52 protein-coding genes and 4 pseudogenes (2 of these 56 only partly in view) are annotated in these 56,890 nt (G+C 61.4%); 20 read left to right on the top strand and 36 right to left on the bottom strand.

Annotated features, from left to right (window positions below; all coding sequences use genetic code 11):
- The 4 genes from QFZ54_RS18885 to QFZ54_RS18870 all read right to left on the bottom strand — a co-directional run.
- Positions 1-535, bottom strand: the 5' portion of a protein-coding gene (locus QFZ54_RS18885) for a sensor histidine kinase (RefSeq protein ID WP_307090058.1). Its footprint begins 131 nt before the window's first position; only the first 535 of its 666 coding nucleotides appear in the window; it begins with the start codon at positions 533-535; the stop codon falls past the left edge of the window.
- A 5-nt stretch (positions 536-540) separates the two neighbouring features.
- Positions 541-1,329, bottom strand: coding sequence for a Crp/Fnr family transcriptional regulator (locus tag QFZ54_RS18880; protein WP_307090056.1), 789 nt, complete (start codon positions 1,327-1,329; stop codon positions 541-543).
- Entirely contained in the window at positions 1,326-1,490 is a 165-nt protein-coding gene (locus tag QFZ54_RS18875) for a hypothetical protein (protein WP_307090055.1), read from the bottom strand. Before QFZ54_RS18875 ends, QFZ54_RS18880 begins: the two co-directional genes overlap by 4 nt.
- Before the next feature lie 138 nt (positions 1,491-1,628).
- Entirely contained in the window at positions 1,629-2,363 is a 735-nt protein-coding gene (locus QFZ54_RS18870) for a Crp/Fnr family transcriptional regulator (RefSeq protein ID WP_307090054.1), read from the bottom strand.
- A 277-nt stretch (positions 2,364-2,640) separates the two neighbouring features.
- Here QFZ54_RS18870 and QFZ54_RS18865 point away from each other — a divergent pair, with 277 nt between their 5' ends.
- Positions 2,641-2,874, top strand: coding sequence for a DUF6894 family protein (locus QFZ54_RS18865; protein ID WP_307090051.1), 234 nt, complete (start codon positions 2,641-2,643; stop codon positions 2,872-2,874).
- Here the strand turns inward: QFZ54_RS18865 and QFZ54_RS18860 are convergent.
- Positions 2,867-3,205, bottom strand: a complete 339-nt coding sequence (locus tag QFZ54_RS18860; protein ID WP_307090049.1) for a hypothetical protein — start codon at positions 3,203-3,205, stop codon at positions 2,867-2,869. The genes QFZ54_RS18865 and QFZ54_RS18860 overlap by 8 nt on opposite strands.
- Before the next feature lie 43 nt (positions 3,206-3,248).
- Positions 3,249-4,010, bottom strand: a complete 762-nt coding sequence (locus QFZ54_RS18855; RefSeq protein WP_307090048.1) for a Crp/Fnr family transcriptional regulator — start codon at positions 4,008-4,010, stop codon at positions 3,249-3,251.
- A 217-nt stretch (positions 4,011-4,227) separates the two neighbouring features.
- On the opposite strand from QFZ54_RS18855, the gene QFZ54_RS18850 reads away from it, so the two are divergent.
- The 3 genes and pseudogenes from QFZ54_RS18850 to QFZ54_RS18840 all read left to right on the top strand — a co-directional run bounded on the left by QFZ54_RS18850 (position 4,228) and on the right by QFZ54_RS18840 (position 8,360).
- Positions 4,228-4,977, top strand: coding sequence for a Crp/Fnr family transcriptional regulator (locus tag QFZ54_RS18850; protein ID WP_307090047.1), 750 nt, complete (start codon positions 4,228-4,230; stop codon positions 4,975-4,977).
- Positions 4,978-6,230: 1,253 nt separating this feature from the next.
- On the top strand, positions 6,231-6,737 hold the full coding sequence (locus QFZ54_RS18845) for a MucR family transcriptional regulator (RefSeq protein ID WP_307090044.1): 507 nt from the start codon (positions 6,231-6,233) through the stop codon (positions 6,735-6,737).
- 452 nt (positions 6,738-7,189) lie between these two features.
- Positions 7,190-8,360 (top strand): annotated as a pseudogene (locus tag QFZ54_RS18840) (IS3 family transposase).
- 265 nt (positions 8,361-8,625) lie between these two features.
- Here QFZ54_RS18840 and QFZ54_RS18835 read toward each other — a convergent pair.
- From QFZ54_RS18835 to QFZ54_RS18825, 3 genes are read right to left on the bottom strand one after another with little or no spacing between them, the layout of a single operon-like run.
- Positions 8,626-9,024, bottom strand: coding sequence for a circadian clock KaiB family protein (locus QFZ54_RS18835; protein ID WP_307090042.1), 399 nt, complete (start codon positions 9,022-9,024; stop codon positions 8,626-8,628).
- The gene (gene kaiC, locus QFZ54_RS18830) at positions 9,025-10,746 is read right to left on the bottom strand and encodes a circadian clock protein KaiC (protein WP_307090041.1); all 1,722 of its coding nucleotides are present in this window, start codon (positions 10,744-10,746) and stop codon (positions 9,025-9,027) included.
- 47 nt (positions 10,747-10,793) lie between these two features.
- The gene (locus QFZ54_RS18825) at positions 10,794-13,019 is read right to left on the bottom strand and encodes a putative bifunctional diguanylate cyclase/phosphodiesterase (RefSeq protein ID WP_307090039.1); all 2,226 of its coding nucleotides are present in this window, start codon (positions 13,017-13,019) and stop codon (positions 10,794-10,796) included.
- A gap of 424 nt (positions 13,020-13,443) precedes the next feature.
- Between QFZ54_RS18825 and QFZ54_RS18820 the strand changes: the two genes are divergently transcribed.
- Complete coding sequence (locus QFZ54_RS18820; protein ID WP_307090036.1) at positions 13,444-13,812, top strand: phosphonate transporter; 369 nt, start codon at positions 13,444-13,446, stop codon at positions 13,810-13,812.
- Here QFZ54_RS18820 and QFZ54_RS18815 read toward each other — a convergent pair.
- The 3 genes from QFZ54_RS18815 to QFZ54_RS18805 form a co-directional block, all read right to left on the bottom strand.
- Complete coding sequence (locus QFZ54_RS18815; protein ID WP_307090034.1) at positions 13,791-14,786, bottom strand: hypothetical protein; 996 nt, start codon at positions 14,784-14,786, stop codon at positions 13,791-13,793. The two genes, QFZ54_RS18820 and QFZ54_RS18815, sit on opposite strands and share 22 nt — an antisense overlap.
- Positions 14,783-15,274, bottom strand: coding sequence for a hypothetical protein (locus QFZ54_RS18810; protein ID WP_307090031.1), 492 nt, complete (start codon positions 15,272-15,274; stop codon positions 14,783-14,785). The genes QFZ54_RS18815 and QFZ54_RS18810 overlap by 4 nt, the downstream gene beginning before the upstream one ends.
- 199 nt (positions 15,275-15,473) lie before the next feature.
- The gene (locus tag QFZ54_RS18805) at positions 15,474-16,475 is read right to left on the bottom strand and encodes a M48 family metalloprotease (protein WP_307090029.1); all 1,002 of its coding nucleotides are present in this window, start codon (positions 16,473-16,475) and stop codon (positions 15,474-15,476) included.
- A 261-nt stretch (positions 16,476-16,736) separates the two neighbouring features.
- Between QFZ54_RS18805 and QFZ54_RS18800 the strand changes: the two genes are divergently transcribed.
- Positions 16,737-17,057 (top strand): DMT family transporter, encoded by a 321-nt coding sequence (locus QFZ54_RS18800; protein WP_307090509.1) that lies wholly within the window; start codon positions 16,737-16,739, stop codon positions 17,055-17,057.
- A 377-nt stretch (positions 17,058-17,434) separates the two neighbouring features.
- On the opposite strand, the gene QFZ54_RS18795 is transcribed toward QFZ54_RS18800, so the two are convergent.
- Complete coding sequence (locus QFZ54_RS18795) at positions 17,435-17,644, bottom strand: hypothetical protein (protein WP_307090027.1); 210 nt, start codon at positions 17,642-17,644, stop codon at positions 17,435-17,437.
- A gap of 526 nt (positions 17,645-18,170) precedes the next feature.
- On the opposite strand from QFZ54_RS18795, the gene QFZ54_RS18790 reads away from it, so the two are divergent.
- The gene (locus tag QFZ54_RS18790; protein ID WP_307090025.1) at positions 18,171-18,707 is read left to right on the top strand and encodes a hypothetical protein; all 537 of its coding nucleotides are present in this window, start codon (positions 18,171-18,173) and stop codon (positions 18,705-18,707) included.
- 243 nt (positions 18,708-18,950) lie between these two features.
- Positions 18,951-19,244, top strand: coding sequence for an HU family DNA-binding protein (locus QFZ54_RS18785; protein ID WP_128456127.1), 294 nt, complete (start codon positions 18,951-18,953; stop codon positions 19,242-19,244).
- Between the two features lie 190 nt (positions 19,245-19,434).
- On the opposite strand, the pseudogene QFZ54_RS18780 reads toward QFZ54_RS18785, so the two are convergent.
- Positions 19,435-20,826, bottom strand: a pseudogene (locus tag QFZ54_RS18780) (IS1182 family transposase).
- Positions 20,827-20,924: 98 nt separating this feature from the next.
- Here QFZ54_RS18780 and QFZ54_RS18775 point away from each other — a divergent pair.
- Positions 20,925-21,170 (top strand): hypothetical protein, encoded by a 246-nt coding sequence (locus QFZ54_RS18775; protein WP_307090021.1) that lies wholly within the window; start codon positions 20,925-20,927, stop codon positions 21,168-21,170.
- A 16-nt stretch (positions 21,171-21,186) separates the two neighbouring features.
- Here QFZ54_RS18775 and mnhG read toward each other — a convergent pair whose 3' ends face one another.
- From mnhG to QFZ54_RS18720, 11 genes and pseudogenes are all read right to left on the bottom strand, one after another.
- The gene (gene mnhG, locus QFZ54_RS18770) at positions 21,187-21,540 is read right to left on the bottom strand and encodes a monovalent cation/H(+) antiporter subunit G (protein WP_307090019.1); all 354 of its coding nucleotides are present in this window, start codon (positions 21,538-21,540) and stop codon (positions 21,187-21,189) included.
- Entirely contained in the window at positions 21,537-21,818 is a 282-nt protein-coding gene (locus QFZ54_RS18765) for a K+/H+ antiporter subunit F (protein ID WP_307090017.1), read from the bottom strand. Before QFZ54_RS18765 ends, mnhG begins: the two co-directional genes overlap by 4 nt.
- Positions 21,815-22,303, bottom strand: coding sequence for a Na+/H+ antiporter subunit E (locus QFZ54_RS18760; protein ID WP_307090015.1), 489 nt, complete (start codon positions 22,301-22,303; stop codon positions 21,815-21,817). The genes QFZ54_RS18765 and QFZ54_RS18760 overlap by 4 nt, the downstream gene beginning before the upstream one ends.
- Positions 22,300-23,934, bottom strand: a complete 1,635-nt coding sequence (locus QFZ54_RS18755) for a monovalent cation/H+ antiporter subunit D (RefSeq protein WP_307090014.1) — start codon at positions 23,932-23,934, stop codon at positions 22,300-22,302. Before QFZ54_RS18755 ends, QFZ54_RS18760 begins: the two co-directional genes overlap by 4 nt.
- Positions 23,931-24,272 carry a Na+/H+ antiporter subunit C gene (locus QFZ54_RS18750; RefSeq protein ID WP_307090012.1) on the bottom strand — a complete coding sequence of 114 codons (342 nt, stop codon included), beginning with the start codon at positions 24,270-24,272 and terminating at the stop codon, positions 23,931-23,933. Before QFZ54_RS18750 ends, QFZ54_RS18755 begins: the two co-directional genes overlap by 4 nt.
- Entirely contained in the window at positions 24,272-25,198 is a 927-nt protein-coding gene (mbhE, locus tag QFZ54_RS18745) for a hydrogen gas-evolving membrane-bound hydrogenase subunit E (protein ID WP_307090010.1), read from the bottom strand. The genes QFZ54_RS18750 and mbhE overlap by 1 nt, the downstream gene beginning before the upstream one ends.
- An 841-nt stretch (positions 25,199-26,039) precedes the next feature.
- A pseudogene (locus QFZ54_RS18740) lies at positions 26,040-27,065 on the bottom strand (proton-conducting transporter transmembrane domain-containing protein); the annotation flags it as partial.
- 433 nt (positions 27,066-27,498) lie between these two features.
- Entirely contained in the window at positions 27,499-28,257 is a 759-nt protein-coding gene (locus QFZ54_RS18735; RefSeq protein ID WP_307090008.1) for a MipA/OmpV family protein, read from the bottom strand.
- A 148-nt stretch (positions 28,258-28,405) separates the two neighbouring features.
- Complete coding sequence (locus tag QFZ54_RS18730) at positions 28,406-29,791, bottom strand: efflux transporter outer membrane subunit (protein WP_307090007.1); 1,386 nt, start codon at positions 29,789-29,791, stop codon at positions 28,406-28,408.
- A gap of 65 nt (positions 29,792-29,856) precedes the next feature.
- Positions 29,857-33,105 carry a multidrug efflux RND transporter permease subunit gene (locus QFZ54_RS18725; protein WP_307090005.1) on the bottom strand — a complete coding sequence of 1,083 codons (3,249 nt, stop codon included), beginning with the start codon at positions 33,103-33,105 and terminating at the stop codon, positions 29,857-29,859.
- Positions 33,106-33,109: 4 nt separating this feature from the next.
- Positions 33,110-34,300 (bottom strand): efflux RND transporter periplasmic adaptor subunit, encoded by a 1,191-nt coding sequence (locus tag QFZ54_RS18720; protein ID WP_307090003.1) that lies wholly within the window; start codon positions 34,298-34,300, stop codon positions 33,110-33,112.
- Positions 34,301-34,461: 161 nt separating this feature from the next.
- Here QFZ54_RS18720 and QFZ54_RS18715 point away from each other — a divergent pair, with 161 nt between their 5' ends.
- The gene (locus QFZ54_RS18715) at positions 34,462-34,998 is read left to right on the top strand and encodes a TetR/AcrR family transcriptional regulator (RefSeq protein WP_307090001.1); all 537 of its coding nucleotides are present in this window, start codon (positions 34,462-34,464) and stop codon (positions 34,996-34,998) included.
- Between the two features lie 95 nt (positions 34,999-35,093).
- Complete coding sequence (locus QFZ54_RS18710) at positions 35,094-35,678, top strand: TetR/AcrR family transcriptional regulator (protein WP_307089999.1); 585 nt, start codon at positions 35,094-35,096, stop codon at positions 35,676-35,678.
- Here QFZ54_RS18710 and QFZ54_RS18705 read toward each other — a convergent pair.
- From QFZ54_RS18705 to QFZ54_RS18695, 3 genes are read right to left on the bottom strand one after another with little or no spacing between them, the layout of a single operon-like run.
- On the bottom strand, positions 35,620-37,119 hold the full coding sequence (locus QFZ54_RS18705; protein WP_307089997.1) for an efflux transporter outer membrane subunit: 1,500 nt from the start codon (positions 37,117-37,119) through the stop codon (positions 35,620-35,622). The two genes, QFZ54_RS18710 and QFZ54_RS18705, sit on opposite strands and share 59 nt — an antisense overlap.
- On the bottom strand, positions 37,119-38,741 hold the full coding sequence (locus QFZ54_RS18700) for an MDR family MFS transporter (RefSeq protein WP_373458639.1): 1,623 nt from the start codon (positions 38,739-38,741) through the stop codon (positions 37,119-37,121). The genes QFZ54_RS18705 and QFZ54_RS18700 overlap by 1 nt, the downstream gene beginning before the upstream one ends.
- Positions 38,689-39,867, bottom strand: coding sequence for an HlyD family secretion protein (locus QFZ54_RS18695; RefSeq protein WP_307089993.1), 1,179 nt, complete (start codon positions 39,865-39,867; stop codon positions 38,689-38,691). Before QFZ54_RS18695 ends, QFZ54_RS18700 begins: the two co-directional genes overlap by 53 nt.
- Before the next feature lie 190 nt (positions 39,868-40,057).
- Between QFZ54_RS18695 and QFZ54_RS18690 the strand changes: the two genes are divergently transcribed.
- Positions 40,058-40,681 carry an RNA polymerase sigma factor gene (locus QFZ54_RS18690; RefSeq protein ID WP_307089991.1) on the top strand — a complete coding sequence of 208 codons (624 nt, stop codon included), beginning with the start codon at positions 40,058-40,060 and terminating at the stop codon, positions 40,679-40,681.
- A gap of 127 nt (positions 40,682-40,808) precedes the next feature.
- On the opposite strand, the gene QFZ54_RS18685 is transcribed toward QFZ54_RS18690, so the two are convergent.
- The 4 genes and pseudogenes from QFZ54_RS18685 to QFZ54_RS18670 form a co-directional block, all read right to left on the bottom strand.
- The gene (locus tag QFZ54_RS18685) at positions 40,809-41,219 is read right to left on the bottom strand and encodes a glycine zipper 2TM domain-containing protein (protein WP_307089989.1); all 411 of its coding nucleotides are present in this window, start codon (positions 41,217-41,219) and stop codon (positions 40,809-40,811) included.
- Positions 41,220-41,605: 386 nt separating this feature from the next.
- Positions 41,606-41,764 (bottom strand): annotated as a pseudogene (locus tag QFZ54_RS18680) (IS91 family transposase); the annotation flags it as partial.
- Positions 41,765-42,437: 673 nt separating this feature from the next.
- Positions 42,438-42,917 carry an RES family NAD+ phosphorylase gene (locus QFZ54_RS18675; RefSeq protein ID WP_307089987.1) on the bottom strand — a complete coding sequence of 160 codons (480 nt, stop codon included), beginning with the start codon at positions 42,915-42,917 and terminating at the stop codon, positions 42,438-42,440.
- Positions 42,914-43,348, bottom strand: coding sequence for an antitoxin Xre-like helix-turn-helix domain-containing protein (locus tag QFZ54_RS18670; protein WP_307089985.1), 435 nt, complete (start codon positions 43,346-43,348; stop codon positions 42,914-42,916). The genes QFZ54_RS18675 and QFZ54_RS18670 overlap by 4 nt, the downstream gene beginning before the upstream one ends.
- A 322-nt stretch (positions 43,349-43,670) precedes the next feature.
- On the opposite strand from QFZ54_RS18670, the gene QFZ54_RS18665 reads away from it, so the two are divergent.
- Positions 43,671-43,853 carry a CsbD family protein gene (locus QFZ54_RS18665; protein ID WP_307089983.1) on the top strand — a complete coding sequence of 61 codons (183 nt, stop codon included), beginning with the start codon at positions 43,671-43,673 and terminating at the stop codon, positions 43,851-43,853.
- A 266-nt stretch (positions 43,854-44,119) separates the two neighbouring features.
- On the opposite strand, the gene QFZ54_RS18660 is transcribed toward QFZ54_RS18665, so the two are convergent.
- Positions 44,120-45,466 carry a sensor histidine kinase gene (locus tag QFZ54_RS18660; protein ID WP_307089981.1) on the bottom strand — a complete coding sequence of 449 codons (1,347 nt, stop codon included), beginning with the start codon at positions 45,464-45,466 and terminating at the stop codon, positions 44,120-44,122.
- Positions 45,459-46,124 carry a response regulator transcription factor gene (locus QFZ54_RS18655; RefSeq protein WP_307089980.1) on the bottom strand — a complete coding sequence of 222 codons (666 nt, stop codon included), beginning with the start codon at positions 46,122-46,124 and terminating at the stop codon, positions 45,459-45,461. The genes QFZ54_RS18660 and QFZ54_RS18655 overlap by 8 nt, the downstream gene beginning before the upstream one ends.
- A gap of 197 nt (positions 46,125-46,321) precedes the next feature.
- Between QFZ54_RS18655 and QFZ54_RS18650 the strand changes: the two genes are divergently transcribed.
- From QFZ54_RS18650 to QFZ54_RS18625, 6 genes are all read left to right on the top strand, one after another.
- Entirely contained in the window at positions 46,322-46,885 is a 564-nt protein-coding gene (locus QFZ54_RS18650; RefSeq protein ID WP_307089978.1) for a DedA family protein, read from the top strand.
- 191 nt (positions 46,886-47,076) lie between these two features.
- The gene (locus QFZ54_RS18645; protein WP_307089976.1) at positions 47,077-47,760 is read left to right on the top strand and encodes a cation diffusion facilitator family transporter; all 684 of its coding nucleotides are present in this window, start codon (positions 47,077-47,079) and stop codon (positions 47,758-47,760) included.
- A gap of 61 nt (positions 47,761-47,821) precedes the next feature.
- Positions 47,822-48,040 carry a hypothetical protein gene (locus tag QFZ54_RS18640; RefSeq protein ID WP_444965524.1) on the top strand — a complete coding sequence of 73 codons (219 nt, stop codon included), beginning with the start codon at positions 47,822-47,824 and terminating at the stop codon, positions 48,038-48,040.
- Complete coding sequence (locus QFZ54_RS18635) at positions 48,037-48,864, top strand: undecaprenyl-diphosphate phosphatase (protein WP_307089974.1); 828 nt, start codon at positions 48,037-48,039, stop codon at positions 48,862-48,864. The genes QFZ54_RS18640 and QFZ54_RS18635 overlap by 4 nt, the downstream gene beginning before the upstream one ends.
- 205 nt (positions 48,865-49,069) lie before the next feature.
- Entirely contained in the window at positions 49,070-51,862 is a 2,793-nt protein-coding gene (locus tag QFZ54_RS18630; protein ID WP_307089972.1) for a TonB-dependent receptor, read from the top strand.
- Positions 51,863-51,928: 66 nt separating this feature from the next.
- Complete coding sequence (locus tag QFZ54_RS18625) at positions 51,929-53,341, top strand: purple acid phosphatase family protein (RefSeq protein WP_307089971.1); 1,413 nt, start codon at positions 51,929-51,931, stop codon at positions 53,339-53,341.
- Between the two features lie 209 nt (positions 53,342-53,550).
- Here QFZ54_RS18625 and QFZ54_RS18620 read toward each other — a convergent pair whose 3' ends face one another.
- Entirely contained in the window at positions 53,551-54,909 is a 1,359-nt protein-coding gene (locus tag QFZ54_RS18620; protein WP_307089969.1) for a sensor histidine kinase, read from the bottom strand.
- Positions 54,906-55,583: a response regulator gene (locus QFZ54_RS18615; RefSeq protein WP_307089967.1), complete on the bottom strand. Its 678-nt coding sequence runs from the start codon at positions 55,581-55,583 to the stop codon at positions 54,906-54,908. Before QFZ54_RS18615 ends, QFZ54_RS18620 begins: the two co-directional genes overlap by 4 nt.
- A 152-nt stretch (positions 55,584-55,735) precedes the next feature.
- On the opposite strand from QFZ54_RS18615, the gene QFZ54_RS18610 reads away from it, so the two are divergent.
- Positions 55,736-56,890, top strand: the 5' portion of a protein-coding gene (locus QFZ54_RS18610) for a glycosyltransferase family 4 protein (RefSeq protein ID WP_307089965.1). Its footprint extends 90 nt past the window's final position; 1,155 of the gene's 1,245 nt are visible here — the first part of the coding sequence; it begins with the start codon at positions 55,736-55,738; the stop codon falls past the right edge of the window.

The following is a 56,890-nucleotide window of genomic DNA, read 5'->3' as shown; positions in this document are numbered from 1 at the left end:
TCTTTGAGTTGTCGGCTTCTGGAAATGGAAGGCCGTCATCGTCCACGATGATTACGGCTTGGCGCTCGCCATCGCGGCGCACCGAAATACTGACATGGCCCGACTTTCCTTCTTCGAAAGCGTGCTTGATTGCATTCGTCGCTAGTTCGTTCACCACAAGCGCCAAGGTACTAATGTGGTCTGGGGCAAGACCCTTCACCTCGTCATGCTCGGTCTGCAGCGAAATTAGAATGGAACGGGGCTCAGCCTGACTGTGCAGCGCTTCACACACCTGTCGGAGAGCGCCTTGTAAGCTAAGCTCTCGCCGCTGGTTCAGAGCGATACGGGCACGCGCGAGCACTGCGACACGACCCATGGCGTCCGCCAACGCGTCGCGCGTCTCCGGGTTCGTTGCACGCCGGCTCTGCAGGGACAGCAAGCCAACGACGAGTTGGAGATCGTTGCTGCAACGGTGATGCGTTTCCCGCAGCAAAAGGTCGTCATGGGAGGCGGACTGAGAGTGAGCCGGAGCGGTCGTTGAAAGGGGCTGTGCCATCGGACTCAAACCCGTGTCCGTTGAGCATCTGCCGACGGAGGCATGTGGAGATAGCTTGGATTAAACCCGCAAGCCTGGCGTAATGCGGCTATGTCAGGAATTGTAATGTAGCGATTTTCGAGCGCGATCAGGCCATCCTTTTGAAGGACCCGCATCGTGCGATTGACGTGAATAGCGGTAAGCCCAAGCGCATCCCCGATCACTTCCTGGGTTAACGGGAACGCATAGCTACTCTCCCCACCGATTTCCGCGTCGAAACGAACACTCAGCTCGCATAGCAGATGCGCAATCCGTTCAGTTGCGGATCGACGGCCCAACGAAAGCGCTCGTTGGCTGACAATCGCATTCTCGGTGAACGCAAGGCACGCCAATGCGCGTGCAATTCCAGAGTATTTGGCAGCAAGCATCGACACCCGTTTGCGCGGCAACGCAACAATCGTTGTCTGCGTTATCGTACGGACGCCGTAATCAAGACGATCGAACAGCAAGGAGTCCAGGTTGGCGATGTCGCCTGGAACCAACAACCTTGACAGCAGACGACCACCGTTTCTGGTGGTCGCGTATCGGCAAGCCCAACCTTTGGTAACGATGAAAAGGCGATCAGTGCCCTCTCCTTCGCGAACGATGTCGGTATGAGGTCCAACCGGCGTTACATGTAAGGCGATTTCTTCGAGCGCGTACTGCTCGTCGCGGGTGAGCATCTGCGCGGACCATATGGGCAAACTCGAATGCAGCGACAGCTGCTGTCTCGTATCGGAGGTAAAGAACGTTTCCGCCTGCGAAGCGCCGATCATGCAGCCTTGACCTTGACCGTAACATCAGAGGCGATTTTTCCCAGGTACGCTTCAGCGAGTTGATAATGAACCTGGACGACGTTGGGCAGCATTGCCGTTTGTGCTCGCTCAACCTCGACCTCAGCACGGTGCTGGTAATAGGACCGATCACTCTCAAGCATGTGAACCCTCCATAAGCACCGTTCATAGGCGGTACATACGGGCTTGCTCGCACGCCGCGCGACCGTCCGCTATGCTATGTGGGGTAGGACACAATTGGTTGCGATAAGTTAGTCAATTGCATGCAGGTTAACCCGGTATCAGCCGCCAGAGCCCTTACCGAAGGGCGCCACCAGCTTGCTGTACTGAGCTTCGGGCACACCATAGCCTTCGCCGGCCAGATCCGTGAGTTTGGCACGGTCAAGGATGCGCACGCGTCCCCGTGTCGCCCGGATCATACCTGCCCCCTCCAGAATATGGAGAGTTACGGTCACTCCACTGCGTTCAGCGGCGATCATCATCCCCATGAAATCGTGAGTCAGGGGAATCTCGTCACCGTCCATGCGATCGTGACACATGAGTAACCAGCGAGCGAGCCGGGCCTCGACCCGCTGATGCGCGTTCGTCGCCGCACTCTGTGCAGTCTGGATCATCAGCGCCTGAACGAAGCGAAGCAGCATCGTCCGAAGGGTATCGCTTTGCTGGATGGCAGCGAGATATTTTTCCGTTGCGATGCAGAGCGCTGTCGCTTCACTAACCTGGATGAAGCTTTCATGTGGCGTATCACTAGCACCGAGCAGCAGATGCGTCGCCGACACGCCTTCTTTGCCGAAAATGCCGACCTCGGTTCGTCCCTTGCCCGGCGTGTCGGATACGATCGACACGACGCCACCTTCAGGAAAGTAGACGTAATCAACCGGCGCGTTCGCTTGGACCAGTACGTCGTCGCGGCTGACATCGACGCGGTTGAGATCGGGTTGCAGCCGGGCAAAATCCTCTGGCAACACGGTTGCGAGGAGAAGGTTTTCACTGGTCGATTGATCTAGATGTGACATGAGCGCCCTTCATTTTGGGGCGAAAGCGCAAGCATCTCTCAGTCGCTCACGCCCTGAATATGGCGAGCAATAATTCTGCATAGGCGACAACAAAGAAGGGCCGCTCTAATCTGTGTTGTACCGGAAGACGAGAAGCAGACCCCTGACGACGAGGCCGAGTGCGGCCATTCAGAGCCGACATCGGATCCCACTGGAAAACCCGGTCCATTTGACGCCGTAACGCCGGGATCGATACAGGTTAAGGCGAACGTGCCTCAAGCCAGCTAATCATGCGTTCATGCCCTTGTACTATTTCAACGTTTATAATGACGATGTGGCCCTTGACGAGGAAGGTGCCAACCTTGCGGACGATCAGGCAGCACGCGCTCACGCGATCAATGCCGCGCGTTCGCTTGCTGCCGACACAGCTTCCAAAGGGCATCTTACTTTGAACGACCGCATTGAGATCGAGGATGCAGATCACAGACCTGTCGCAACGGTGCGGTTCGGCGAGGCGGTCGAGATCAGGTAGGTAGCAGGCGTAAGGCAAGCCTCCAGACCAGGAACTTGCGGCTGAGTTCAGTGAAGCGCCGAGTGTGACCGGCGGTAACGAACAGCACGTCACCTGCTGTAGCGTCCATCTCATCGGCATCGCCGCTTCCCAACCTGCCAAACCCGGCAATCACGACGTAGACGGTGTCGGTCGGGGCAGGTCCTTCCTCGAACGGCTCGCCGGGCACGGGCCGAAGGATAGTCGCCGACAAGGTGTGATGCTCCAAAACGGGCAGCACATAGGCTAGCTCGTCCGCCCGAAGGCGATCCGCAAGCGCAGTGAGATTATAAGCTCCGGCACCGACGTTCATGAGTAAGCCTGCTTCCCAGCCCCTGGCTGCTGGTCAATGGTGTTTAGAGGAGGTCGCCGACACGGCCGACGATTGCGGGATCATCGGCTACGGTGCGATCGAGGTGAAGGTAGCTCGCGTTGAACTGTCCGATCTCTTTCAGCCTCTTAGGGTTGGTGATCGTCAAAGTGCGTTGGCGAAGCTCGATCAATCCATCGTCGCGAAAACGCTGCAAGACGCGGTTTACGTGCGACGGTGTAAGGCCCGTCGCGTCGGCGAGGTCTGTCTGGGTAATTGGAAAGTCGAGCGAGTCGTCTGTGGTTTTCTCAACAACGCGATAACGCACCAGCATTTCGTACAGGAGATGCGCGATGCGTTCGGTGGCGTCCCGTCGCCCATGATCGACAATGCGCTCGCGCAGTACGCCGAGGTCAGTCATCGTTCCCCACCAGAGCGCTTCTGACATGGACGACACTTCGCGCAGCAGCCGTTTCATTTCATCGGAGTGAATCATGGCCGTCGTACTGGGCGTCAGTGTACCCACGCCGTGGTCCATTTTCTTGAGGATAAATATCTCGGCATCGCAAAGATCGCCGGGCACCAGGAAGGCCATGATCTGGCGTTCGCCGTCAGGCAGGATTTTGTAGCGACACGCGAGGCCCGTCAGCAGCACGTGGCAATAGTCGGAGTGCGTCCCATCCGCGATGATATCCTCATTTGCACCATGCTTGCGTTGCTTGGCGTTGATGAGATCGTCCAGCCGGCGACGATCCCCTTCGGAGAAGGCCGTGAACTGCTCCATCTTCATCGTCCAAGGGTTCTTCATGGAGCCTCCTATGGTAAGTCGTTCAACACCTGTCTGCGCACCTGGATCCGGGCACGGCCGCTACCGCCAAGCGGCGCTCACCCGGTGCGAACGAGACATTCATATAATAGGTTTGCTACGAAATATCTGATCTATCACAGAGAATGGATCGATAATCTCAGTTAGCGTCGACGCACACCGAGAGGGTTGCGCTCCACCGCAACGGTAGGACGCGCAAATGACGGATTCACAAGACGCAGTTCTGTGGAATTCTATGCGAAAGCTCGAAAAAAGATTTCCTTTATCTACCGAAGATAAGGCCGCGGTTTTGGGCTTGCCAATCTCTGTAAAAAATCTGGAGCCGGGAAGTTATATCGTCAGAGACGCTGATATTGCGCAAAACTGTTGCGTGTTGCTCTCAGGCTTCGCGTACCGGCACAAGACCGTCGGTGACGGTGCACGGCAAATACTCTCGATCCACATACCCGGCGATATGGTCGACCTACACAACGCATTTCTAGGCATCGCCGATCATAATGTCCAGATGCTGACGGCAGGCCAAGTGGCCTTGATCCCGGCAAAAGCAGTACAGGATGTAGCCTATTCCTATCCCGCTATCGGGCGGGCAATGCTTCTCGAGACGCTTGTTGACGGCTCGATCTTCCGTGAATGGATTGCCAATGTAGGACGTCGGGATGCCAGATCCCGCGTGGCCCACTTGCTATGCGAGTTCGCAGTTCGCCTTCAAGCCTCCGGAAAAAGCGAGGCCCGCAATTACCGTCTTCCCATGTCCCAAGAGCAGATTGCCGACGCGACCGGCCTTACGCCTGTTCATGTCAACCGCATGATTCAAAGCCTCCGCCGCGACGGACTTATCAGCACCGACAAGCGTTCGGTGACGATCGACAACTGGGCCGAGCTTGCCGCAGCTGGGGACTTCAGCACAGCCTATCTGCACCCCGAGCTTGCAGAAGGCGAGCCGCGCTGATGGAACAGTGGCGAGCGAGGGTCCGCGTTCGCCCTCGGCTCACCGTTTGCGTCGCGGGGGCGTATCTGTTCACCGTGAACCCCATATTGTTGCATCGCAATATCGCTGCCATTAAGGGTACAAAGACAGCCTATGTCAGAACCTAATAAAAGTTCTTCTGCTCGAATGATGGCTGCCAACATCGAAAAACTGTTGGAATTTGCCGATCAGCAAGAGGATTTCGTCCTCGGGGCTAAATTAGCTGACGTCCAAGCGATATTCTTAGAACGATATCTTCCCTCCGAACCAGCTTGAATCTAAATTCATTTGGTTCACAATACCGCCATATCGGGAGGATGAAGCGGTATGATAGGCGATGATCGCTCCGCAAATTTGGCTGCGGCGATGTTGAATTTCGTCGTGCACGATCAGAGACACTTCCAGCCGAGCTGTTTGCAGAACCGGCATGGGACCTCTTGCCAGAACTGTTTGTAGCGGACGCCAAAGGGGCTCAGCTCACCGGCGCGGATGTAAGCAAGCGTTGCAACATTCCACCAAGCGTCCTGTCCCGATGGCTGCGCCACCTTTCGAAGTGTAACCTTATCATTGGCGATGGGACGGGCGATCTGACTGATCCGCTAACACTATCCGGCGAGGACATGGTGAGTATGGAGCGTGCAATAGCCCGGGCTTACAATCTCCAAGTCGCACTAAATGACATGGGTCCTCCAAAAAAGCTTTGATGCAAACTCTTGACTTTTATGAGGTATGGCCTGTTGCGATCCAGCTTGGCCGTTCTCGAAATAGCATCCTTTTTGGGAAAGGCGGCGCGCCTTGAATGTCCGCTTTACGTAGCTACTTTCCCGTAACCCGCCTGTCCGCAGTCGTCCTGTTATCGCCGTTCAGCGGTCATATATGAAAAACCCAGTCGCAATCACGACTGTGCGACAAACAGGCGTTTTGCGTCGCCTGCGCGGCCTTATGGGGGCTTAGGCCCAGCGACGGATACGGGTAGAGCGGTGACCAATCCGCGAATGAGAGCTTGATCAATCGTCGTCGATCAGGAGTCCGCGGCACACCCGCCAAGGTTCAAACGGGCAATGGCATCGGCACCAGCGGAGGATTAAATTTCGCCAACGTGTCAGACGGCACTTTTGAAAGGGTATTCATGGGTCCGCTTTTAGTACCGATCTCGAATAGATAATCTCGTGCAGTCTGAGATTGCCAGGGACCAATCAAATACCTAGATGCGCCTCCAGAAATGGAGCCCTTCTATGTCCGACACTACCCTCGACCTGAACCCCGTTGAACTCGCGACGGAATTGACAATCGCTTGGTTAGCCAATCCCAACACGCGCACCAATGCTGACGACGTTCCAGCCTTCCTGAATAAAATGTACGAAACTGTTTCGGTACTGGTCGCCGGAAACGCGACGACTGCTGAGCCCGAGGCACCTGCTCAAGAGTACACCCCGGCAGTGACGGCTCGTAAGTCGCTTGCCAGCCCCGATCACATCATCAGCATGATCGATGGTAAGCCCTACAAGACGCTGCGCCGCCACCTCGCGACTAACGGCATGACGCCAGTGGAGTATCGCGAGCGTTATGGCCTGAAGGCTGATTACCCCATGGTCGCTCCTACCTATTCAGAGGCACGCCGCACGATGGCCAAGAGCATTGGCCTGGGCCGCAAGCCTGGCCAAACAAATGCAGCTAAGGCGGACGGCAAGCCCGCTCCAGCTCCTCGCAAGCGCAAGACCGAGGAAGCAGCAACGGAATAAACCACGGGGCTAGCTCCCTTGAAACAGGGAGCTAGCCCGTGACTACGTGCCATTTATGGCTGTAGAACCGGGCCAATTAGCGCTGATATCTACAAAAAGTGCATTGGCAGCTCTGTCGCGAAACGTAGACAGAGCGTGTGGAAAGTCGTGAGCAGCGCCTGGACGGTGACAGGTTTTCCTCCGAGCAGCCGCCCAAGCCGAACAAGGCGTAATCCCGCCCTCTGACCGCCTCGAGAGCCTCTAGAAGCCGTTTATACTAAGCCCAGCGTTCATTGCGGCGCCAAAAGACCGGTTTACGCCCTCGCTGCGGCGATCAGGCCCGGCACCCCGACCAGGGTGATGGCCCGTCGGATATTATAGGCGAGCGCGGTCAGGCTGAATTCACCGCGTGAGCTGCCCCCTTCTGAGTGGTCGATCGACTATGAGAGTCTGGATCAAGGAAGGGACGACGAATGCCTGCCAAGAAGCACAAGCCCGAGGAGATCATCGGGAAGCTGCGTGAAGTTGAAATCGTGCTGGGCCAGGGTGGGACGACCGCCGAGGCCTCCCGGCGGATCGCGGTCAGCGAGCAGACCTACTACCGCTGGCGCGAGGAATATGGTGGCCTGAAGACAGATCAGGCTCGGCGGATGAAGGATCTGGAGAAGGAGAACCTGCGGCTGCGGCGTGCGATCTCCGACCTGACGCTGGACAAGCTAATCCTGCAGGAGGCGGCACGGGGAAACTTCTGAGCCCCGCGCGGCGCCGACGCTGCATTGACCAGGTGAAAGAGGTGCTGGACGTATCCGAGCGGCGGGTGTGCCGCGTGCTCGTTCAGCACCGGTCGACGCAGCGTAAAGTACCGTGCGCGGCAGATGACGAACAGGCGCTGACCGAGGACATCATCGTGCTGGCCGGGCAATATGGGCGCTACGGCTATCGTCGGGTGACCGCGCTGTTGCATGCTGCTGGGTGGTCGGTGAACCACAAGCGTGTCGAACGCATCTGGCGTCGTGAGGGGCTGAAGGTGCCACAAAAGCAACCTAAACGTGCCGGCTCTGGTTAAACGACGGCTCATGCATCCGGCTGCGGCCGGAGTATACGGGGCATGTCTGGGCATACGGCTTTGTCGAAGCGCGGACACACGACGGGCGCAAGTTCCGGATCCTCACGATCATCGACGAGGCCAGCAGGGCGTGCCTGGCGCTGGTCGTCGCACGTCAGTTGAAACACGAGGACGTGCTGGCGCCGCTTGCCAAGCTGTTCATCGCGCGAGGTCCGCCAGCGCATATAAGGTCGGACAATGGCAGCGAGTTCATCGCTACCGCCGTCCAGCAATGGCTCGGCCAAGTCGGCGTGAAGACGCTCTACATCGCGCCGGGCTCGCCTTGGGAGAACGGCTATAACGAGAGCTTCAACGGCTCGCTGCGCGACGAGCTGCTTATCGGGGAAATCTTCTACAGCCTCGCCGAGGCAAGGGTGCTGATCGAGGCGTGGCGGCGCCATTACAACACCGTCCGGCCGCACAGCAGTCTGGGCTACCGCCCACCAGCACCAGAAGCGGCGACACCGCCATTGTCGGCCTCCGGTTCCGCTTCGCTCCACCTCCGCCCGACAATGGCGGCGGAGACGACAATGCACTAACTATCTACCCGGACCACCCGGTGGGGGCTGCTCAGGCGGGGGCAGTGGGGCTCAAATGTCGATCGACGCCGAAGCGGGACCTCGGTAGCTTTCGGCCAAGTTATTCTATCTGCGTCGAAGCTCAACGTAGCGGGAGTCCCGATTGGCGCCGATCCACAGCCGGGAATGCGCAGTGCTCCGCCGCATCATCAGTCCGAGCAGGAGCGCGGCCAGCGCCGTAAGCGCGGCGACCCCATAGATGCGCATGTTCAGCGAGCGAAAGCTTTCACGGCGTTGCTTGTCGGACCGATTGTTGGTTCCGTCCTCCAGGCACCGCCGGACCCTCGATCTCCAGGAAATCCTGAAGTGTGCGTTGTAGGTGATCCTGATCAGCCAAGTCACCCATGAGCACAACACGTTTGCCCGTCGCGGTTGCGATCAAGGTCGGTGTGACAACCACGCCCTCGATGATGGCGCGCTTGGGTTGCGAGAAGACATCTATTATCTCTAGCTCTGGTGGCATCACGCCCTTCAACGCTTCAAGCGCGAGGGCAAGATTGTGTTGAGCGCGAGCTGAGTTCGGTGTGGAGCGCGCGATGTAGAGGCGCAGTTGAGCGGCAACCGCTCCCGGCGCCGGGCTAGTCGGCGCTGAAAGTTCGCGCGGGGGGGTGTCGTTAAGTGTCACTTACTGGTCCACACCAAGATCGACTGGCGTTCCGCGGAGCAAGTCAGGAACGAGGCTGTCGTCTCCGGAACGCCGAAGGCCAAGTCGCTCGATTGCTGATACCCGACCTACCTCAACTCGGCTTTTCTCCGCGACGTTGACCAGATCCGCCTCCCGCTGCTTCCAGGACAGTTCCAGCGTTGCCGCCTGTACCCGCGCATGCGCTTCGGCTAACTCGCGTTCGAGGTCGAGCCGCTGGCGCTCCGCGGCAATGTCGCCCAACACGTGCAAGCGTTCCGCTTCTGCCTCTTTCTGCGCACGCGCACTGCCCATCAGCACCTCACCTTCAGCGACATAGACATCGACCAGATCGATCCCTGAGGCGTCCAGCACCAGCTCGCGCACCTGGTTGGAATGGCCGGTGCCGCGCGACTTGATGATCGTCAGCGCGCGGTTGCGCTCGCCGTCACGGGCCACGTATGAGACGTGGATCCAGGTGTCGGCAATCGTCGAGATCTGGCTTTCCGAAAGTTCGGCGTTGCCCACTGCCTGATCGAGCAGCGAGGTGCATAGCACCGTGATGCCGAGAGATTTCGCCGTATCGAGCAAGTTCTCGCAGATCATCGCCGAAAAAGGATAGTCCGCCTTGGGCAGCGCCGAGATCGGATCGACGACCAGACAATCGGGTTTCTGCGCCTTCATCAGATTGCGGATCTCGATGAAGTGTTCTTCCGGGCTGCGTCCGCCGGACAAGAACGATGCGATGGTCAGCAGCCCGGTATCGACATGCGGGGCGAGCTCAATACCGATCGACGTCATGTTGGCGACGATCTGTGCCACGCTTTCATCGAAGCTGATGATCAAGGCCCGCTCGCCACGCGCGCACGACGCAACCGCGAAACTCGCGCCCAGGCTTGTTTTCGATGTTCCCGGCGATCCCGAAATCAGCGTGCTGCTACCACGAAGATAGCCGCCGTTGAGTAGGGCATCGAGCCGCCCGACACCCGACGAGACCCGGTCGCTGAACATCGGGTAGGCGATCCGGGCGCCCTTGAAGGCGATCACATCGATCCCCGATGGGCCGATCACCACCGGGACCGGGTTGGCGGCAAAGCCCGAGCCGCGATATTTGGCGATGCGGATAGCGCGGGACGACCCGGTCGCGGTGATCGTCTCGGCAAGGATGATCAGGCAATCGGTCATGTATTGGAGAAAATCCGCACGGATCTGATCACGGTCGCCGGCACCGAACGTCTTGACGGTCACGATCGCGGAGATGTCTGATCGACGGATCCAGCGGTCGAGACGCAGCAATTCCTGCCGTTCGAGCCGCTCGTCGTGCAGACTGCTCAGCAGCATGTCGATACCGTCGAACACGATGTTGCAAGCGCCGATCTCCTCCTTGAGCGCAGTCAGGCCGGCCAGCAGGCCCTCGAGGTCGAAGGCGCCGGTGACGACGGCATCTTGCGGGATTCGCGCATCGATGAAGAAGAATTGGCTTTCGTCGAGCGCATCGGCGCGCCAGTCAAACGATGCCACGTTGCTACGGATGCGTTCGATAGGCTCCTCGAACGTAACGAAGATGCACGGCTCCCCCAAGTCGGCAAGGCGGTTCACCAAGGTCTGAAGCGCAAAGACGGTCTTGCCCGCCCCCGCCGCACCAATGATCGCGGTCAGCCGCCCCCGCGGCAGTCCACCGCCGCTGATCTCGTCAAAGCCCTCGATGCCGGTCATGACTTTCATGAGCGTCCTCGTGCCAGGATCACCCGGCGCCCGCTCTGGCATGATCGTCATACAGTTTGACCTTCTAAATCGTGCACCTGGTCGACCTCCGGTGGGCCGCCAAGAGGGAGTCGAACATGGTTAGTCAGCATCCAGGCAAAATCCTCGGCGAGGAGTGGCATGCTGAAAAGGTAGCCTTGGCCAATCACGCACCCCTCGCGTTCCAGGAACTCGCGCTGCATTTCCGTTTCGATGCCTTCTGCAACAAAGGCGAGCCCCATGCTACGCGCCAGCGAGATGATTGCGCGGATGATCAGGGCGTCGGTTGAGTCCAGCACCAGCTTGCGGACGAAAATCTGGTCAATCTTCAGTTTGTCGACGGGAAACTCGCGCAAGTAGCGGAAGGTCGCGTGACCGCTGCCGAAGTCGTCGATGGTGAGCGTGAAACCCATCGTTCGCAGTGCGCCCAGCGATGCCATGATCTGAGGCGAAGGCTCGATCAGCACGCCTTCGGTCAGCTCGATCTCGAAATCCTTGGCACTTGCTCCGGTTAAACGAAGAGCATCCTCGACAGAGCCGATAAATGCCGGATCAAGCAACTGATTCCCTGACATGTTGATTGCGATTTGTGGCGGGGCGAGGCCTGCCTCCTGCCACTGTCGATGCTGACGCATCGCGTGCACGAGCACCCATTGTCCGAGTTGCCCAATAAGGCCCAGCTTTTCTGCCAACGGAATGAACAAGTCGGGGCGCTGCATGCCCAGTGTGCGGTGGCGCCACCGCACCAGCGCCTCGGCCGAAACGATCCGACCCGTGGCCAAGTCGACCAGCGGTTGATAGTGCAATTCGAGATCGTCGTTGGCGATCGCGTGTTCGAGCGACTGCGCCAGGACATTCTGGTTTTGAAAGCGATCGTCGCGCTCGCGAGAATAGACGATCGGTTCATTCGGACCGGCTTGCTTTGCCCAGCGCAACGCGAGTTCTGCCTGTTTCGTCAACTCGCTCGCCGCATCCCGGTCTGCAACCTCTCGGGGCTGCCGGTTTTTCCCCAGAGCCGCACCGATAAAGGTCCTGATGACCACGTCCTGGCCGCCGATCTCAATAGGCGCCGCAAGTGCCTCGCCGACGCGGGTCGCGGCGCACAACAACGCCTCCTCCGAACCGCACTCGGGGATCAGCACGGCAAACTCATCACCGCCAAGGCGAGCGCCGATCCCGATGAACGCCGCAGCGGTTCTGGCAAGGCGTTGCGCTGTCTCGTACAGCAGTGCGTCGGCGAGCGCGGCGCCCAAGCGATCGTTGAGGGCGCTGAAACCCTCGATATCGATGTACACAACGCCGCACCTGCTGGCGTAATGCGTGCTGGCGTTTAACTGAAGATCCAGCGCGTTTCGCCAAGCCGTGCGGGTGAGAAGGCCCGTCAAAGGATCGCGAAACGCCTGGTTTGCAATCTCGCTCTCCCATCGTTTCTCCGCGCTGATCTCGATCGCCAGACCATCCCAGACGATCTCACCATTTGCCGTTCGCCGAGGGGGCGCGTCACTGCGCATCCAGTGCGTTAGTCCATCTGCCGATATGAGCCTGAACTCTTCTCGAAAGATCGACATGTTCGCAGCCGAATTGCGGATCGCGGTAATCAGCCCTTCATGATCGTCGGGATGAACATGATCGTAGAACACCAACCCCGCGCCAGTTTCGTCCACGCCGAGCAACTGGCGCAACGATGGGCTGATATACAAGACTTCTATGGTGCCGTCCTTGCGCATGATCCGGCGGTACACATAGCCTGGGATGTGACTAGCGATGCTCGCAAGCCTGGACTCCGCCTCAGCCTGCGCTGCAGCCGTCATCTGGGCCAGATCGGCGACATGCTGAACGCCGACGTGATGCGTGACACGACCGGACTGATCGCGGACCGGGTCGATCGTCACATCGTTCCAGAATGGCGTCCCATCCTTGCGGTAGTTCAAGATGCTGCGCTGGATGCTCGTTCCTGCGGCGATCGCGGCCCGTATATCATCACAGGTTTGCCGGTCCGTGTCCGGCCCCTGCAAAAACCGGCAGTTTCGCCCCGTGACCTCTTCGAGGGCGTAGCCCGACAGGATGGTGAACGCGGCGTTGGCGTAGACGATCGGTCCGTCATGCTGTGCCGCGTCCGTGATCAGGACCGCGCAGGACGTTGCGGCGAGAGCCGCCAAGCCGGTTTGATCAAGAATACTCACTCTGGCGTTTGCGCGTTGCGAAACCGGAGATTGCCTAGCGACAAAATAAATTCCGCCAAACAGAATGCGCACACGTTAATCGAACGGAGAAAATCAACCAAAGTCGCAAACTCCGACAAGCGAAAGCACTCATCGTCTCTCAGCCACCGAATGCTCAAAAAACGCCTCAATGATCTGTCCCGACTAACCTATATCAATCAGTGTTGCAAGACATACTTTCGTACCATTTTTACAACTAGCTCAATTACATGCTAGCTACCGACTCTCATTCAAAGAGCGACATGCCGATAAAGCATAGTTCGGCAGTGTCGTTAGCAAGATATTATTATATCAATATTTGTCGTAGGCGCTTCTAGGTTTACGTGTATCAGTGACGTAACGTCTCCGCATGCGTTAATCCGGTGCGGCCAGGCAATCTTGCGCGTTTGTCTTCAAACATTATTATGACGCGCTTAATCCTACTCTGGCATGACGCATCCCTCGGGGAGCTATTTTGGTGGCACTAACTGAAACGAGCTTTGACGCAATTGCCTTGAGCGATCTTGAAATCATGGGCAGCGAGGACCGCGATGCGTTGCCGTACGGGGTTGTGGGCTTCGCGGCGGATACCATCGTGCAGATCTATAACGCGGCCGAAGCGCGGATGTCGGGGCTTGATCCCACCACGGTCATCGGTGTTCCCTTCTTCGACGCTGTTGCTCAGTGCATGAACAATTTCATGGTCGCGCAGCGGTTCGCCGACGAGCCGGAGCTGGACGCCATCGTGCCCTACGTCCTGACCCTTCGGATGCGTCCTACCAAGGTACGACTACGGCTGTTGACGTCGGCCAAGACCCCTCGTCGTTACGTTCTCATCGAACGCTGAGCCAACTTGATGTCCCATGGGTCGAGCGAGGAGCAGCTTCTCGAATCGGACAACGCCTGTCGCACCTCCGGGGCAGTTGGCTTTGCGCTGATCGGTGGCGCATCTGACATCAGTCGAGCAGCCAGGAGCTCCGCATTCGTCCTAGCAGCGTTCGCAGCGCGCAATGCCGTGGCGGCGCGCTGTTGAAGGATCGTCGTGGACGGCGCGGGGGCATTGTCGGCGGTCGTCAGAGGCGTCGCGGAGACAAATGGTTCGGGGAAGATCGGGCAGCGGGCGCGGATCGTGGCCTCGATCTCGCTGCGCTGGTACCGCCGACGTTCGTTTTCGGTCTCCTCATCCCACGGCGCGGTGGACAAGTAGGAGAAGAGCGGCTTCTGCGCGCTTGGTGCGGACGCCACGAGCACGACCTCGTCGCGCTCGACCTGCCACATGCCCTGCGCCTCCTGGTCCAGCGCACCGTAACTCAACGCCCAGTCGAACTGACCGTCTGGCCGCAGCAACAGCTCGGATCCGGTCTCCATCACACCCATGAGGTAATAATGGCCAACGAGCGCGGCAGGTGTATCGTGGCCGCCGTCGGCACGCGCGTCGGCAGGCGTGCCCTGGGTCGAGGGGGCGTCGGCAGGAGCGAGCGCATCCAGTGCGTCGCTCAGGTGACACGACTTGCCCGGTTGATAGTCGAGAAACTCGGCAACGGTCAGGACGTTACGATCACCCTCCTCGCTATAGCTGCCCATCACGTCGGCAGACGCGCGCCGGCCATCCTTGCGATAGCGAGCGACCGCCTGACCTCCCGGCACATCGCGCAGCAGGTAGCGCGACGCCGCCAGATCGCACCGCGTGAGGATGACCTCGCCTCGCTCGATCGACAGCGTACCGATGAAGCTGTCCATGCCCGAGGGTTGCGCAACCGCCGGCAGCGGCGCGACCAGTGCCAGCGAGACGACGATCGCACGGTACCAATTCCGTCTCACAGCGATGTCCCATCCTTGTCCAGCATATCGAACCGATATGCGCAGCCGTAGAGCGTCTTGCCGGGGTGCGTGGTGACGTTGGAGATCGTTCGGGCGACTACCATGTGGCTACCATAGCCGTCCTTGCCCGCGGGTTCGGCGACGTCGGTCATGATCCGCTCGCCCAGGAACTTGCGAAAGGGGAACTCGGCTTCCGCCTGGGCGCGGGTCACCTTACCCGAGGCGACCATCGCGTCGATCATCGGTTGAGCCGACATGCTGTTGTCGATCTTCTCGGCTCGCGCCACGATGGCGGGGTCCGCGACGTCGAGCACCGCGAGGATGGCGTCACCGGTAAAGCCGATCCGGCGCGTGCTGTATGACCCCGCGACGGTAATCGGCTTCGGCAGGTCATATTCGGTCATGAACGAATTGGGCGAGGCGATCTTCTTCCATCCCCGCGTCCGCGCAAGCTGTTCCTCGCCATCGATCGCCATGGCGAAGCGCATGTAACCGGGAACGTCCAGGCGGCAGCTAATAGCATCGATCTCGGAGACATCAGCAGGGTCGGTCTCCGCGGCGGTCTGCTGGAGCTTGCGGCGAGCATCAGGGCGTAGAGAATGAGCATCGGCGGACGTTAGGGTTGCAGCCAGAATTTGCCACCGACATCGCGGCAACAGGGCCGGTCGGTGTCCTACGGCAGCGGTTCTATGCAGCGACCACCAGCTTGACGAGCGTCCCGGGCTTCAGCGGCTCGTCAGCGGGAAGGCCATTGATGACAATAAAGCGTTCACGCTTGCTGTCGGCTATTGCCATGCGCTGGCTCAACGTATCGATCGTGTCCCTTGCGCCAACAGTGACGATCCGGATGACCTTGCGACCCTCCTTGCCGTCGGCATAAGGCAGGCCATCGAGCATGCGGAGGAACGCCGTATCCTGGGTGATTGCAAGCTCCGGCTTGCCAGTGGCCTTCGCCAGTGCCTCTGCGCGCTGCACACGATCGGCTCCATTTGGATGCGTCGATGCCCATGTCGGCGCAGACCGTGCGGTGCCGCTGCCCTGCGCCGTCAGCCCGGTCGATTCATCGAGCGCCGCCAGGATGTCAGCCGAGGCATAGGGCGAATAGCCCGCAGCGGTGATGTAGCGGACGCCAAGCGCATCAGCCTGATATTCCTGATCGCGTCCGTATTTCAGCGTGTACAGCTGCGCGCCCGTACCGGCGATCCGGGTCGCGAGATCGCTTCTCGTAGCCAGGCTGACGCCACGAGCGAGCAGACCGCCGATCGTCGCACGCGTGTTGCGCGAGGCGGCGTGGCGGGCGGCGACATGGCCTACCTCATGGCCCATTACGGAGGCGAGTTCTGCCTCCGAGATCATCAGTGCGAGCAGCTGACGGGTGACGTAGATGTACCCGCCCGGGATGGCGAAGGCGTTCTCGACCGGGGAGTCCAGCAGGGTGACGGTGAAGTCGCCGCCCGCATTCGACAGGCCGGACTGGACCGCCACGCGCTTGCCGACACGTTCGACAAATGTCGCCTGCGGCCCCTTATACGCACCGCCGAACTGCGCGAGCAGTTGCGGATGAGCCTGAGTGCCCTGCGCCTTGTCGGTCGCCGAGATCGAGCGGACCGTGTTCTGGGCGATGACAGGGGCAACAGGTGCGAGCAGGAATGCGCTGGCTAGCAGTACGGCAATGCGACGGCGGATCATGAAGCTCTCCCGGTGACGACGGTATAAAGCGGCCCTTACACCGTTGTTCCGGATGAGCATCGATACCGCTCTGCGCTAATCCCGGTCGGCCTCATTCCTGTCGATTAACGAAACTAACGATGGCGCTACTCTCCGTCGTGCCTGTTAGCCGCCGTTGAATTATCGTTATACCACAATTATTTAGATATGCGGCAACAACGCTCCCACCCCAATACGGGGGTAGAAGTCCGGGACGGCCCGGCAGCTCCGATGGAGACTGCTGTGGCGTGGATTGCTCTCGTTTTTGCTGGTTTGTTCGAGATTGTTTGGGCTTCGGCCATGAAGCAATCTCATGGGTTCACACGGCTCTGGCCAAGCATCATTACGGGGGTGGGCATGTTGGTCAGCTTTGGCCTTCTTGCGTCGGCAATGCGGGTTCTGCCGTTGGGAACAGCTTACACGATTTGGACCGGCATCGGCGCGGTCGGCGCGTTCGTCGTCGGCATCATGGTCTTTGGCGAGGCTATGACCGCGATGCGCCTTCTAGCCGCCGGGCTCATTGTCAGCGGCCTCGTCTTAATGAAGTTGTCCACGACTGCTTGATCTTGAACGTCCGCAAGGGGCGCTAGCGCCTGGCCCGATGTTCCCAAAAAGGAACGGCAGTCGAGACGGCATCGGCGCTCTCGGAATCGATCGTTATCAAGAATGGTCGGGAGGGGTATGATCGGTTTGGACGATGCATAAGTCTTCCAAGCGACAGTATAAGGCTTACACGCCTTGTCAGCCGCCCCCCGAGAGGGGTCGGCAGGCCGTCTTGGAAAGCGTATAACTGGCGAAAGGCTTCTCAACAGATTTGCGGTCCCGCATGACAATTTGCCAAGTGAGGCTGTCGCCTAACATGCGCCAGCGGTTCACGTAGACCTTGTCCGGATATTGGTAAGTAATATCGAACCCGTCTGCCTTGCTTTCGCCGCGTCCCGCTACCGCGGACGCCCCGCCAAAACTGTCCGCCCAATATCCAACGATAGGGCCAGCCCGGTTTTGGACGGCTTGCCGCTTCCGCCAAAAACCAGGTGTGCCGCGTACTGGTCCTGCGGATCGGCGAGCGCGCTGCTTGCGGCTTCGACAGCCAGCATCGCATCCTGGACGATCGGATAGGCGTTAACCGCAATAGCGACGGCTTTGCCCACCACCGTACCCTGCCCCTCCCAACACCCCCCGAGCGCGTTGACCGAGGTGGGCACAGGCGTGACCCCCGATTCTAGAGCGCTGCCAGTGGATGATGCCGCAAGCATAACCATTGCGATGCAAGGCTTTCCAATCATCAGTCCCCCCGTCCCCCGTTCCTGTCCAGGTGTCTAGTCCAAGCATCTGGTGCATCGGGTTGGCGATGAACCGGTCTGACTCTGACGTCCAGATCTTGGCGATGTATTCGTAGGGGGAGACCACAGAGCGTATAGGCCCCTATGCATTATCCGGACCCAATTCCGCAAACGATCGATTCCAAGAACGCTTTCCCCATCTCAATCGTCGTTCGTTTTCGGGAAGCCAACCAGACCGGTGTCCACCCGGAGCGGACCTTGCCGGCAGGTTATTGGCGAAGGCATTTCTCTTGCACGGTGCCAGGCTGGCACGAGTGGTTCGCCACAGTTTTGGGTAAACTCCAGGGTGGCACCACGCGGCCTTCAGACCTAATCTGATCGCGTTCGAGCATGCGTGAGCGAGCAAGGGGAAAGCAAGAATATGCGTCATCGACTTGGCACAGTCGCCTTTGCCGGCATGATCGCCTTAGCGACCGGTGCGGCTGCACAGGGACTTGCAACCAGAGATCTGACGGGCGTCAGTCAGGCGGCTGCCGCGGCGTTGGGCTCCGGCTTCGAGGCAAAAGAGGAACCGCAGCGGGCCACCTTGTTCTGCACGGATTGTGTGGGTGCACCGGTCGTTGACGTTCTGATTGGTCGTCAGGCGGATGGAACGGAGGAACGGGTTCGGTCGGGCACGACAAGCATCGCCGATCTGCAACAGATCTGTCGCGCACGCAGCCCTCGATGCACCGTCACGGCGCTGGAGGTGGCGCCGGCTGTGGGTTGGGTAAGCGGGTATCCGCTGGGCGACCGTGCGGGGGCCACGGCGATCATCATCCGCGATGGCGATCTGCTGACCGTTCGCTCGCTTGCACAGGATCCCGCATCGGCCAGACAGGCGATCGATCGCTTGTTGCCGCTGATCCGAACTCGGATCATCGGACCTTGATCAACTACCCGGCTAAAAAAATTAGCGATGCGATGAGGGGCGAGCAATCACACGCCCGGTTCTGCCAACGAGCATGAGAAGCTTTCCCAAAACTCGATCCTATTTCGAGAATTGAAGCTGGCACGGGCTGCGTCGCAAAAAGGGTCCCTTTTGCAACGCCGGTTCTGATGCATGGTGCGAGCTAGGGCGTGACGATCCCTGCTAGGGACGATACGTTGCCTATCAGTGGGCAGCGGAGGCCAAATGCGTAAAAGTGATCTTATTCAACGCATAGCCTTGCTGAACCCAGACCTACCAAGTCCAGTATGCCGGACGTTGGTAGAGAAGCTATTTGACGCCATTGTCGATCACCTCCGAGATGGGGGTGCCGTTGAACTACGCGGTTTTGGACGCTTCTTTCTAAGCCAGCATGCTCAGCGAACCGTTCGAAACCCTCGGACGGGAGAAACTTTTCTAAGGGACGAGTTCGCAGCGGTACGATTTCGTGCCGGTAAGGCGATATGTGCCCAAATTAATGCTGAGGTACCCTCCAAATAGGACGTGTCCTGATGCAAAAATCACACAGACCGTGTGAAAAGGCGTGAGTAGGCTGGAGCGCACTGCGATACCCTCCGTTGAACGGTCTTCAGCGGGAGATGCCTCGGGTTACGTCCCAGGGTGGCTTTGAGGCCGGGAGAAGCGGCACGGCTGACGTTCGGTGCGACATTCAGGCGCCGGAAGGCGGGTATTATGTCCTTGCCGCGGCGACCAAGCCCGGTACCCCGACCAAGGTGATGGCCGTCTGATGTTGTAGGCGAGCGCGGTGAGACTGAACTCGCCGCGAACGTTTTCCAGCCGGCGCATGAGGAACGCACCCTGGCCCATCCATTGTTTGATGGTGCCGAACGGATGCTCAACACTGTTTCGCCGTTCGTCGAGCACGCCAGGCCGAAGTGCCAGCCGCGCCGCCATGCGGTCGAGCACCGCCTCGTTCTCCAGGCGAGAGACACGGCGGAAAGTCCGGGTGCAGCGGGGTTTCAGCTCGCAGGCCTTGCAGGCAGCGCGGTTGGTGTAGTCGACCTTCACATTGTCGCGCGACTTGCCGAAATGCCGCGGCGAGAGCACCGCTCCGGCCGGGCAGACGAAGACGTCCCGGTCGGCCTGGTAGCGGAACACCTCCTTGCTGAAGAAGCCGTCACGCACGGCAGGGCCGCGGATCGGCTTGGGGACATAGGCGGTGACACCGGCCGCTTCGCAGGCCTCGATGTCTTCGATCTTGAAATAGCCGCGGTCGGCAACTGCCTCGATCCGGTTGACGCCGAGCGCCTCCATGGCCGCTGTCGCGGTTTGGGCGAGCAGGCCCAGGTCGAGGACCTGGTTGCTCACGGCCTGCTCGGCGATCAGCTTGTGCTTCACGTCGACGGCGAGCTGGATGTTGTAGCCGACCCCGACCTTGGTCATGCGTGCCATCGCGCGGGCATCGGGGTCTGTGAGCGAAATCTGCTCGGCGCCTGTGCGCTCCAGTTCGGCGAGGAGCGCCTTCTGCCGGTCGCGCTTACCCTCGATGGCGGCGATTTTCTCAGCCAGCTTCTCGCCACCCCGACTGGAACCGCCACTCGGCGTGTGATCGTCGTCGGCGTCTCCCTCATCAAGCCGTTTCATATAACCGGCGAGCTTCTCGTCGGCTTCCTGAATGAACTTCGCGAGCGAAGTACGGGTGAAGTTGCGGTCCTTGTTGTTGACCGCCTTGATGCGCGTACCGTCCACCGCCACGAGCTCGCGCCCGAACAGGTCGAGTTGGCGGCACATCACCACGAACTCCCGAAACACTTCCTTGAAGGCGGTGCGGTTGTCGCGGCGGAAGTCGGCGATGGTCTTGAAGTCCGGCTTCAGGTGCCGCAGCAGCCAGATCACCTCGATATTGCGGTGGGTCTCGGCTTCCAGGCGCCGGCTCGAGCGAACTCGGTTCAGGTACCCGTAGATGTAAAGCTTGAGCAGATCGGCCGGATCGTAGCCTGGGCGTCCCGTCGTCGACGAAGGCCTCAATGAACCGGACCGGATTGTCCGGCCCGACATAATCATCCACCGCCTCGGGAAGCAGCAGGAGCTGCGAGCGGTCCGTTCCAGCCAGATACGCCATGGCAGAAACATACCATGCGCCGAGATCGACGGGAATCCTCAGACGAGGTTTCCACACAGTCTGCAGGACATTCGCGACATAGGGTCCATGGTGGAGAAGTGGCCATCATCAAACGCCCTGATCTCGGCCATTCGGCAGGTCGTGCATTAGCCCGATTAGGCCATTCAGCCGACCCGCAACAACCTCGCCGCATTATATCTAACCGGCAGAACACATCGGATGCGAACAACGCGCTGTACCCGAGCGGTACGAACCTCAGCCGTTCGCATCGCAATGATGGAAAGCTTTTGAAAGCATGGCAAGAAACAGAGGGGAGTCGCTTCTACCACGTTGCCGAAGATTAGCCTTTCTGGATCCGGGTCAATCCATTGGGTGCTCTCGAGGCACCTCGTCATCTCTTGCGGTCCGATCGCGATAGAGAGCAGCGCGCGCCAGCGAGATCAGAGTAACGGGGGTGGTCAGCGTCAGAAACGCTAGAATAAGGATCTCGTGCAGGACGAAGCGGGACTCGAGTGCCGTGAAGCAGACCATCGAGGCGAGGACGATAGAGCCCACGCCGACGGTCGCGCCCAGAGTTGGGGCATGGACGCGTTCGTAGAAGGTCTTCAGACGGATGAGCCCGAGCGAGCCGACCAGCGTCATCGTCGATCCCGACAGCAGCAGAATCGCGACAATCAGCGCCGCCCAAGCAGGAAGATCGGGAGCCTGGATCATTCGATCACCTCGCCTCGCATCAGGAACTTGGCAAGTGCCACCGTGCCGACGAAGCCCAGCAGGCTGATCACCAATGCCGCCTCGAAGTAGACCGTCCTGCTCGTCTGGATGCCGAACGTCAGCAGCAGCAGCATCGCGTTGACGTAGAAGGCATCGAGGCCAAGAATCCTGTCCTGCGCGCGTGGGCCTCGCACAAAGCGGAACGCGGCGCACGCTAATGCCAATCCCAGGGTAATTTGGGCCACCGTAATGGCAATGCCAAGGAGGATGGCGGTCATCCGAACATTTCCAACAGCAGTGGTTCGTAGCGGGTCTGGATACGCCGGGTCCACCCATCCGCGCCTACCTGATCCAGGATGTGGACGAGAAGGATTCCGGTCACGCGATCAAACTGCACCCACAGCGTGCCAGGCGTTGCCGTCATCATGATGGCCAAGAACGTCTGTGCGTGGCGGTTGCGTGTTCGCAGCGATATACGGATAAAGCCCGAAGTGCCGTCACGCTGCACTGGAGACAGGATGATCCGCGCCACGGCAATGTTGGACCGCAAGACATCCGTCGTCAGAAGGAGCAGGATACGGGGAAGCGGCCGCCAAGAGCGGATCTGCGGTGACTCGTTGCCGAGCGCGCGCATGGCAAGCGATGCGCCGACTGCTACCATGCTTCCCAGCAGCAGATGTCCGGGGGAGACAGACCGGTTCAGCAGCAGCCACATAGCCAGCAGCGAAAGCGTCAGCAGCGGATAGGGGAACAGCCGCTTCATCTGCTTACCCCGGGGGAGTTGCCACGTGGCGCGCTCGTCACCGCAGACCTGTAGGCGCCACGGTCGTGAAGGGCGCGGGCGGTTTGCTCCATGTAGGTCAACACCGGACCTGCGAAGATCATCAGGCCCAGACACAACGCCAGCAACATCCCGACCGGCGCCGCCTCTATCAGCCGTAGGTCCGGCTGCGCGCCTTCACCCGGCGTCCACAACAGATCGATGCCGGCGCGCGTCATCGCAATCAGCGTGGCTACGCCCGACAGGATGATAAGCGCGATAAGTATCCAGGTTGTTGGGGCCGTGATCCTTTGTAGCCCTATCAGACCGTCCAGGATCGCGAACTTGGCGATAAAGCCGGAAAGCGGCGGCAGGCCCGCGAGCAGGAGCGAGCAAAAAACGAAACCGCCCCCCAGGATCGCGATCGTCGCGGGGATGACGACACCGACCTCGCTTTCCTCCTCGGGTTCGATCGCGCCAGTATATTCGTCATCGAACACGGGCTCGGTCAACGGGGCCGATCCCCGCTCCGACTCTCCGCGCTCGACCAGCTCGATCAACAGGTAGAATGCGCTGATCCCGAGCGTCGAACTCGCCAGATAGAAAAGCGCGCCGCTCAGCACTTTCACGTCGCCCGTGCCGACCGTCGCAAGCAGGGTGCCGGACGAGATCAAGATGCAGAAGCCCGCCAGTCGTGACAGCGTCTGCGATGACAGCACGCCGATCGTGCCAAACGCGATCGTCGCCATTCCGCCCCACAGCAGCGCATCGTCGGCGAAGTGGAAGGCAGCTCCCGCCTCGTCACCAAAGAACAACAGCGAAGTTCGCAGTAGGGCGTAGATGCCCACCTTGCTCAGGATCACGAACAGGGCGGCTACCGGCGGCGTGGCGGCGGAATAGGCCGTGGGTAGCCAGAACCCGAGCGGCCACATGCCAGCCTTCACCAGGAAGGCCAGGCCAAGGATCGCCGCCCCGCTTTGCAGCAGGGCCAGATCTGCAGGCCGAACAGCGGCGATGCGGGCGACCAGGTCGGCCATGTTGAGCGTGCCGGTGACGCCATAGATAAGGCTCACGCCGATCAGGAACAGCAGCGACGTGGCCACGTTGATCGCCACATAGTGCAGGCCGATGCGCACCCGGTTGGTTCCCGAGCCATGCAGTAGCAGGCCGTAGGACGCCGCCAGTACGACCTCGAAGAAGACGAACAGGTTGAACAAGTCGCCCGTCAGGAATGCTCCATTGAGCCCCATTAACTGAAACAGTAAGAGCGTGTGGAACCGTGGCCCGGCGCGGTTCCAACGCGCAAAACCGTACACAAGCGTCGTAACACCGAGAACCGCGGTCAGGACGAGCATCAGCGCTGACAGCTTGTCGAGCACGAGCACGATGCCGAAAGGAGCGGGCCAGTCACCAATGAGGTAGGCGCGCGCGCTGGCCGTCGCATGGCTCGGTGCACCGATGCCGGACGCCGCTTGCAATAGCACAAGCGACACGGCCAGAAGCAGAAGGGTAGTCACGATGCTGATCGCGCCCTTGGCGAATTGGCGGCGCTCGCCCAGCATCAGCATCATCGCGCCAGACCCAAGCGGCAGGGCAACCGGCGCGACGATGAGGTGATCGGTCCAGGCGATCACGGCGCCTTCTCTTCCCCGTCAACATGATCGGTATCGGTCAGGCCGCGCAAAGTGAGCAGGATTACCAGCAACAGCGCCGTCATGGCAAATGAGATCACAATCGCGGTCAGTACCAGCGCCTGCGGCAGCGGATCGGCGAACTGCGTCGGATCCGCCGCGCCCGGGCCGACGACGGGTGGCGCGTCCACGCGTAACCGGCCCATGGCATAGATGAACAGGTTCACCGCGTAGGACATCAGCGACAGCCCGATGATCACTTGGAAGGTGCGCGGCCGAAGGATCAGCCATACGCCGGACGCGGTCAGGACGCCTATGCCAAGAGCGAGAATGATTTCCATCAGAGAGGCTCTCCTTTCGCTATCACGGGTTCGCTCTGCAGCCTCGGGAACGGGCGCGGCGTGCGGATCGACTGGTGCGCCAGCGCGATCAGGATGAGGGCAGTGGCGCCCACGACCAGCGAGAAGACGCCGAGATCGAAGAGCAGCGCGGTGGCAAAAGGAACAGAACCGATCAGCGGCACGTCGACATAGCGGAAGTAGGAGGACAGGAACTGATAGCCGAAAGTCAGTGATCCTGCCCCCGTCGCAAGGGCGCACAACAGGCCGCCGCCGATCCAGCGCAGCGGACGGATCCGCAGCCGCGCTTCGACCGAACGCGTGCCGCCGGCCATATATTGCAGGATCAGCGCGACGGACATGGTGATGCCCGCCGCAAAGCCGCCGCCCGGTAGATCATGTCCGCGGATGAACAGATAGACGGCGAGCACCAGGATGAAGGGGAACAGCCACTCCATGATCAACCGCGGAATCCACAGATAATCGGTGAGGGTGTCGCCGACGGCGCGGTCGGGCTGGGCTGCGTCGAAGGCATGCTGGACGCGCTGCTGGACCGGGGCGGCAACGCTTTCCCGCGCCGGTCGGAAGCGACGCAGCAGCGAGTAGCCGGTCAGCGCAACGATCGCGAGAACCGTGATCTCCCCCAGCGTGTCAAAACCACGGAAATCGACGAGGATGACGTTGACGACGTTCCTTCCGCCGCCCTGCTTATAAGCGTTCTCGATAAAATAGCGGGAGATCATATCCGGCAACGGCCGCGTCATCACCGCAAAAGCGAGAAGTGCAATGAACGTGCCGGCGACGATCGCGATGACGAGATCGGTTGAGCGACGCGCACTCACCCGCAGCGGCACGGTATCGCCCGGCCAGACCTCCTGGCGGCGGACCGGCAACCAGCGAAGGCCGAGGAGCAGCAGCACGGTCGTCACAGTCTCGACCAGCAATTGGGTCAGGGCCAGGTCTGGCCGCGGACAGCCAAAGGAAGCTGGCACAGGACATGAGCCCGGCCCCGGCGGTCAGCACTAGCGCGGCAAGGCGGTGATATTTGGCCTGATAAGCCGCCCCAATCGCGCAGCCGGAACCGATCACCCAAACCAGCGCAAAGATCGGGTCGATTGCGGTTCCCGGAACACCGCCGCTTGCGACGCCCCGGCCGAGGAACGGCAGTGCTCCGAGGGTGCATGCGATGCAGATGAGAAGGCGCATCTGCGGCTGAAGTCGTCCCGTGCCGACGATCCTCTCCAGCACGCGCGAGCCGTCGACGATTGCCGCCAGCGTAGTCTCAAACGCCCGCCAGCCTTTGATTCGCCCAACCAGCGGCGGGCCATCGCGCGTGTTAAGGTAGTTGCGGAACAGCAGGTAGGCGATTGCCCCGCCCGCAAGCGCAACGATGCTGAGGAACAGGGCCGGGGTAAAGCCGTGCCAGACCGCTAGGTTGTAGTTCGGCGTCGCGTCCCCCAAGACCGATCTCGCTGCCGCATCAAGGAACGCCCCCACGGTGAATGCCGGAAGCACACCTATGATCAGGCAGGCGATGACGAGAATTTCGATCGGCACCCGCATCCAGTGTGGCGGCTCATGCGGCATGCGCGGCAGGCCAACCGGCGGCGACCCGAAGAACACCTGATGAATGAAGCGCAGCGAATAGAGCACGCTCAGCGCGGTCCCTAATGTGGCGAGATAGGGTAGAAGCCGATCGAGGATGGTTCCGTTGTGTTCTGCCAGGGCTTCCGCGAGGAACATCTCTTTGGAAATGAAGCCATTCAGCAACGGCACGCCGGCCATCGCCGCTGCCGCGACCATAGCTAGCGTAGCTGTTATCGGCATGAACCGGTACAGTCCACTGAGCTGGCGCAGGTCGCGCGTGCCTGTCTCATGATCGATGATGCCGGCGGCCATGAACAGCGAAGCCTTGAACGTCGAATGATTGATGGTGTGGAAGATCGCCGCAACCGCGGCCAGCGGGCTGCCGATGCCGAGCAGCAAGGTGATGAGCCCCAGATGGCTGATGGTCGAATAGGCCAGCACCCCTTTCAAATCCTGCTGGAAGACGGCCGACCAGGCACCTATCAGTAGGGTCGTGAGGCCGATGGTGGTCACGATGAGGAACCACTGCTCGGTGCCGGCCAGTACTGGCCATAACCTTATCAGAACGAAGATTCCCGCCTTTACCATTGTTGCCGAGTGGAGGTAAGCGGAGACAGGCGTGGGGGCCGCCATCGCGTGCGGAAGCCAAAAGTGGAAGGGGAACTGTGCGCTCTTGGTGAAAGCTCCGACCAGGATGAGTAGCAGCGCGGGTAGGTACAGCGGGCTGGCCTTTATGAGTGAGCCCGCAGCAAGCACTCGGTCCAGATCGTAGCTTCCGACGATGTCGCCGATTATCACCAGCCCCAGCAGCAGGCAGAAGCCGCCTGTCGCGGTGGTGATTAGCGCCATCCGCGCCGCGGTGCGCGCGGTGCGCTTGTGGTTCCAGTAGCCGATTAGCAGGAAGGAGAAGAGGCTCGTCAGCTCCCAGAAGAAGGCGAGCTGGATGAGGTTTCCCGCCAGCACCATGCCCAGCATCGACCCCATGAACGCCAAGAAAAAGGAGAAGAAGCGCGGGACCGGATCCTCGCGCGCCATGTAGTAGCGGGCGTAAAGAACGACTAGCGCGCCGATCGCCAGCACCAGGAAGGCGAAGATCCACGACAGGCCGTCGAGGCGGAACAGCAGGTTGAGGCCGAGCGAGGGCAGCCACTCAAACTCGCTGCGAACGACCTGACCTCCCGCGACGCGCGCAAAGATGGAGGCGAGCATAACAGCGCCCGACACGGCGATCGTGCCCGCCAGCGCCGCTGCGGCATTGCGTGCATGGCTGGGCAGTGATGCCGCGAGCAAACTGCCCGCGAACGGAAGAGCGACGATAACGAGCAGCAGCGTATCGTTAAGAAAGATGTCCAACTCCCAATGTCCAATCTACCGCCTGAGCGGGCAAACGGGCACCTCGCCTCTGATGGCCTGAAAAGGCGCTATCAAGCAAGGAGCCCCTTGATGGGCGCTTGCGAAGCCGGCTTAATCGCAAGGTCATACCTGTTCACAGCAATTTATCAAAGTTTGGGTTGTGGAATATGCTGCTACCGAGGGCCGTTGAGCTGCTGCCAGTCCCACGGGACACGGCTACCTGCGTCTTCATGCTTTACTCCTCATTGAGTCGATGGATTATTGATCGGGAAAAACGCGGCGTCGTCGATCAGAAGCGATAGGCAGCAGACAGGAAGCCCGACGGTCGCGTCTTGTGCTCGACCAGCGGACTGTCGGCGACTTCGCCGAACAGCGTCGTTACGCCAGCAGAGGCACCTAGCCCGATATGGTCGGTCAGCCGATAATTGAGGCTCAGCAACGCAGAAGCATCCTTGAACCCGCCGCCCGCCCGGTATCGCGGCAGGCCCGATGCGAACGCCTGATCGGCATCCACCCCAAAATAGCGATGATTGTACCGCCGATCGGCCCAAGTCGTTCCGATCGTCGGAATCAGCGTCAGACGAGACGATACGCGGACCGGATAGGAGACTGTCGCGTCGGCGATCACGCCCTTGTTGTCGCCAATGAAGCCTTTCGTGGCACCCACGGTCGCGATCAGGCCGCCCGCCCGGATGCTCGCGAAGCCGCGTCCGCCAGCTCCCAGCGACAGCTTGCCGATCCCCTCGGGCACGTCGCGCCGGCGATAGCCAGGCATGTAGGTGACGCTTGCACCGACGGTGACGGGCCCGCTTTCGATGACGTTGATGCCGACACCGTTGCGCAGATTGGCGAAGACCGGCCCCCATGCGATGTCGAACACCGGCACGGGCACCGCCCTATATGCGTCCGATCCTTGGTAGGTCGGTGTATAACCCGCCCCGATGCCGAGGATGAAATGATCCTTGCCTTGAAGACGTTCGGGCGCCTGAGCCTGAGCTTGCGCTTCAGATTGTGTCTGTGCCTGAGCGGCTAGTTGCTGCGACGCCATAGAGGCAGCCTCCAACACAGAGGAAACCAGGCATTATTATACGAACAGAGATGATCATTTAGAGTTAATAGCCTGATTTAAAGTTGATATGCCGCGATTTTATGACCTCAGTCAGATAGTTTAACTTCATCTTCAGAGCAGAAATGCTTCAATGGACTGCGCCAGCGCCACCTGAGGCGAAAGATCCGCCTCCCAGTGCGGTGTACAGGGTGACGGCGTTTTGCAGCTCAAGCGCCCGAAGCTGGATCAGTGTCTGCTCAGCGGCGAACCGGTTGCGTTCCGCATCCAGCACCTCGAGATAGATTGAGATGCCGTTGTCGTACCGCAGGCGTGCGGTTTCGGCTAACTCGCGCTGGGCCTGAACCGTGCGGGTCTGAGCGTCGATCTGGTCCCGCAAGTAGCGGCGCCCGACCAGTCCGTCTGCGACCTCCTGGAATGCGCCCTGCACTGTTCGTTGATAGGCGGCGACGAGTTCGGCTGCCTGTGCCTCGCTAAGCCTGATGTTGCCGCGGCGCTGTCCCCAATCGAAGATCGGCTGGCTGACCGCGCCGTTCACACTCCAAGTCCGGTTGCCGCCCTCGAACAGACTTCCGAGCGCCGTCGAGAGAAAGCCGAAGCTCCCGGTCAGCGAGATGGACGGGAATAGCTGAGCCCGCGCCGCGCCGATGTTGGCGTTCGCTGCCAGCAGGTTGTACTCCGCTTGCAGCAGATCGGGGCGGTTCGCGAGCAGGGCCGACGGCAAACCTGGCGCGATCGGCCGCACCTGCACATCGGTTGCCAGCCCAAGCGGTGCTGAAAGCCGCGTGTCTATCGGACCTCCTGTGAGCACATCGAGCAGGTTGCGCGACTGCTGTGTGGTGCGCTGAAGCTCCGCAAGCTCGGCCTCGGCCTGGGTAAGCAGCAGCACCGCCTGATTGAAGTCGACGGACGAGGTGACCCCTGCCTCCATTCGGTCGCGCGCGATCTCGACACCTTCGCGCCGCCCCGCCAGGGCGCGTTCGGCGACGGTAATCCGTTCCTGTCCGGCAAGGATGTCGAAATAGGCAGAGGCAACCTGGGCGATCAGCGACAACCGAAATGCTCGTGCGCCCTCGACCGAGGCGAGGTACCGTGCGCGCTCAGCCTCCGTCAGATTTTTGACGCGTCCCCATAAGTCGAGTTCGAACGAGCTGACGCCGATGCTGGCGGAGTATTGCTCGATGTTGATCGCGGACGGAGCGCCAGCCCCCCCCCCCCCACCCGGCAGCGCATTGCCGAAGCCGAGACCGGCGATCGGCTGCTGGCTGCGGGTGGCGCCAGCATTTGCTGCCACATTGGGAAGCCGCTGCGATGCCTGAATGCGGAACTGGGCCCGCGCCTGGTCGATCCTGGCAAGCGATTGGGCAAGGTCGCGATTACGTTCGAACGCGGTTGCGATCAGCGTCTGGAGACGCGGATCGCGAAAGAAGTCGCGCCAGCCCAGATCAGTTGCAAGCGGTCCCTCTGGACTGCGGGGTGTTGGGGTCGGTAGGGTAGACGGCTGATGCCGAAGCAACCGGCCGTTTGTAGTCGGGAGCGAGATTGCACCCCGACAATCCCGTCGCTGCGATGAGAAGCCACTTACGCATGCGCTATCTCCCGCCCATCATTCTCTTCAATCCAGCGTTGATCCTCGCCTTCCGGGTCATGCGGTTTGCTCAGGTAGCGTCTGGACAGAAGGTAGAAGACCGGCGTGAAGAAGATCCCAAACACGGTCGCCGCGATCATACCGCCCATCACGCCCGTGCCGACCGCTTGTCGGCTCGCCGCGCCGGCACCCGACGCGATGAACAGCGGCACCATGCCGAGGATGAACGCGAGACTGGTCATCAGGATCGGCCGAAGGCGCTGACGCGACGCTTCCAGCGTGGCGTCATAGACCGACGTGCCAGGGCGTTCGTCCTCCAATGCGAACTCGACGATCAGGATCGCGTTCTTCGCGGCCAATCCGATGATCGTGATAAGGCCGATGTTGAAGTATACGTCCGCTGACAGCCCTCGCAGCATTGTGAACAGCACTGCGCCCAGAACGCCGAAGGGCACGACCAGCAGCACCGACAGCGGAATGCCCCAGCTGTTGTAGAGCGCCGCCAGCAGCAGGAACACGACCACCATCGACAGGCCGAGAAGCAGACCGATCTGGCTACCCGCCTGCTTTTCCTCGTAGGCGGTGCCGGTCCATTCATAGCCCATCGCGCCGCTCAGATGCTGCTCGGCGAGCCGTTCCATTGTCTCCAGCGCAGCACCCGAAGACTGTCCGGGGGTTGCCTGCCCGGAGATCGTCAGCGCAGGATAGCCATTGTAGCGATCGAGCTGGATCGGGCCTGTGCGCCAGGAGACTTTGGCGAACGCCGAGAAAGGCACGGTCCCGCCGCCACTGCCGCCGCCTTGGCCGGGCGTAGCGGCTGCGGTGCCAGTTGTCGCTGGCGAAGATGTCGGCACCCGAAGCGCAAGTACGTCCTGCGGCGTCATCCGCGATGGTGCATCCGCCTGCAGGTAGACACGCAGCGTGTTCCCTTCGCGGTTGAAGTCGTTAGCATAGGACGAGCCGAAATTGATCGCCAGGGTCTGGTTCACGGTTGACATCGACAAGCCGAGCGCCCGCGCCTTCACGCGGTCGATGTCGACGAACAGTTCGGGGGCATCGCCTTGACCTTCGGACCTCACGCCAGCGAGCGTCGGCTCCTTCGCCGCGGCCGATAGGATGGCGTCGCGTGCGGCAAGGAGTCCCGCCCGGTCGGTGCCTGAGCGGTCCTGAATCTTCATGGAGAAGCCGGTGGCGTTGCCCAGCGCCTGGATTGGCGGCGGGTTAAGCGCAACTACGGAAGCCTCGGTGATGCCGAACGTCGCGCGCTGCACGCCCGCGATTAGGGCGGTCACCGAACTCTCCTTATCCTTGCGCTCTTCCCACGGCTTCAGCCCAACGAATGACAAGGCAGCACCTTGTCCCTGCCCAAAGAAGTTGAAGCCGAGGATCGACACCACGTTCTTCACCTGCGGTTGCGCGCGCAGATAGGCCTCGGCCTGAACCACGGCCTCTTCGGTTCGGTTCATGGTAGAGCCGACCGGCGCGTCATAGTTGACAAGGAACGTGCCCTGATCTTCGTTGGGCAGAAAGCCGCCTGGCAGCCGCATGAAGAGCAGCAAGGCAACCGCGCACATTGCTACGAACACCGCCATCCAGCGCAGCGGCGCTCCCATCATCTTGCCGACGCCCCCGGTATAGCGATCGGTCGTGCGCCCGAACCAATTATTGAAGCCGTTGAAGAAGCGCTGTGGCCATCCCCGCCAACCTGGCCTGGGTTGCGGTTCGTGACCGGGCTCATGCGCGTGCGGCTTAAGCAGAGTCGCGCACAGCGCGGGCGTCAACGTTAGGGCAAGGACCGCCGAGAAGAAGATGGAAACCGCCAGCGTTACCGAGAACTGCCGATAAATTCCGCCGGTAGAGCCGGGAAAGAACGCCATCGGGATGAACACGGCGATCAGCACCAGCGTAATGCCGATGATCGCGCCGCGGATCTGTCCCATCGCTTTCACCGTGGCGATGCGTGGCGGCAGCCCCTCGGTCGCCATAATTCGCTCGACATTCTCCACGACGACGATCGCGTCGTCGACCAGGATGCCGATCGCCACCACCATTGCGAACAGCGATAGCGTGTTGATGGAGAAGCCGAAGAGGTACAGCCCGAGGCATGCGCCGAGCAGAGCGATGGGAACGACGACGGCCGGAATGACGGTTGCACGCCAGTTCTGGAGGAACAGGAACATGACGATGAAGACGAGCACCATCGCCTCGATCAGCGTCATCACCACGCTGTCTATCGACGCGTTGATGAACGGCGTAGTGTCGTTAGCGACATCCCACTTCAGGCCGGGGGGAAAGTTGCTCTGCAACTCTGCCATTCGGTCCCGTACGCCATTTGCCACCGCGACCGCATTGGCACCGGTGCCGAGCTGTATGGCCAAGCCGGCGATCTCGTTGCCGTTCAGGCGTGCGCGGAACCCGTAATTCTCCGCACCGAGTTCGACCCGCCCGACATCGCGAAGCCGGACCGTCGATCCATCCTGGCTGGCGCGAATGATGATCTGCTCGAACTGCTCAGGTGATGAAAAGCGGTTCTGTGTGACGATGCGAGCGGTGAATTCCGCCTCGCGCGTGATGGGCAGATCGCCGATGCCGCCCCCGGCAGTCTGACTGTTCTGCTCCTGAACCGCCTGGAGCACCTCGGTCGCTGAGAGAGCGAAACCTGCCAGTTTAGCCGGATCGAGCCAGATCCGCATGGCATATTGCGAACCGAACAGCTGCACGTTTCCGACACCCGGCACGCGTCGCAGTTCGTTCACGACATTGTTGCTAGCGTAGTTGCCGATCTCCAGCGGCGTCATGCTCTTGTCGGGCGAGGACAGCCCTAGAATCATGAGAAAGCCGGACGAATTATCAGAGATCTGGATGCCCAGCTGCTGTACTTGCTGAGGCAAGCGAGGCATGGCCCGGTTCAGCCGGTCCTGTACCAGGCTGCGAGCGTTGGTGATGTTTGTGCCCGACTGGAAGGACAGGACAAGCTGGCCCGTGCCATTCGAACGGCTGGCAGCCGACATGTAAAGGAAGCCTTCAAGGCCGTTCATTTCACGCTCGATCACCGAGGTGACGTTGCGGTCGAGCGTTTCCGCATCCGCGCCGGTATAGGTGTAGGATAAGGTGAGCGACGGCGGAGCGACTGACGGATACTGCTCAACCGGCAGGTTGAGGAGCGATAACAACCCGGCGAGCGCAATGAATGCCGCGATCACCCAAGCAAAGACGGGCTTGTAGACGAAGAACCGATCCATTGACTCAGTTCCCCTTCGTCGGTGCGCCCGCCGATGGCGGGCCGGGTTGACCGCCCGCGGTCGCTGGAGCTGGTGCTGCGCCCGCGGGAACCGAGGCGGCCCCGCCTGCCGGTTTCACCTGAGCCTTCCCACCCGCGCGAACCCGGTTCCAGCCTTCAGTGATCACCCGCTCGCCGGCACGCAGGCCTGAGCGGACGATCCAGCGTTTGCCGATCATCTCGCCCAGTGTCACCGGCCGGCTGACGACCGATCCGTCCTGCTGCAGGACCGACACGCTCGCTTGCTCACCCCGGAACTGCACTGACCGCGAGGGGATGGCGATGCCGTTGGCGATGGTGCCCGCCTCCAGACGCCCGCGCACAAACTCGCCGGGCTTTAGCGTGCCCTCCGGGTTTGGAAACTGGGCACGGACCAGCTGGGTGCCGGTTTCGGGTGCAACGGTCGCCCCGGTGAAGTCGAGGCGCCCGGCCGGTCCGTAAGTAGTGCCGTTCTCCAGCGTTAGCTTCACCGTCACGGAGTTGAGGCCCGCAACCTTCACCTCACCGCTACGCGCTCGCTCGCCTGCATTCAGGATTTCGGCGCTCGATACGGTGAACACCGCGTAGACGGGTGTCGTCTGGTCGATGCGGGTCAGAGCGTTCGTCTGCGTCGCGCTGACCAACGCGCCTTCCGTCACTTCGGCGCGGCCTACCCGGCCCGAAATGGGGGCACGAACCGTGGTGTAGCTCAGTAGCAGCTCGGCACGCGACAGTCCCGCCCGTGCTTCGGAAACCTGTGCCTCGGCTTGGCGCAACTCCGAACGTGCGGCGTCGAACTCTTGTCCGCTTACGGCACGACGGCTCACAAGCGGCTCGTAGCGGCGCACAACCGCCGCGGCGTTGGTGCGGGCCGCCGCGGCGCGCTCCAGCACCGCCCGCGCGGATTGCACCTGCGCGCGATAATCGCGTGGATCGATCAGGAAGAGCGGCGTACCTTCGCGGACGAACGTTCCTTCCTCGAACAGGCGGCGCTGAATGATCCCGTCGGTACGCGGACGAACCTCGGCGGTGCGTACCGCCTCGATCCGGCCAGGCAGCTCGACGATGTTCGGCACGGCCTCCGCCGCAACCGTCACCACTTCGACAAAGGCAGGCGGCGGCGCAGCCGGCTGCTTTGGTTCGGAGCAGCCAGGCAGTACGGCTACGAGAGGGAGCATGGTTGATGCCAGCCAAGGATAGAGGGCGCGCAAGGTCGAGTCTCCGGCAGGCGTCCACGGACGCGGTCATCAGCGGCATAGCTGTATTTCTACAAACGGACAACCGTGTCCGCTTACATTCGACGCCAGCTTCAGCTAGCGCTGCCTGGGGAGATCGAGTGATGCGCAGTGACGCACGTTTACATCGAGAGACGCTGATCGCTGCGGCGGCACGCATCTTTGAGCGGGATGGCTATGACGTTCCGCTCAAAGTGGTGCTCGACGAAACGGGGCTAGGCCGGGGAACGCTCTATCGCCATTTCGGCGATCGCAGGGGCTTGATCGTCGCAGTGATGGAGCACGAACACGAGAAGCTCGCTGCGTTCGTCGACGAACATGCCGAATCTCCTAACCTCCTGATCGAGTTCGTGCGTCGGCAGGGCCGGCTGTCGATCCTCGCCCTCCCCTTCCTGCGAAGTTTCGATCGACAGGAGGTTCTAAAGCTGGTGGCCCCCTTGTCGGCGAGCGCCGATATCTTGAACGCGCGGGTGATGGACCAGGCAAAGCGGATGGGGATCGTCGACGCGCGTTTCGACGGAAGCGATCTACGACTGATTAACCGGATGCTGATCGCGGCCACCAGCGTCGACAGCCGTCAGGATGAAGGGCTCTTCGAGCGAGCAGTTAGGATCGTGCTTACTGGTGTCGCTCGCCTTTGATCGATCAGTTCGAGCGGTGGGCTGGTAAGAAGCTACTCGGTCACGGATGATCACCGGGGTGACCGAGAGGGCTCCTGGATGTATTCGATCACACCATGGATGCCGACCTAAACACCGAACCCAAGCGGCGTGCGCCTCGCCGCGACGCGCAGAAGCGACGCGAAGCATTGCTCAATGCCGCGACAACCTGTTTCGCCAACCAGGGCTACGACGTGCCGCTTGAGGCAATTGCGGATCAGGCCGGGGTCGGACGAGGCACGCTCTACCGCAACTTTCCGGACCGGCAGGCGCTGGCCATCGCCATCTTCTCGCGGGAGATCGATCAGATAGAGGCAAGGCTCGACCCTTCTGCCCCGCTTCAAGAAACCATTGGGGCAATGGTACGCGAGGGTGCCGCGACATCGTCGCTGTTCAGCCGCATCGCCGGCGAGTTCAAGCTGAACGACACGAACAGGGCCGCACTGGGATTGCTGCGTGAGAGACTGGAGCGTGCCGTCGAGCCCGTCGTGGTTCAGGCAAAGGCGCGTGGCCAGCTCGATGCGCGGGTCACGGCACGAGACGTAGTTCTCGCCACTCGAATGTTGGGCGGCCTCATCATGCCGTTCATGACCGACGCGGAGCTCACCGCGCAGATCGACGACGCGCTTCGCCTTCTTCTGCACGGGTTTCAGCCGCGCTGACGGCCGCGTCGCTCCAACCCAGCCCCAGCGCCTTATTGACGGCGATGTAGCTCTGGCTGAGTTGAGCCTTCGCCTGTGCGACCGCGATCGACGCTGACAGCTGCTGGCGTTCGGTATCGAGTTGATCAATCACTGTGGAGGTTCCGGCCGCCACCCGCTGGCGGTTGAGCGCCGCCGCTCTTGCGGCGCTTGCCTCGGCGCGGGCAAGCTGACCGAGTTGTGCGCGCGTGTTGCCGAACCGTGACAGCGCGTTCTCCGCGTCCTGCAGGGCCTCAAGCACCGTCCGCCGGTACGCCGCTTCCGCCTGATCACGTTGGGCCTCCGCGACGCGGGTGGCGGCACGGTTGCGGCCGAAGTCGAGGAACGACCAGCTCAGCATCGGCGCGGCAAGGGTGGTGAGATTGTCGAGGTCGAACATGTCCCCCGGTGAACTGCCTCCCAGGCCCAGCAGACCCAGGAACTGGATGCCCGGCAACTCCCGGGCCTTGTTGACGCCGATCCCGGCCGTGCGCGCGGCAAGCAGGCGTTCGGCCGAGCGGATGTCCGGCCGGTGCGCGATCAGGGCTGCCGGATCGCCGATCGGCACGGTGGCGGGCGGTAGCGGCACCGGAACGACGGCGCCCAGCGAGGCGTCCAGCACGCCGGGTGTCCGTCCCGTGAGGACCGCGAGTTGGTTCAGGTACTCGTCACGTTGAGCGCCTAGCGGGATGGCCTCGGCTTCCGTGTTTTCCAGTTGCCCTTGCAGGCGTTCGAGATCGAGCCGCGAAGCGGTACCCTGTACGAAGCGTTGGTGCGACAGTGCCAACTGCTGCTGCTGCAGTCTGGTCGAGGCGGCATTGAGGCGGACGCGCTCCTGCACGTCACGCAGGGAAACATAGACCTGCGCCACCTGCGCGGAGAGTGAAACTTGCGCGTCCGCCAAGTCAGCGAACCGTGCTTCCGTGGTGGCGCGCCCTTGCTCGACGCCGCGACGGAGGCCCCCGAAGAGGTCGAGTTCCCATGACGCGTTGAGGCCGACATTGTAAAAATTCAGGCTGGTGTCGCCACCACTGCTCTCCTGCCCGGCAGTGTCTCCGGCGCCTCCAAGACCGGCGCCGGGCACCTTGGCATGAAGATATGTGGCGTTCACACTGACGCTCGGCAACTGCCCGGTTTGCTGCTGACGAAGCTGCGCCTGCGCCTCGCGGATTCGGCCCACCGCCTCGTCGATCGTTGGGCTGTGCGCCAGCGCATCGTCGACAAGGTGGGTCAGCGTCGGATCGTTCAGTCCCTCCCACCAGCGCGCGAGCGCGGGCTTGGGCGTCAGCGTTTCGTCCGTGGCCCGGACGAAGGATCCGCGCGCCGTGGCGTCCGATGCGGTCGCAGGCGGCCCGGCATAGTTCGGACCAGTCGTGCACGCGCCAAGCAGGCTCAAGGAAAGGAGTAGGGGAGTGTATCGCATCAATGCACCATTGCCGGTTCGACGTTCTTGGGCAGGGGCTTCAGGAACAGCACCAGCGGCAGCGCGACGAACGTGACCATGCTCATGATCCAGAAGATGTCGTTGTACGTCATGGTCAGTGCCTGCGCCTGGATCTGCTGTGCCAGCAGCCGCAGCCCTGCGGTCTGATCGCCCGCGGTCTGCGCAAGGCCCCCGACATAGGTCTGCACCGATTGATTGTTAGCATTGAGCGACTCCTCCATTCGGCGTGAATGCAGCCACATTCGCTGTTCCTGCAGGATCGAGATGCCGGCGAGAGCGAAGCTGCCGCCAAGATTGCGGACCGCGTTGAACAGCCCCGACGCATCGCCGGCGTCCTCGGGCGGAACCGATCGCACCACCGCCTGGCTGAGGAACAGCATGCCCAGGATCTGACCGACTCCACGCATCAGCTGCGACACGGTGAAGTCGCTGCCGGTCGAGCTGGCGGTGAGGTTCGCGTCGAGCAGGGCGGACACGCCCATGATGAGCAGCCCGCTTGCCACCGCGATCCGAATGTCGACCTTGCGCAGCAGGAGCGGCACGATCGCCATCATGAACAGACTGGGCAGCCCCGACAGCAGCACCACCTTGCCCGATTGCAGCGCGTTGTAGCCCGCCAGCGCCGACAGGAACTGCGGGATCGCGTAGCTGGTGCCGTAGAGCACAATGCCAAGCACCACCCCCATCAGTGCCACCGACCCGAACTGGCGATCGAGCAGCAGCTTCAGCTTAATGATCGGCCGCCGCGCCGTGGCCTGCCCCCAGAATAGCAGGCCAAAGCCGATCAGCATCGTCAGGAACATGTAGCGGATCAGCTCGGACGCGAACCATTGCTCCCGCTGGCCGTCCTCCAGGAACACGGTGAGTCCCCCAAGACCAAGCGCAAGACCGGCGATGCCGAACCAGTCGGCTTGGACGAACAGGTGCAGCTTCGGCTTCTCGTGCGGCAGGCCGAGCAGGAGCAGGGCGATGAGAACCGCACAGATCGGCAGGTTGATGAAAAATGCGTAGTGCCAGCTGATGTTCTCGGTCAGCCAGCCACCCATTAGCGGCCCCAGCACTGGTCCCAGAATGGCGGTAACACCGAATGCGGCGATGCCGATTGGCTGCTGGCTAGGCGGCAGGCGCTGCGCGATGATCGTCTGCGCAGTCGGGATCATGGCCCCCCCGGTGAACCCCTGGCCTACGCGCCCGATGATCATCATCGACAGGCTGGTGGACAGGCCGCACACGACCGAAAAGACAGTGAACAGCCCAGCCGCGAGCAGCAGGAACGTGCGCAGCCCGAGCATCCGGTGGAGCCACGCCGCCATCGGGATCACAACGATTTCGGCGACGAGGTAGGAAGTCGCGATCCACGTTCCCTCGGTGCCACTTGCGCCGATCTCGCCCTGGATGGTGGGAAGCGCGGAATTGACGATCGAGATGTCGAGTGTCGCCATCAGCGCGCCGAGGGTGCCCGCCGCAACGGCCAGCCATGCGCCAAGATCCGCACGGGCGGGCGCGCCGGCCTGCGCCGGCGCCCTATCCACCGCTCTGGTCGCCACCTCAGCGGCTCCGTGCGCGCTGCTGGACCTGCTTCTGTTGATCGCGAATGGCATCAATTTCCTGCTTGGCCGCGATCGTGTCTACGGTCACCGTCACCGACAAGCCCGGAACCAGCAGGCGCCGCGCCGCGGGCGTCGCCTCAATCGACACGCGCACGGGCACGCGTTGTGTGATCTTGGTGAAGTTGCCGGTAGCGTTCTGCGGCGGCAGCAACGAGAATTGCGCGCCGGTCCCTGGCGCTAGGCTCTCGATCCGCCCCTTCAGTTCGACATCGTCCAGCGCATCGACGTGGATCGAGACCGGCTGGCCCGGGCGCATCAGCGCCAGCTGGGTCTCTTTGAAGTTTGCTCTGATGTAGAGCCGATCAAGCGGCACGATCGACATCAATCGCGTGCCCGCCTGGACATATTGACCGACCGTAACCGTCTTGTCGCCGACCCGTCCGCCTGTTGCCGCCGTCAGCACCGTTGCACCGACGTCGACGTTCGCGGAAGCCAGCTGCGCACGGGCGGCCTGGCCCTGTGGCCGCCCCTGCTCCACCTGGCTCTGCAGCGATCCCACCCGAAGCTGCTGCGCGGCGAGCGCGGCTTCCTGCGCCCGACGCTCCTGCGCCGACTGCCGCGCCGTCGCCTCGAGCCTGGCAAGCTGCTGGCGAGTTTCAGCGCCGGAGGCGGCCAGCGGGCGATAACGCGCGACCTCACTCGCATCGTAAGCAGCCTTCTCGCGCGCGGCGGCCAGCTGGGCTCGCGCCTGATCGATGGCCGCATATTGCTCGCGGATCTGAGCGCGGGCGGCATCGGCCTGCGCCGAAGCGATGGCAATCTGGGCCTGTGCCTGCGCCTCCTGCGCTCGCGCGTTGCGCGGATCGATGCGGACCAGCGGCTGGCCTGGTCGAACGTCCTGGTTCTCGGCGATCAGCACTGCTGCGACATAGCCCGCCACTCGCGGCGCGACCGTTACCGCGTCCGCCTGAATCGTCGCGTCGTTCGTTTCCTGAAGGTACTTGCCGTGGCTCTCGTAACGGATGAACCACATGACGCCGGCGACAAGCACCCCCGCCACGAGCACCAGCAAGATCAGCTTGGCACGACCGCTCAGCCGCCGCGACGGCTTCGCTGTAGCCTCCGGCTCGCCGGCGTCATTCTTGGGCTCCTGAGGTTCGAACCGCTGGTCGGTCATCGGCTGAATACTCGTTTTCTCGTTTGATGATGTCAGCGGCTCGCGCTCCGCGGCACCTAAGCGGGCATCGTGTCCACTTCAAGACACCTCCCGGACACAATGTCCGCTTATTGCGTTGTTTCACGGGCGGCTTGAAACGCTTTCACCACGGGCATTCGCTATGACATCCACTCTCTCTGCTCCGACACCTATGACAAACGGCGTCCTTTCGGCTGCCGAGTTCCAGGCGACGGTCCGGCCGGTGTTACCGATCCTGAAGCGCTATGCGCGCCGGCTTGCCAGCAACACCCCCGATGGCGACGATCTGGTGCAGGACACCCTAATGCGCGCCTGGTCGGCACGGTCGAGCTTCACGCCGGGCAGCAATCTCACTGCGTGGCTGATGCGTATCGCCCGTAATAGCTTCTTGTCAGAGCGCCGGCGCGCCGCGCGTCAGGTTCACTGGGAACCGGAGGCGATCGAGCGCACCCTGCTCATCCCACCCGATCAAGAGACCGCGATCTTCATGAGCGACCTTAACGCACTGCTTGGCGGCCTTCCCGAGCCGCAGCAGCAGGCTTTTGAGGCAGTGGTCGTGCAGGGGCTGACCTATGAAGAGGCAGCGCAGCAACTGAGCGTGCCGCAAAATACTCTAAAAAGCCGGGTGGCCCGTGCGCGCTCGGCGATCGTGCGCAGCATGAACCCGCCAGGTCGACCCTGTCCGCAGAATGTCTTGAGCGTACCTGGCGGACACTTGAGGGCCCTGTCCATTTACGAAGGATGGAAGCAATCAAACACGCGCCTGATCGGCAGTTCTGCGCAACAGTGCGCCTGATTAATCTTCCACGTTGATCGCGTGATGCTCGGGTGCGGCGCGCTGCTTTACGGCATGCTCTGAATACAAAAACAGCGACCGATCGCTCGGCCGCCGTTTCGTTATTCATTTAAGCTTCGGCTGAAGCTTAGCGGCACTTCACGTTGCCGCGGTCGACGGACCGGCCGAGCAATGCGCCGCCACCAGCACCCACCAGCGTGCCGAGCGTGCCGCCACCGATCAGGTTCGCCAGCGCGCCGCCGCCGAGTGCACCGATCACCAGACCGGTCGTGCCGTCGTTGCGCTTGCAATAAGCACGGCCATCCTTGCCACGATAAATTCGGTCGTTTCGACCAAGGCGACGCTCACGATAGTTGCCGTTCTGATAGCTGCGCGACGGATCCCAGTTGCGGTCATTGCCACGCCAGTTGCGATCGTTGCCGCGACGGTCGTTGTTGAAACGGCGGTCGTCGTGACGCTGTGCGGTTGCTGCCGTGGGCATCATCGTGGGGGTCACGACGGCGACGGACATCAGCGCGGCGATAAGATGCTTCTTCATGATTCACTCCCGATCTATGGGGGGTTAACTTGCATCATGGCGATAAAGTTCATTCCGGTGTGCCGGCATGTGAAGTTGGAGCCTGGGCTTGCACCGAGCCGTGCCGATCGATAGCCCTCGTCGCATGGAGGCAGAAGGCATCTATAGCGAGAATGGCTTTTGGGCATATTCAAGGACTTGTACCGGTTGAGGTGACCGATGTGTTCCTGCGCAGGTTGAAACTGGATCTCGGTTTGGCGCGTCGACCTGAGCGGTGTCACGCAGCATCCTAATCTGCTGAAACGTGCCGCGTTCGAGGTCTACGGCCGGCAATATGCGCCGATGCTGGAGTTCCTGTGGGGCTGACACGATCGTCAGCCAAATCGTCGGGCGCAGTCGGTTCAGTCCTCGGTGTGGCCGCCAAGCGCAGCGGTGCAGCAATGTTCGACAGCCGACATGACCTTGAGCTGGTCGAGGCTCAGATGCCCGGCATGGGCGATCCGGTACGCAGGACCGGCAGCACGGAAGATGTCGGCGACCCGAGTGAGGCGCGCACGATGGCTCAACCGGGGGTGGCTTGTGCGCGACCTCCGACACGCGGAGGCCCGCGCCGTACGCGACCCCCAGCGCCGCTCGGTACTTGATGCCCGGCGCCGCCTCGAGCAGCCGCGCCATTTCCTCGACGCTGAGCACGTCGGGCAGCTTGCGGGGACGAGCCGCTAGGACCAGTTTGCGCGACAGGTCGGGCCGGTCGAGCGTCACGTCAAACAGGAACCGCAGCGCCGATACTGTGGCGCCGATGACGGATGCCCCAACACCGTGCCCGCGCTGGTGAAGCTGGAAACGTCGTACGTCCTCGACGGTCGCGGTCTCCGGAGAGCGTAGCAGGAAAGCCGTGAGGCGCGAACGTGGCGAACATAGTCGTGCTGGGTACGCGACCGCATTGAGCGCATCGCCATGTCGTCGAGCATGCGCTGACGCAGCGGGGTAACGGGTGTTTCGGCCGGTAGAGTCGCCATGGGGCGTTCCTCTCGTTGAAGGAACTCCGTCGTCTGCCGCCGCTGCCGCAGGACCAAACCTCAGCACAAGCGTGCTACCTCACCGCCACCACCACTGCCGCGCAGCGGCTCGTGCTCTGGGTCAAGCCGGCATGATGGGCAAGATCGCGCTGACAACGGTCGTAGAGCGTTGACGACAAGTTGCCTAGGAATGCCTCACTAGCGGGTACTAAACTAACAGCTAGCCGTAAAGCCGTTCGTCCCACCATATTGGCTCAGCCAGATCATACGTTATCCCTTTTGCATCGGCATGGGCGGGATGAATGATGATGTTTCTTTCTAGCCGAGCCGGGATCGAGGGTACCAACAGCAAGGCCGTGCGCTGCTCCTCGTACCATTTGTCGCCGTAAACCTTGCAGATCCCCTCATCCTTACCATCCCATCCGGGATATGACGCGGGCTGAAAGACTTCGTAGCTGGTACCATTGGGTATGGTGATGCGGATATAGTGTTGATTAGGCGGCAGCACGCTGTTCGAGTGAACCAGCTTTTCCAGCATTGCTGTCGAATAATGCTCAGATGTGTAGATCACGGGGCTGGCAGAAGTGTTCCACCGCCCAGGATACAAGCGGGCGCCCTCGCTGTCGTAAATCGGGTGCGCGCCGTCTGGATCACCTATTCGGAAGGCCGTGAGAACACGATCAGTCCTAGCGCTTTTCACGCACCACCACCGTAGGCCGCCCGCCCTAGTAGATTGATCACGAGGTCAGCGCCGGGACCAGTGGCGAGGGCAACATCCAGAGGTGGCTTGCCGTCCAACATGGCATGGGGGCGGCTCAGGAACTCGCGCGCCTTTTCTGGTGCCTTGTAGATATCAAGTGCGAAGCTGAACACCTTGGCGAGACGGGCAAGCCGATCGCCTTCCTCACTGGTGAGACGCTTGGAGGGCGATTTACGGCGACGCTCCAGCGTGGCCTTCGAAATTAGCCGAAATTTGAATCGCGCGTCGTCGGGCGCGACGACATCAGCGAGCCGATCGAGCGCAGACACGGGCAGGCCGCTCTCGATCGAGTAGGCGAGCGCGAGCCGCGAAGCCTGACGGCCGGCGTTGACGCCCAAAAGCGTCTCGATCGATGCGGGTTGCGTAGCCATAGCCTACTCCGTTTCAGTTGATGCACATTTGCGCCTCAACTGATCGTGAAACAAGGGCCGGCTCCGTCCTTCATGCAAATATCTTCTGCTGATCAATTCCTATCAGCCAATGGAGATGTCAGGCAGGGGCAAAGTCATTTTGCTGGGCCAATGGCATGCCATCGAAGCCGCGCTTCCTGGTTTTGCGCGAGTGACCTTCGCCCAAACATTGAGATTTCCCAATGTCATGGAAAATACGAACAGGCGGCGGCTAGCTTTGAGGTGCCGTGCGTTACCCTCCTGAAGCGGCCTCCTGTTGAGGTTTAGCAAATAGGACCATGAAATGGGCGAATTCACCGACAAGGCCTCGGCAGCAGGCAATAAGATCGCAGGCAAGGCAAAGGAGCTGTTCGGCGAGGCAACGAACAATGCTGAACTCGAAGCCGAAGGCGAGGCGCAGCAGCTCAAAGGCACAGGCCAGGACGTCAAGGGTAGCGTAAAAGGCGCGCTCAACGACAAAATTTGACGCCGATCAATAAACTACGGTCGTCGAGCAATCGACGGCCGTAGACCAGGTATCTCGATGCAGCCATTCTGGGTGTATATATGTTAATGAATAACGGTCTTTGGACCATCGATATATCAGCAGGCGCCAAGAAGATTGAAGCTCAACTTATACAACTTGTCGAGCAACTCGACGAACTTGGCATTCTCCGCCCCGATTTATCGGCGTCGGCAGCGAACGACAACTAGGACTGTCTGCCTTTTAACGGGGAGTTGAGTGATGAGTCCTCAAGGTTTCTGGCCAACGGGAAACTTGATCATAACCATCAGCCCCGGTCGGTTGTCCAGCAATTCCATCGTTCCGCCATGGGCCGCCGTTATCGCAGCGACCAAGTTTAATCCTAAGCCGTGACCCTTGTCTGTTCCGCGCGCTAGCTTCGAAAATCGCTGTACGGCACGTTCTCGATCATACTCCGCGATGCCTGGCCCATCGTCTGCGATCGTCAGGATCGTTTGGGCCTCCGTTCGCGTCAGACCGAGGTTGATGACGCTGCCTTCCGGGGTATGCCGCAGCGCGTTCTCAAGCAGATTGACGACTATCTGCGCCAGCAGTTCGGTGTCACCGATCAGTGTAGTGTCGCCGTCGATCTGACATGAAAGGCTGCGGCCGCTGTCCTGCGCTACGAGAATGTAACTATCGGCAAGCAATGATACCGTTGCGCTCAAATCGACACGGTGGAAATAGGCGTGCAATGCCCCGGACTCGATCTCCGCAATACGCAGAAGTGCTGCAAATAAGGACAGAATGGCATCGATGTCGGCGATCGACCGATCTATCTGCCTCGCCTCTTCACTGTCCTCCTCCGCTTTTGCAAGCGCCTGCTCGAAGCGAAGACGCAGCCGCATGATTGGCGTTCGTAGGTCGTGGGCGATGTCGCTTGAGACGTGTCTCAGGTTTTCAATAAGGGCTGCGTTACGATCCAGCATGCTGTTGAGCGTCGTCGCGAGTTGGTCGAATTCGTCCTGCCGGTCACTGACCGCGATCCGTTGATCAAGATCCCCTTCGGTAACGGACCTTGCTGCGCGCGTGACCGATCCCAGCCGAGCGCGGATCGTACGTCCGAACAACGCTCCGCCTGCCAAGCCGATAGCTAGCATGATGCAAAAGCCGGCCAAGAACAGGGACAAAAGCGTGTTGCGCATCTCTTCTGCAGGGGCAAGCTCCGTAGCGACGGTCAGACGTGCACCGTCGCGAAGCATCGCAGTCTGCGCTCTGGCTGCGTGCTGCTCTCCATCGGGATCGCGAAACTGGATGTTGGCCCAGCCAAGGCCGGGCGGCATCGTCGCAAGCTCGCCGCCAAGTCGGCGTCCATCGCTCCCGACAAGCAGATAGCCGAAGTTGTTGACGCCGCGGTCGTCCCTGCGTCGAAGCGCCCACTTCATCGCAGGAGCGCCGCCCTTTCCGGCGACCGTGAGAAGACTTTGCACTTCAGCCGCGATTTCTTCGTCCAGTTGTTCGATGACGATGCGTTTGCCGATCAGATCGGCTCCGATCCCCAGAGCAAGCGTCGCCAGAGTGAAGCAGCCGATGAAGAAAAGCGTGATCTGGCGTGCGGTTCGCGCAGTCTCAACCATCTGCGCGCAGGCTGTAGCCGATCCCTCGCACGGTGCGGATCGCGTCGATATCAAAACCTGCGTTCAGTTTCTGGCGCAGTCGGCTCATATGGGTCTCGACGATGTTTGTCTGCGGATCGAAATGCAGATGCCATACCTTTTCGAGCAGCATTGTCCTTGATACCGTCTTGCCATTCTGGCTCACGAGCCGCTCTAGCAGCTCGAACTCGCGGGGCTGCAGCACGACACGCCGGTCTTCTCGCCATACTTCGCGCCGCAGACGATCGATCCGAATACTCCCGAAGCTTGCCACCTCCTGCTGCTTGGTGCCGCGTCGAAGAAGCGCTTCGATCCGCGCGACCAGTTCGGCGACGGCGAACGGCTTAACCAGATAATCGTCAGCGCCGGCGCGAAGCCCGGTGACGCGATCCTCGATCGAACCAAGTGCTGTAAGCAACAAGACGGGCCCGATATAACCACTGGATCGGGCGGTTTGCACGACCGCGATGCCATCCATGTCGGGCAGCATACGATCCACGATCATCAAGTCAGGTGCGGCGCGAAGGAGGCTTGCGACACCGCCTTGTCCGCTTCCTTCGGGCGACACGTCGTGTCCCTCGGCGGTCAAGGCTCGACAGATGCTCTCGGCAGCGTCTGCGTCGTCTTCGATCAGCAACACTCGCACAGCCGGGCACCTTCAACGCTCTACGTTATCCAGACCATCCTTACCGTGATCGGCATGCGTTGCTGCCAAGGAAAGATTGATAATGCCCAACCTTTGGGACTCTTATTGTAGGTCCGGGGCTTGCTGGCTAGTCGCTGGCGCGATCAGCTTGGCAGCACTGGGCCACCAGCTTGGTCCTTGCCGGGAACCTGATGCCGTCGTTCGCAGTGTATCTCGCTTGGAGTGAATGTCTTGGACGGCGTGATCACCGAAGCGACGATCTTCATCGTCCGTCATTCCTGGTGGGCCGGACCCGTCATTGGCGTTCTCGCATTCTGCGAGTCCCTCGTGCTGATCGGCGTGTTGATCCCCGCCACCGCGTTGATGATGGCGGTCGGCGGAATGATCGCCACAGGGATGCTCGATCCCATCCCCATGTGTCCTGCGCGATCATCGGCGCGGTGCTGGGTGACTGGCTCTCGTTCGAACTCGGCCGATGGATCGGTCCTTCCGCATTTCGACGCTGGCCGCTCAATCGATATCGCCACGCCGCTGCCCGAGCGCGTCTCTTCTTACGCCGCTACGGCGCCGTTTCCGTCCTTTTTGGCCGCTTCCTCGGACCAGTGCGCGCTACCGTACCGCTTGTCGCGGGCCTGATGGGCATGCGGCAGCGCTCGTTCCAGATCGCCAACATTGTGTCCGCGGTTATCTGGGTGCCGGCGCTGTTCGCGCCCGGATATCGCGGCACGGTCGCTTGGTGGGGCGAGAGGCACTGACAGAGATCCATGTCGTTCTGTTCGGCCTTTGTATTGCAGCCGTCACCATAGCCGGAGGTGTCATAGGTGCTAAAGCCGTTGGTGGAGGCGTCAAGAGCCGAGAGCGACGTCGCTCGGCACGAATAATTCGACAATCACTCTAAACTTTCGCCGAGAAATCTTGGCCTACATCACTAGGATTCCTGAACGTCATGGCTGCCAACAGTTCGAAGACTGTGATCTTCGCCGCGCTTGCCGGTAATGCTGCAATTGCGATCACCAAGTTCGTTGCCGCCTGGTTCACGGGGTCGTCGGCCATGCTGTCGGAAGGCGTTCATTCGCTAGTCGACACGGGCAACCAGATCCTGTTGCTCTACGGGATCAAGCAGGCGGCAAAGCCAGCGACGCCGGACCATCCCTTCGGTCATGGTCTACGTCTCTATTTTTGGGCCTTCGTTGTTGCAATCCTGATTTTCGGACTGGGTGCCGGCATCTCGATCTACCAGGGCATAGACAAGATCCAGACCCCGCACGCCGTCGAGAACGCATGGATCAACTACCTCGTGCTTACGCTCGGACTGGTCTTCGAAGGCGGCGTCTGGTGGGTCGCGCTGCGTGCGTTTCGGAAGGAGAAGGGTTCGGGCAGCTGGATCGAGGCCATTCGCGCAAGCAAGGATCCGACGATCTTTACCGTGTTGTTCGAGGACTCCGCTGCTCTGCTGGGACTCTTGACGGCAATGCTAGGGATCTTCCTGTCGCAGGCGCTCGGAATGCCTTGGCTCGATGGTGCCGCATCGATCGTCATCGGGCTGATCCTCGCAGTCACTGCCGCGTTCCTCGCCTACGAATGTCAGAGCCTTCTGACTGGGGAAGGGAGTTCGCCCGACCGTACGTAACAGCATACGCGCGATCGCGTCCTCCGGCGAGGGCGTCCTGCGCGTCAACGAACTGCTGACCATGCACTTCGGGCCGAACGACGTGCTCGTGGCAGTCAGTCTGGACTTCAGCGATGGCCTGCGCGCCTCAGGCGTCGAGGCGACCGTCAGCGCGCTCGAACGCGCGATCAAGCAGACCCATCCCGAAGTGACGCGTGTCTTCATCGAAGCGCAGAGCTTCGAAGCGCACCGGCGCGACGCGGCGATCACCGCCGCCAACGTCGCGGCTAATGAGGCATGACCTGGTTCGAAGCGGCCCTGCTCGGGCTGATTCAGGGGCTGACGGAGTTCCTGCCCGTATCGTCCAGCGCGCATCTACGGATCGCGAGTCTGTTCATGAACGACGGCGCGGACCCTGGTGCGGCGTTCACGGCCATCAGCCAGATCGGCACCGAAGCCGCGGTGCTGGTGTATTTTCGCCGGGATATCTGGAGGATCGGGGCCGCGTGGTTCACCTCGCTACCACATGGTCGAGCAACGCTGTCGCCGGATGCCCGAATGGGTTGGTTGGTCCTGCTTGGTACTGTGCCTATCTCCGTCGCGGGCCTGCTCTTCCGGCACGCTATCGAAACGTCGCTTCGTAACCTGTACCTGACCGCCACGATGCTCATCGTCTTCGGATTGGTCCTCGCGGTGGCGGATATCGTCGGAAGAAAGACGCGTATCCTCGATAGCATGACATGGCGCGACGGCGTCGTGCTTGGCTTTGCCCAGGCGATGGCGCTGATACCCGGCGTTTCGCGGTCCGGAGGGACGATCAGCGCCGGCCTAGCGCTGGGCTATACCCGGGCAGCAGCGGCGCGCTACTCGTTCCTGCTTGCAATACCTGCCGTGCTGCTATCGGGTTTTTACCAGCTGATCGCCAGCCGCGAACTGACTGGTGGTCCATCGTGGACGTGTCTCGCGATCGCCACGCTCACGGCGTTCGTCGTCGGTTACGGCGTGATCATCGCGTTCCTGCGGATCGTATCGTCGCGCAGCTACATGCCTTTCGTCGTGTACCGTATCCTTGCCGGAACGGCGTTGCTTGGTCTGCTCTCACTGGGGTACATACCCGCAACGTGATCGAGGCCGTACTGGTCTAAGGGTGGCCTTCGGGCTTGCCGTCGTACTGCGCGAACATTGATATCTCCCAATCTTTGCCCGCGTAACGCTCCCGTCCCGAATATGTCGCGCAATTGTCATCTAGCGCTCACACTTGCTCCGACCGACAAGACGCGACGGTCGTTCAGGCCCGACGCGTTGCAGATCGCAATGGGGCTCAGGACATATGAACACGCTTCGCCGCGCGCTTTCGCGCGCCAGCTATCTTGCATTGGGCATTGCCTTTCTCGCGCCGGCCATGGCTGTTGCCAGCGAGATCGTCGGTACGGTATCAGATGGTACGGGCACGCGCACATTGCAGGGTGCTGCACTGCGGATCGTCGAACTCAACCGCGTCGCCGAAGCAGGGCGTGACGGGAGCTTCCGCTTCGCCGACGTGCCTGCGGGTACCTATACGATTGAAGCTCGTTACATCAACGCGGCGCCGTCGCGAACCACAGTGACTGTTGCCGACACCGGCGCGGCGCGTGCCGATATCGTAATGGGATCGTTGTCGGATCAGAACATCATCGTCGTGGGCCAAGCGGCCAACGTGTCGAGCAGCCTCTCTCGGCAACGATCGGCCGATGGGGTCGAGAGCGTCCTGACCCGCGACGCGATCGGACAGTTTCCCGATCAGAATGTCGCGGAGTCGCTGCGACGCCTGCCCGGCGTCAACATCCTGAACGATCAGGGCGAAGGCCGGTTCGTGTCGGTGCGCGGTCTCGATCCCGAACTGAATGCCGCGTCGATCAACGGCACGCGTGTACCAGCGCCGGAAAGCGACGTGCGCTCGGTCGCGCTCGACGTGATCCCGGCCGAACTGATCGAGTCGATCGAAGTGAAGAAATCGCTGACCCCGGACATGGACGGCGACACGATCGGCGCCTCGATCGAGATCAACACGACAAGCGCGTTCGATCGGAAGAAGGACCTGTTCTCGGTCAAACTCGAAGGCAGCTACAACGACTATGCCGACGCACTGACCCCCAAGGCGAGCTTCGACTTCTCGAAACGCCTGACGGACAATTTCGGCATTGCCGGTGGCATCAGCTATTACCGGCGCAAGTTCGAGACCGACAACGTCGAAGCGTCGGGCTGGGACGTCAACGACGACGGCATCGCCTATGTCGAGGAAGTACAGTATCGCGACTATGACGTGGAGCGAAAGCGCCTGGGTAGTTCGCTCACGCTCGACTGGCGGCCGAGCGACACGACGAAGCTCTATGCGCGCGGACTCTACAGCCAGTTCAGCGATCACGAGTACCGCGGCGATCTGACGTTCATCTTCGACGAGCCCGCCGCTTCCGGCACCGCGACCTCTGCGGCGTTCACCGATGCCGATGGCCGCATCGAAGTCCGTCGGGGCATGAAGGACCGCTTTGAGAAGCAGCGCATCGGTTCGCTCACGCTTGGCGGCGAAACCGTTACCGGTCCCTGGAAGTTCGTGTACTCCGGCGCCTATTCGAAGGCTTCGGAGAAGGAGAGCGGCTCGCTCGATCCGACCCGGTTTCGCACCCGCTTCGACGGCGATGGCGTCGACGTGAACTTCGATTATTCAAATCCACGCCTGCCGCTGTACACGATCACCAGCGGCGCCGATCTCGTCAACGATCCTAAGCAATACGCCTTCAACCGGGTGGAACGGACCGCACTGTCGGACTCGCAGGATCGAGAGTTCACGCTGCGCGGCGACGTCTTGCGCGAATTTGCGGCGGATGGCGGGACGTTTACGGTGCAGGCCGGCACGAAGCTGCGCTGGCGCAAGAAGAGCTACGACTTCGATATGGAGTATTTCGGCGGGTATGACGGCGATTACACGCTGGCCGATGTACTCGGCAAGCAGACCTACCGTTTCACCGACCTCGGCCCGGTGGTCGATCGAAACGCTCCTCGCGATTTCTTCAACGCGAACCGGTCGCTATTCGAACTCGATCCGATTGAGACCGCGCTGAACTCCGCATCGTCGGACTATGCGATCGATGAAGACGTCCAGGCCGGCTATGCGCTTGGCCGTTGGGACAGCCAGCAGGTGCGCGTCATTGGCGGCCTGCGCGTCGAGCGTACGCGCAATGACATTCGCGCCGCGCTGACCGCAACCGACGGCGATGACGTCGTCATCACGCCCAACCGGTTTCGGCGGGACTATACCGACGTACTGCCGAGCCTGACCGTGCGCTACGAGCCGGCTAAGGACGTCGTTCTGCGGCTTGGCGGGTCGAAAAGCCTTGTCCGTCCCAAACTATCCAACCTGGCACCGCGCTTCCTGCTGAACGAGGATGCCGAAGCGGAGTTCGGAAACCCGAACCTCAAGCCTTACCGGTCCTGGAACGGAGATCTCTCGGCGGAATGGTATTTTGGGAACAGCGCTGCACTGACCGCCGGCGTGTTCTGGAAGTCGATCAAGGACTTCGTCGTCGAGCAACGCGACTTCGAGCCCGGTTCGGCCTACGGCATCGACTATACCGAGGCGGTCACCTTCGTGAATGGCGAGACGGCGACGGTGAAGGGCATCGAACTGTCGTACAACCAGGCACTCACGTTCCTGCCCGCTCCATTCGACGGCCTGCTGCTCAACGCAAACTACACCTATACCGATGCAACCGGCACCGTGTTCACTGGCGGCGACAGAACCGATCCCCGCCGGATCGCGTTGCCTTCGGCATCGAAGAATACGTTCAATGTCGTACTGGGTTATGAAAAGGGACCGATATCCTTGCGCGCGGCGGGTACCTACCGTGACAAGTATCTCGACGAGGTGGGCGGATCCGCCAACGAGGATCGTATCGTCAACGATCACTTCCAGCTCGACCTGTCCGCCAAGTTTCGAGTCCTGCCCCGCACGCGGCTGTTCGCGGAATGGATCAACGTCACGGACGCGCCCTACTACGCCTACCAGAACTTCGCCGGGTCACAGCGCCTGCTGCAATACGAGAAGTATAACTGGACCGCCAAGTTCGGCGTGATGGCCAGCTTCTGAGCGACGAGCCGCTTGGCATCCGCCACGCGGCCATCCCGCGCCCCCGTATCATTATCGAGACCCTCAATGCTGAAACCGACCCTTTCCGTGGCTGCCAGTCTCCTGATCCTGGCGCTGGGCACTGATGCCGTCGCGCAGTCGGTATCGGCGATCCCCCGCTCCCCCGGCCTGCCCTACGCCCCACACAACCTTCCCGATCGCATCATGCTGACCGCCGCGGCGGATCCGTCGCACGGAATGGCGGTGTCCTATCGCACCGATATGGCCCAGGCGACGTCGCGGGCGCAGATCGCGGTGGCGGTGGACGGACCGACGCTGGCCGACAAGGCGATACTGGTCACCGGGACCAGTACCGCGATGACGAGCGCGAACGGTGCCGCACGGTATCACCAGATTCGCTTCGAACGGCTTACCCCTGATACGGTCTATGCCTACCGTCTGAAGGGCAGCGCCGGCTGGAGCGAATGGATCCAGTTCCGTACTGCAGCGTCACAAGAAAAGCCGTTCCGCTTCCTGTATCTGGGCGACATTCAGAACGGCATTCTCACCTACGCCGCGCGCGTGATCCGCCAGGCCTTTCATGCCAATGGTGGGATCGAACTGGTCGTACATGCGGGAGATCTGGCGGCCCAACGCGACGACCTCGATCATGACGACGAATGGGGTGAGTTCGACCAGGCTGGTGGATACAACTATGCCATGCTGCCCCAGCTGCCGGCCACCGGCAATCACGAATATGTCGATGTGACACTGGCCGATGGGACGCAGAGCCGTAAGCTCGGGCCGTATTGGCCGCTCCAGTTCGCGCTGCCCAATAATGGCGCTACGCCCGTCAAGGCAACGACCTATTTCGTCGATTATCAGGGCGTACGCTTCATCGTTCTCGACGGCACCGCGGCACTGGAACTGGGGCAACTCGACAGCCAGACGCGGTGGCTGGACGCGACGCTGGCTGCGAGCAAAGCGAAGTGGAATATTGTGCTCTTCCATCAACCGCTGTTTACCTGCGCCCGACCCGAGGATACCGCAGCGCTGAAAGGCGCGTGGAAGGAGATATTCGAGACGCGCAAGGTCGATCTCGTGCTCCAGGGACACGATCATTGCTACAGCCGCCTAACCGCGGACGCCGGACGCGATGCCGGTCGTGCAGAGCGTGCGAAGACGGGCGGTATTCAAGGGCCAGTGTATCTCGTTTCGGTCACAGGCTCCAAAATGTACGGCTTGAACGACCGCGCGCGCAGCCAGCCCGATAAAACCGCCGAAGCGACCGAACTCTATCAGGTGGTCGACGTTGCCGGCGACCGGCTGCAGTTCCGCACGTTCACCGCGTCGGGCAAGCTGTACGACGGCTTCGATCTCGCGCGGGGCAAGGATGGCCGAAACCGGCTATCGGAAACCACGGAAGCGACGCTTGCGACCCGGACGTGCAACGGGACCATCGGGCCGGACGGCGGAAAGTGCGTCGCCCGCGGCAAATAATGCGAAGATCGCAGATGTTGAATTCGGCGATGCTGGACCGCCTGTCAGATTGGACATGTTTGTAGCTGAATGTGATGTAAGTCCGCAGCCTGTCACTCTGGCTTGATTTTTACTCTACGCGGTTGCTGCTTCCGTTTACCTTTGGCATTTCGCCTTGAAGGTTTCATGCAAACCGATTTCGGGAAGTTACCGACACCGGATAGTGGTTATTATCCTCCTGATATCAGACGAAAAACAATGGCAAATCTCGTCCGTCCGGGGCGCGAGGTAAGAGTCACAGTGGTTTGGTGCGCCTCTGCGACTTGTGCGACGATTGCAAGGCCGAGGCCGCTACTGCGCCCGGCGGAACGATCGCGTTTCCAGAACCGACGAAAGATCGCCGTCTGGTCCTGCTCGGGTACGCCAGATCCGTCGTCGCAAACCGCAAGCGTGCCATCTGCGCGGACCGTGACTTCGATCAGACGCCCCTCCCCGCTGTGGGTTACCGCGTTCTCAATCAAGCATCCCAACGCTTTAGCGATCCACGCCGCGTGCCCCGCTATCACCACCTTGTCCGCCTCACTCGAAAACGCGATCGACTTGCCGGCACGGAAGGCCAGCGGCGCGATCGACGCGACGCTTTCGGTCGCGATCCGCACGAGATCCACCGATGCGGCGGTATCCAATCCGACCGTTTCGAGTTCCGCGATCTCCAGCAACTGCTCGACGATCCGGCCAAGCATATCGAGATCGCCGCGCAATTGCCCTCGTAACCCTGGATCTTCCACGCCCTCGACCCGCAACCGGGCGACGGCAATCGGTGTGCGCAGTTCATGCGCCGCGTCGGCCGTGAAATCCCGTTGCATGCGGTAACTCGACGCCAGTCGCTCAAGCATCGCATTGACGGCAAGCGCCAGTGGGCGGACTTCGGCGGGAAGTCGCTCGTCGTGCAACCGGAGATCGAGCGGCACGCCTTCCGCGGTCTCGAGCGAGGCCGATGCTCGACGCACTGGTAGGACCGCGCGGCGGATGATCAGCACGTCTATCGCGAGCAGCAACAGCAGCAGCGGCGCTACGATCGCCATCCCGTAAAGCAGGAACTGCGCCAGCAGATCGTCTAGAATATAATCGGGATGGGTAAGATTCTGGAGGACGGCGATCCAGACCCGCTCGTTGCCGATCCGCGCCGGGTAGCTCGTCCCGGCGTAGAAGGTCCGGCGGGACTGACGGCGAAAGAAGCTCTCCTCGTCCTCCAGCGGGATGTTCGCAGTTGGCAGCACCATCCTCGACTGCGACTGGAACAGGACCGCACCGCGGCGGTCGACGATCCGGAACGCGAAGCCCGCGCCCGGCGCGAAAACCGCCGCACTAGTATTATCCTGTGTCAGCCGCAGGCGGCCGGTGCCGTCGTGCGACAGTGCCTGCTGTAGGGCTTGTGCGTGGACGTGCAGCGTCTGCTGCTGGATGCGCGCCGCGGTCGTATCGAGGAAAAGGTACACGCTGCCGGCGACCGCGATCGCGGTGATCAGCACGGCGATCGCATGCCATCGCAGGATCTGGGCCATCAGCGATCGCGGTTGGAGCATCATGTCATGCGCTCGACGAGCATGTAGCCGACGCCGCGGACGGTGACGATCTCGACATCCGCGTCGGCCAGCGTCAGCCGTCGTCGCAGCCGGTGAATATAAACCTCGACCGCATTCGAGCCCAGATCGTCGGCCAGTCCGAACAGCAGTTGTTCGAGATGCGCCTTCGTCACGACCCGGCTTGACCGGCGGATCAGAGCAGCAAGGACCTCCAATTCGCGCGCGGACAGCACGGTCGGCACGCCGCCAATCGCAACCTCTCGCGTGGCGGGATCGAAGCTGACATTGCCGTAATCGATCGTCCGGTCGACGATCGTCCCGCTACGCCGGAGCAGCGCTTGGATCCTGGCGAGCAGCTCTTCGGGCGCAAATGGCTTGGCCAGATAATCGTCGGCACCCGCTTCGAGCCCCGTAACCCGGTGAGCGACGCTAGCCCGCGCAGTCAGCGCGATCACGGGCGTGCGGTCGTCGCGTGCACGCATCTTGCGCACCACCGACAGCCCGTCGGCATCCGGGAGCCCCAGATCGAGGATCACCACGGCATAGCGCGTATAGGACAGGACGAGGAGCGCATCCTCCGCCGTCGTCGTGCAGTCCGACGCATAGCCGGCAGTTTCGAGCAGGCGGACCAGCATCGTGACCAGCTCGGCATGGTCCTCAACGATCAGGATTCTCATCGTCCGGCGCCGCTCCGGGCGCGCCGATCACATGGCGATCGGTCTGTAAGGCTCACGTAAGCCAGGCCGCGTAGCCCGGTCGATCCTCGATCCAGATCTTGATCCCAATCGATGTCGCACAATGCGCCGTCAGCAAAAATCAGAGTGTCTCCATGTTCGATACCCTTCGCCCGTTCCGGCGACTCGCTACGCGTCCCAACCCGGCGACGGTCCCTCTTCCACGACGGGTCGCGCTGTTCTCCGGCAATTACAACTATCTTCGCGATGGCGCCAACCAGGCGCTAAACCGCCTCGTAGCGTATCTCGAACGCCGTGGAACGGAGGTCCGGGTCTATTCGCCGACGTCGGACACGCCGGCGTTCGAACCTGCGGGCACGCTCGTGTCGGTTCCGTCAGTACGGATCCCCGGTCGCGGCGATTATCGACTGGGCTTGGGATTGTCGGCCGAACTGCGCCGCGACGTGCGGGCATTCCGGCCCGATATCGTCCACGTATCCGCCCCCGACTGGACCGGCACCGCGGCGCAGCGGCTTGCGCGGACGATCGACGTTCCCGTGGTCGCCAGCCTCCATACGCGTTTCGAGACCTATGCACAGTTCTACGGTGCAGGGCTGATCCGGCCGGCGATGGAACGGCATCTCGATCGCTTCTACCGAGGCAGCGACACGATCCTCGTGCCCACCGCGCCAATTGCCGACGAATTCACTGAGAAGGGCTTTGGCGACCGCACGCGCCTATGGGGACGCGGCGTCGACCGAGACCAGTTCTCGCCGGAGAACCGCAATCTCGCCTGGCGTCGATCGCATGGCTTTCAGGACGACGACGTAGTCGTCCTCTTCTTTGGTCGCCTCGTCCGCGAGAAAGGACCGGCGCTGTTTGCGGACATCGTCGACCGGGTCACCACCTCGGGCGTCGCGGTCCGACCGCTGATCGTCGGCGACGGTCCGGAACGGCGCTGGCTTTCCAAGCGGCTTCCGAACGCGCAGCTGTTGGGAAGTCTGTCGGGCGAGGAACTCGGCCGCGCGGTCGCTAGCGCCGACATCTTTGTCAATCCGAGCATCACCGAAGCGTTCGGCAACGTGACGTTGGAGGCGATGGCATCAGGCCTGCCGAGCGTGTGCGTCGATATCCCGAGCGGCCGGAACCTCCTGCGCAAGGGAACGGGCATGTTCTACTCGGTCGGTGATATAGACGGCGCAGTTACCGCTGTGCGCCGCCTCGCGGTATTTTCGGATCTGCGGTCGACGATGTCGCGCGCCGCGCGAGCCGCCAGCGAGGATTACAGTTGGGACAGGGCGTCGGCGATG

Source organism: Sphingomonas faeni (genome assembly GCF_030817315.1).
GTDB lineage: Bacteria > Pseudomonadota > Alphaproteobacteria > Sphingomonadales > Sphingomonadaceae > Sphingomonas > Sphingomonas faeni_C.
The sequence above is the reverse complement of the archived record's forward strand: the minus strand, read 5'-3'. Positions and strand labels throughout refer to the sequence as shown.

Excerpts from the sequence above, each read along its gene's own strand:
- QFZ54_RS18880 (WP_307090056.1), bottom strand. The coding sequence starts at position 1,329 with ATGATCGGCGCTTCGCAGGCGGAAACGTTCTTTACCTCCGATACGAGA.
- QFZ54_RS18875 (WP_307090055.1), bottom strand. The coding sequence starts at position 1,490 with ATGCTTGAGAGTGATCGGTCCTATTACCAGCACCGTGCTGAGGTCGAG.
- QFZ54_RS18870 (WP_307090054.1), bottom strand. The coding sequence starts at position 2,363 with ATGTCACATCTAGATCAATCGACCAGTGAAAACCTTCTCCTCGCAACC.
- QFZ54_RS18865 (WP_307090051.1), top strand. The coding sequence starts at position 2,641 with ATGCCCTTGTACTATTTCAACGTTTATAATGACGATGTGGCCCTTGAC.
- QFZ54_RS18860 (WP_307090049.1), bottom strand. The coding sequence starts at position 3,205 with ATGAACGTCGGTGCCGGAGCTTATAATCTCACTGCGCTTGCGGATCGC.
- QFZ54_RS18855 (WP_307090048.1), bottom strand. The coding sequence starts at position 4,010 with ATGAAGAACCCTTGGACGATGAAGATGGAGCAGTTCACGGCCTTCTCC.
- QFZ54_RS18850 (WP_307090047.1), top strand. The coding sequence starts at position 4,228 with ATGACGGATTCACAAGACGCAGTTCTGTGGAATTCTATGCGAAAGCTC.
- QFZ54_RS18845 (WP_307090044.1), top strand. The coding sequence starts at position 6,231 with ATGTCCGACACTACCCTCGACCTGAACCCCGTTGAACTCGCGACGGAA.
- kaiC (WP_307090041.1), bottom strand. The coding sequence starts at position 10,746 with ATGAAAGTCATGACCGGCATCGAGGGCTTTGACGAGATCAGCGGCGGT.
- QFZ54_RS18810 (WP_307090031.1), bottom strand. The coding sequence starts at position 15,274 with ATGCGCTTCGCCATGGCGATCGATGGCGAGGAACAGCTTGCGCGGACG.
- QFZ54_RS18805 (WP_307090029.1), bottom strand. The coding sequence starts at position 16,475 with ATGATCCGCCGTCGCATTGCCGTACTGCTAGCCAGCGCATTCCTGCTC.
- QFZ54_RS18785 (WP_128456127.1), top strand. The coding sequence starts at position 18,951 with ATGCGTAAAAGTGATCTTATTCAACGCATAGCCTTGCTGAACCCAGAC.
- mnhG (WP_307090019.1), bottom strand. The coding sequence starts at position 21,540 with ATGATCCAGGCTCCCGATCTTCCTGCTTGGGCGGCGCTGATTGTCGCG.
- QFZ54_RS18765 (WP_307090017.1), bottom strand. The coding sequence starts at position 21,818 with ATGACCGCCATCCTCCTTGGCATTGCCATTACGGTGGCCCAAATTACC.
- QFZ54_RS18760 (WP_307090015.1), bottom strand. The coding sequence starts at position 22,303 with ATGAAGCGGCTGTTCCCCTATCCGCTGCTGACGCTTTCGCTGCTGGCT.
- QFZ54_RS18750 (WP_307090012.1), bottom strand. The coding sequence starts at position 24,272 with ATGGAAATCATTCTCGCTCTTGGCATAGGCGTCCTGACCGCGTCCGGC.
- QFZ54_RS18735 (WP_307090008.1), bottom strand. The coding sequence starts at position 28,257 with ATGGCGTCGCAGCAACTAGCCGCTCAGGCACAGACACAATCTGAAGCG.
- QFZ54_RS18725 (WP_307090005.1), bottom strand. The coding sequence starts at position 33,105 with ATGGATCGGTTCTTCGTCTACAAGCCCGTCTTTGCTTGGGTGATCGCG.
- QFZ54_RS18720 (WP_307090003.1), bottom strand. The coding sequence starts at position 34,300 with ATGCTCCCTCTCGTAGCCGTACTGCCTGGCTGCTCCGAACCAAAGCAG.
- QFZ54_RS18715 (WP_307090001.1), top strand. The coding sequence starts at position 34,462 with ATGCGCAGTGACGCACGTTTACATCGAGAGACGCTGATCGCTGCGGCG.
- QFZ54_RS18710 (WP_307089999.1), top strand. The coding sequence starts at position 35,094 with ATGGATGCCGACCTAAACACCGAACCCAAGCGGCGTGCGCCTCGCCGC.
- QFZ54_RS18705 (WP_307089997.1), bottom strand. The coding sequence starts at position 37,119 with ATGCGATACACTCCCCTACTCCTTTCCTTGAGCCTGCTTGGCGCGTGC.
- QFZ54_RS18700 (WP_373458639.1), bottom strand. The coding sequence starts at position 38,741 with ATGCCATTCGCGATCAACAGAAGCAGGTCCAGCAGCGCGCACGGAGCC.
- QFZ54_RS18695 (WP_307089993.1), bottom strand. The coding sequence starts at position 39,867 with ATGACCGACCAGCGGTTCGAACCTCAGGAGCCCAAGAATGACGCCGGC.
- QFZ54_RS18690 (WP_307089991.1), top strand. The coding sequence starts at position 40,058 with ATGACAAACGGCGTCCTTTCGGCTGCCGAGTTCCAGGCGACGGTCCGG.
- QFZ54_RS18685 (WP_307089989.1), bottom strand. The coding sequence starts at position 41,219 with ATGAAGAAGCATCTTATCGCCGCGCTGATGTCCGTCGCCGTCGTGACC.
- QFZ54_RS18670 (WP_307089985.1), bottom strand. The coding sequence starts at position 43,348 with ATGGCTACGCAACCCGCATCGATCGAGACGCTTTTGGGCGTCAACGCC.
- QFZ54_RS18665 (WP_307089983.1), top strand. The coding sequence starts at position 43,671 with ATGGGCGAATTCACCGACAAGGCCTCGGCAGCAGGCAATAAGATCGCA.
- QFZ54_RS18660 (WP_307089981.1), bottom strand. The coding sequence starts at position 45,466 with ATGGTTGAGACTGCGCGAACCGCACGCCAGATCACGCTTTTCTTCATC.
- QFZ54_RS18650 (WP_307089978.1), top strand. The coding sequence starts at position 46,322 with ATGCCGTCGTTCGCAGTGTATCTCGCTTGGAGTGAATGTCTTGGACGG.
- QFZ54_RS18645 (WP_307089976.1), top strand. The coding sequence starts at position 47,077 with ATGGCTGCCAACAGTTCGAAGACTGTGATCTTCGCCGCGCTTGCCGGT.
- QFZ54_RS18640 (WP_444965524.1), top strand. The coding sequence starts at position 47,822 with ATGCACTTCGGGCCGAACGACGTGCTCGTGGCAGTCAGTCTGGACTTC.
- QFZ54_RS18635 (WP_307089974.1), top strand. The coding sequence starts at position 48,037 with ATGACCTGGTTCGAAGCGGCCCTGCTCGGGCTGATTCAGGGGCTGACG.
- QFZ54_RS18630 (WP_307089972.1), top strand. The coding sequence starts at position 49,070 with ATGAACACGCTTCGCCGCGCGCTTTCGCGCGCCAGCTATCTTGCATTG.
- QFZ54_RS18625 (WP_307089971.1), top strand. The coding sequence starts at position 51,929 with ATGCTGAAACCGACCCTTTCCGTGGCTGCCAGTCTCCTGATCCTGGCG.
- QFZ54_RS18620 (WP_307089969.1), bottom strand. The coding sequence starts at position 54,909 with ATGATGCTCCAACCGCGATCGCTGATGGCCCAGATCCTGCGATGGCAT.
- QFZ54_RS18615 (WP_307089967.1), bottom strand. The coding sequence starts at position 55,583 with ATGAGAATCCTGATCGTTGAGGACCATGCCGAGCTGGTCACGATGCTG.